The organism is Nocardia sp. JCM 38205 (assembly GCF_058222935.1).
This window is the reverse complement of sequence record NZ_JBYHFL010000008.1, coordinates 57,007-113,151: the sequence shown is the minus strand read 5'-3', so window position 1 is coordinate 113,151 and position 56,145 is coordinate 57,007. Positions and strand designations below refer to the sequence as shown.

At 68.6% G+C, this 56,145-nt stretch carries 55 protein-coding genes and 1 pseudogene (1 of these 56 only partly in view); 32 read left to right on the top strand and 24 right to left on the bottom strand.

From position 1 onward, the window contains the following. On the bottom strand, positions 1-442 hold the 5' portion of the coding sequence (locus AC4HOU_RS25625; protein WP_490725463.1) for a DUF8832 domain-containing protein. Its footprint begins 467 nt before the window's first position; the window shows 442 of its 909 coding nt (coding positions 1-442); its start codon is at positions 440-442; the stop codon falls past the left edge of the window. 224 nt (positions 443-666) lie between these two features. On the opposite strand from AC4HOU_RS25625, the gene AC4HOU_RS25620 reads away from it, so the two are divergent. From AC4HOU_RS25620 to AC4HOU_RS25605, 4 genes are read left to right on the top strand one after another with little or no spacing between them, the layout of a single operon-like run. Then, a complete protein-coding gene (locus AC4HOU_RS25620) occupies positions 667-1,059 on the top strand; it encodes a YciI family protein (RefSeq protein ID WP_490725462.1) in 393 nt (130 codons plus the stop codon). After that, the gene (locus AC4HOU_RS25615) at positions 1,056-2,372 is read left to right on the top strand and encodes an RNA polymerase sigma factor (protein WP_490725461.1); all 1,317 of its coding nucleotides are present in this window, start codon (positions 1,056-1,058) and stop codon (positions 2,370-2,372) included. The genes AC4HOU_RS25620 and AC4HOU_RS25615 overlap by 4 nt, the downstream gene beginning before the upstream one ends. After that, positions 2,350-3,708, top strand: a complete 1,359-nt coding sequence (locus AC4HOU_RS25610) for a hypothetical protein (RefSeq protein WP_195021594.1) — start codon at positions 2,350-2,352, stop codon at positions 3,706-3,708. The genes AC4HOU_RS25615 and AC4HOU_RS25610 overlap by 23 nt, the downstream gene beginning before the upstream one ends. Further along, positions 3,708-5,123: an outer membrane protein assembly factor BamB family protein gene (locus AC4HOU_RS25605; RefSeq protein ID WP_490725460.1), complete on the top strand. Its 1,416-nt coding sequence runs from the start codon at positions 3,708-3,710 to the stop codon at positions 5,121-5,123. The genes AC4HOU_RS25610 and AC4HOU_RS25605 overlap by 1 nt, the downstream gene beginning before the upstream one ends. Before the next feature lie 397 nt (positions 5,124-5,520). Here AC4HOU_RS25605 and AC4HOU_RS25600 read toward each other — a convergent pair whose 3' ends face one another. Together AC4HOU_RS25600 and AC4HOU_RS25595 are read right to left on the bottom strand one after the other, a co-directional pair. Next, positions 5,521-6,261 carry a polysaccharide deacetylase family protein gene (locus AC4HOU_RS25600; RefSeq protein ID WP_280499214.1) on the bottom strand — a complete coding sequence of 247 codons (741 nt, stop codon included), beginning with the start codon at positions 6,259-6,261 and terminating at the stop codon, positions 5,521-5,523. Between the two features lie 348 nt (positions 6,262-6,609). After that, on the bottom strand, positions 6,610-7,101 hold the full coding sequence (locus AC4HOU_RS25595; RefSeq protein ID WP_194990724.1) for a MarR family winged helix-turn-helix transcriptional regulator: 492 nt from the start codon (positions 7,099-7,101) through the stop codon (positions 6,610-6,612). 29 nt (positions 7,102-7,130) lie between these two features. On the opposite strand from AC4HOU_RS25595, the gene AC4HOU_RS25590 reads away from it, so the two are divergent. After that, positions 7,131-7,610 carry a cupin domain-containing protein gene (locus AC4HOU_RS25590; RefSeq protein ID WP_490725459.1) on the top strand — a complete coding sequence of 160 codons (480 nt, stop codon included), beginning with the start codon at positions 7,131-7,133 and terminating at the stop codon, positions 7,608-7,610. Between the two features lie 167 nt (positions 7,611-7,777). Here the strand turns inward: AC4HOU_RS25590 and AC4HOU_RS25585 are convergent, their stop codons facing one another. Then, positions 7,778-8,653 carry an NAD(P)H-binding protein gene (locus AC4HOU_RS25585; RefSeq protein ID WP_490725458.1) on the bottom strand — a complete coding sequence of 292 codons (876 nt, stop codon included), beginning with the start codon at positions 8,651-8,653 and terminating at the stop codon, positions 7,778-7,780. 86 nt (positions 8,654-8,739) lie between these two features. Between AC4HOU_RS25585 and AC4HOU_RS25580 the strand changes: the two genes are divergently transcribed. Further along, the gene (locus AC4HOU_RS25580) at positions 8,740-9,549 is read left to right on the top strand and encodes a helix-turn-helix domain-containing protein (RefSeq protein ID WP_490725457.1); all 810 of its coding nucleotides are present in this window, start codon (positions 8,740-8,742) and stop codon (positions 9,547-9,549) included. A gap of 27 nt (positions 9,550-9,576) precedes the next feature. Here the strand turns inward: AC4HOU_RS25580 and AC4HOU_RS25575 are convergent, their stop codons facing one another. Both AC4HOU_RS25575 and AC4HOU_RS25570 read right to left on the bottom strand, forming a co-directional pair. Then, positions 9,577-10,575: an alpha/beta hydrolase gene (locus AC4HOU_RS25575; protein WP_194991118.1), complete on the bottom strand. Its 999-nt coding sequence runs from the start codon at positions 10,573-10,575 to the stop codon at positions 9,577-9,579. A gap of 420 nt (positions 10,576-10,995) precedes the next feature. Continuing rightward, positions 10,996-11,577, bottom strand: coding sequence for a winged helix-turn-helix transcriptional regulator (locus AC4HOU_RS25570; RefSeq protein ID WP_490725456.1), 582 nt, complete (start codon positions 11,575-11,577; stop codon positions 10,996-10,998). A gap of 92 nt (positions 11,578-11,669) precedes the next feature. Here AC4HOU_RS25570 and AC4HOU_RS25565 point away from each other — a divergent pair, with 92 nt between their 5' ends. The 4 genes from AC4HOU_RS25565 (at position 11,670) to AC4HOU_RS25550 (ending at position 17,895) form a co-directional block, all read left to right on the top strand. Then, positions 11,670-12,881, top strand: coding sequence for a pyridoxal phosphate-dependent aminotransferase (locus AC4HOU_RS25565; protein WP_163812935.1), 1,212 nt, complete (start codon positions 11,670-11,672; stop codon positions 12,879-12,881). A 133-nt stretch (positions 12,882-13,014) separates the two neighbouring features. Continuing rightward, positions 13,015-13,866, top strand: a complete 852-nt coding sequence (locus AC4HOU_RS25560) for an SDR family oxidoreductase (protein WP_194991119.1) — start codon at positions 13,015-13,017, stop codon at positions 13,864-13,866. Positions 13,867-14,199: 333 nt separating this feature from the next. Beyond that, a complete protein-coding gene (locus AC4HOU_RS25555; RefSeq protein ID WP_490725455.1) occupies positions 14,200-16,659 on the top strand; it encodes an ATP-dependent Clp protease ATP-binding subunit in 2,460 nt (819 codons plus the stop codon). Between the two features lie 126 nt (positions 16,660-16,785). Further along, a complete protein-coding gene (locus AC4HOU_RS25550) occupies positions 16,786-17,895 on the top strand; it encodes a mechanosensitive ion channel family protein (RefSeq protein WP_490725454.1) in 1,110 nt (369 codons plus the stop codon). 46 nt (positions 17,896-17,941) lie between these two features. Here AC4HOU_RS25550 and AC4HOU_RS25545 read toward each other — a convergent pair whose 3' ends face one another. After that, entirely contained in the window at positions 17,942-19,636 is a 1,695-nt protein-coding gene (locus tag AC4HOU_RS25545; protein WP_490725453.1) for an alkaline phosphatase D family protein, read from the bottom strand. A 200-nt stretch (positions 19,637-19,836) separates the two neighbouring features. Here AC4HOU_RS25545 and AC4HOU_RS25540 point away from each other — a divergent pair, with 200 nt between their 5' ends. Continuing rightward, the gene (locus AC4HOU_RS25540) at positions 19,837-20,343 is read left to right on the top strand and encodes a nuclear transport factor 2 family protein (protein ID WP_490725452.1); all 507 of its coding nucleotides are present in this window, start codon (positions 19,837-19,839) and stop codon (positions 20,341-20,343) included. Between the two features lie 125 nt (positions 20,344-20,468). Here AC4HOU_RS25540 and bla read toward each other — a convergent pair whose 3' ends face one another. Beyond that, entirely contained in the window at positions 20,469-21,332 is an 864-nt protein-coding gene (bla, locus tag AC4HOU_RS25535; protein WP_490725475.1) for a class A beta-lactamase, read from the bottom strand. Between the two features lie 229 nt (positions 21,333-21,561). Here bla and AC4HOU_RS25530 point away from each other — a divergent pair, with 229 nt between their 5' ends. From AC4HOU_RS25530 to AC4HOU_RS25515, 4 genes are all read left to right on the top strand, one after another. Then, positions 21,562-22,446 (top strand): LysR family transcriptional regulator, encoded by an 885-nt coding sequence (locus AC4HOU_RS25530; RefSeq protein WP_194992098.1) that lies wholly within the window; start codon positions 21,562-21,564, stop codon positions 22,444-22,446. After that, positions 22,443-23,381: a serine hydrolase gene (locus AC4HOU_RS25525; RefSeq protein WP_195021602.1), complete on the top strand. Its 939-nt coding sequence runs from the start codon at positions 22,443-22,445 to the stop codon at positions 23,379-23,381. Before AC4HOU_RS25530 ends, AC4HOU_RS25525 begins: the two co-directional genes overlap by 4 nt. A gap of 148 nt (positions 23,382-23,529) precedes the next feature. Next, positions 23,530-24,756, top strand: a complete 1,227-nt coding sequence (locus AC4HOU_RS25520) for a cytochrome P450 (RefSeq protein WP_163812640.1) — start codon at positions 23,530-23,532, stop codon at positions 24,754-24,756. Positions 24,757-24,954: 198 nt separating this feature from the next. Beyond that, a complete protein-coding gene (locus AC4HOU_RS25515; RefSeq protein WP_163812642.1) occupies positions 24,955-25,938 on the top strand; it encodes an NAD(P)H-dependent flavin oxidoreductase in 984 nt (327 codons plus the stop codon). A gap of 4 nt (positions 25,939-25,942) precedes the next feature. Here AC4HOU_RS25515 and AC4HOU_RS25510 read toward each other — a convergent pair whose 3' ends face one another. Beyond that, positions 25,943-26,413 carry an NUDIX hydrolase gene (locus AC4HOU_RS25510; protein ID WP_163812644.1) on the bottom strand — a complete coding sequence of 157 codons (471 nt, stop codon included), beginning with the start codon at positions 26,411-26,413 and terminating at the stop codon, positions 25,943-25,945. Positions 26,414-26,482: 69 nt separating this feature from the next. On the opposite strand from AC4HOU_RS25510, the gene AC4HOU_RS25505 reads away from it, so the two are divergent. Then, positions 26,483-26,929 (top strand): MarR family winged helix-turn-helix transcriptional regulator, encoded by a 447-nt coding sequence (locus AC4HOU_RS25505; RefSeq protein ID WP_163812646.1) that lies wholly within the window; start codon positions 26,483-26,485, stop codon positions 26,927-26,929. A gap of 88 nt (positions 26,930-27,017) precedes the next feature. After that, positions 27,018-27,467 (top strand): hypothetical protein, encoded by a 450-nt coding sequence (locus AC4HOU_RS25500; protein ID WP_163812648.1) that lies wholly within the window; start codon positions 27,018-27,020, stop codon positions 27,465-27,467. Here the strand turns inward: AC4HOU_RS25500 and AC4HOU_RS25495 are convergent. Then, positions 27,413-28,129: an SRPBCC family protein gene (locus tag AC4HOU_RS25495; RefSeq protein ID WP_228807124.1), complete on the bottom strand. Its 717-nt coding sequence runs from the start codon at positions 28,127-28,129 to the stop codon at positions 27,413-27,415. The genes AC4HOU_RS25500 and AC4HOU_RS25495 overlap by 55 nt on opposite strands. Before the next feature lie 57 nt (positions 28,130-28,186). Next, positions 28,187-29,692, bottom strand: coding sequence for an FAD-dependent oxidoreductase (locus AC4HOU_RS25490; protein WP_490725451.1), 1,506 nt, complete (start codon positions 29,690-29,692; stop codon positions 28,187-28,189). A gap of 227 nt (positions 29,693-29,919) precedes the next feature. Here AC4HOU_RS25490 and AC4HOU_RS25485 point away from each other — a divergent pair, with 227 nt between their 5' ends. Together AC4HOU_RS25485 and AC4HOU_RS25480 are read left to right on the top strand one after the other, a co-directional pair. Next, complete coding sequence (locus AC4HOU_RS25485; RefSeq protein ID WP_490725450.1) at positions 29,920-30,972, top strand: alpha/beta hydrolase; 1,053 nt, start codon at positions 29,920-29,922, stop codon at positions 30,970-30,972. Between the two features lie 222 nt (positions 30,973-31,194). Then, positions 31,195-32,166, top strand: a complete 972-nt coding sequence (locus AC4HOU_RS25480; protein ID WP_163812656.1) for a pirin family protein — start codon at positions 31,195-31,197, stop codon at positions 32,164-32,166. Positions 32,167-32,179: 13 nt separating this feature from the next. Here AC4HOU_RS25480 and AC4HOU_RS25475 read toward each other — a convergent pair whose 3' ends face one another. The 3 genes from AC4HOU_RS25475 to dapA form a co-directional block, all read right to left on the bottom strand. After that, positions 32,180-33,160: an AurF N-oxygenase family protein gene (locus AC4HOU_RS25475; protein ID WP_490725449.1), complete on the bottom strand. Its 981-nt coding sequence runs from the start codon at positions 33,158-33,160 to the stop codon at positions 32,180-32,182. 179 nt (positions 33,161-33,339) lie between these two features. Beyond that, positions 33,340-34,047 carry a TetR/AcrR family transcriptional regulator gene (locus AC4HOU_RS25470; RefSeq protein WP_490725448.1) on the bottom strand — a complete coding sequence of 236 codons (708 nt, stop codon included), beginning with the start codon at positions 34,045-34,047 and terminating at the stop codon, positions 33,340-33,342. Positions 34,048-34,087: 40 nt separating this feature from the next. Continuing rightward, positions 34,088-34,984 (bottom strand): 4-hydroxy-tetrahydrodipicolinate synthase, encoded by an 897-nt coding sequence (gene dapA / locus AC4HOU_RS25465; protein ID WP_195021608.1) that lies wholly within the window; start codon positions 34,982-34,984, stop codon positions 34,088-34,090. A gap of 70 nt (positions 34,985-35,054) precedes the next feature. Here dapA and AC4HOU_RS25460 point away from each other — a divergent pair, with 70 nt between their 5' ends. Continuing rightward, positions 35,055-35,942, top strand: coding sequence for a LysR family transcriptional regulator (locus AC4HOU_RS25460; RefSeq protein WP_195021609.1), 888 nt, complete (start codon positions 35,055-35,057; stop codon positions 35,940-35,942). Positions 35,943-36,047: 105 nt separating this feature from the next. Here AC4HOU_RS25460 and AC4HOU_RS25455 read toward each other — a convergent pair whose 3' ends face one another. From AC4HOU_RS25455 to AC4HOU_RS25440, 4 genes are all read right to left on the bottom strand, one after another. After that, entirely contained in the window at positions 36,048-37,334 is a 1,287-nt protein-coding gene (locus AC4HOU_RS25455) for an RNA polymerase sigma factor (RefSeq protein ID WP_163812667.1), read from the bottom strand. A 15-nt stretch (positions 37,335-37,349) separates the two neighbouring features. Then, positions 37,350-37,772: a YciI family protein gene (locus AC4HOU_RS25450; RefSeq protein ID WP_194989374.1), complete on the bottom strand. Its 423-nt coding sequence runs from the start codon at positions 37,770-37,772 to the stop codon at positions 37,350-37,352. A 125-nt stretch (positions 37,773-37,897) separates the two neighbouring features. Next, complete coding sequence (locus tag AC4HOU_RS25445) at positions 37,898-38,044, bottom strand: DUF1059 domain-containing protein (RefSeq protein WP_104361371.1); 147 nt, start codon at positions 38,042-38,044, stop codon at positions 37,898-37,900. A gap of 283 nt (positions 38,045-38,327) precedes the next feature. After that, positions 38,328-38,645: a cyclase family protein gene (locus AC4HOU_RS25440; protein ID WP_280498999.1), complete on the bottom strand. Its 318-nt coding sequence runs from the start codon at positions 38,643-38,645 to the stop codon at positions 38,328-38,330. Between the two features lie 344 nt (positions 38,646-38,989). On the opposite strand from AC4HOU_RS25440, the gene AC4HOU_RS25435 reads away from it, so the two are divergent. The 4 genes from AC4HOU_RS25435 to AC4HOU_RS25420 all read left to right on the top strand — a co-directional run bounded on the left by AC4HOU_RS25435 (position 38,990) and on the right by AC4HOU_RS25420 (position 44,211). Continuing rightward, positions 38,990-42,142 carry an acetyl-CoA carboxylase family protein gene (locus AC4HOU_RS25435; protein ID WP_490725447.1) on the top strand — a complete coding sequence of 1,051 codons (3,153 nt, stop codon included), beginning with the start codon at positions 38,990-38,992 and terminating at the stop codon, positions 42,140-42,142. 45 nt (positions 42,143-42,187) lie between these two features. Beyond that, on the top strand, positions 42,188-42,688 hold the full coding sequence (locus tag AC4HOU_RS25430; protein ID WP_490725446.1) for a VOC family protein: 501 nt from the start codon (positions 42,188-42,190) through the stop codon (positions 42,686-42,688). Between the two features lie 29 nt (positions 42,689-42,717). Continuing rightward, positions 42,718-43,530: a MerR family transcriptional regulator gene (locus AC4HOU_RS25425; RefSeq protein WP_280213398.1), complete on the top strand. Its 813-nt coding sequence runs from the start codon at positions 42,718-42,720 to the stop codon at positions 43,528-43,530. A 183-nt stretch (positions 43,531-43,713) separates the two neighbouring features. After that, complete coding sequence (locus AC4HOU_RS25420; RefSeq protein ID WP_490725445.1) at positions 43,714-44,211, top strand: hypothetical protein; 498 nt, start codon at positions 43,714-43,716, stop codon at positions 44,209-44,211. 15 nt (positions 44,212-44,226) lie between these two features. Here AC4HOU_RS25420 and AC4HOU_RS25415 read toward each other — a convergent pair whose 3' ends face one another. Both AC4HOU_RS25415 and AC4HOU_RS25410 read right to left on the bottom strand, forming a co-directional pair. Continuing rightward, a complete protein-coding gene (locus AC4HOU_RS25415; protein WP_490725444.1) occupies positions 44,227-44,862 on the bottom strand; it encodes a DUF1345 domain-containing protein in 636 nt (211 codons plus the stop codon). A gap of 184 nt (positions 44,863-45,046) precedes the next feature. Continuing rightward, a pseudogene (locus tag AC4HOU_RS25410) lies at positions 45,047-45,373 on the bottom strand (LysR substrate-binding domain-containing protein); the annotation flags it as partial. Positions 45,374-45,683: 310 nt separating this feature from the next. Between AC4HOU_RS25410 and AC4HOU_RS25405 the strand changes: the two are divergent. The 5 genes from AC4HOU_RS25405 to AC4HOU_RS25385 all read left to right on the top strand — a co-directional run bounded on the left by AC4HOU_RS25405 (position 45,684) and on the right by AC4HOU_RS25385 (position 49,233). Further along, on the top strand, positions 45,684-45,899 hold the full coding sequence (locus AC4HOU_RS25405; RefSeq protein ID WP_194989370.1) for a hypothetical protein: 216 nt from the start codon (positions 45,684-45,686) through the stop codon (positions 45,897-45,899). Further along, positions 45,896-46,120, top strand: a complete 225-nt coding sequence (locus tag AC4HOU_RS25400) for a hypothetical protein (RefSeq protein ID WP_163812683.1) — start codon at positions 45,896-45,898, stop codon at positions 46,118-46,120. Before AC4HOU_RS25405 ends, AC4HOU_RS25400 begins: the two co-directional genes overlap by 4 nt. A 195-nt stretch (positions 46,121-46,315) precedes the next feature. After that, positions 46,316-47,191 carry an SDR family NAD(P)-dependent oxidoreductase gene (locus tag AC4HOU_RS25395; RefSeq protein WP_228805911.1) on the top strand — a complete coding sequence of 292 codons (876 nt, stop codon included), beginning with the start codon at positions 46,316-46,318 and terminating at the stop codon, positions 47,189-47,191. 30 nt (positions 47,192-47,221) lie between these two features. Then, positions 47,222-48,073, top strand: a complete 852-nt coding sequence (locus AC4HOU_RS25390) for an LLM class F420-dependent oxidoreductase (RefSeq protein WP_194989369.1) — start codon at positions 47,222-47,224, stop codon at positions 48,071-48,073. 245 nt (positions 48,074-48,318) lie between these two features. Next, the gene (locus AC4HOU_RS25385) at positions 48,319-49,233 is read left to right on the top strand and encodes a CE1 family esterase (protein ID WP_194989368.1); all 915 of its coding nucleotides are present in this window, start codon (positions 48,319-48,321) and stop codon (positions 49,231-49,233) included. Between the two features lie 211 nt (positions 49,234-49,444). Here AC4HOU_RS25385 and AC4HOU_RS25380 read toward each other — a convergent pair whose 3' ends face one another. Then, positions 49,445-50,581, bottom strand: coding sequence for a transcription termination factor Rho, short form (locus tag AC4HOU_RS25380; RefSeq protein ID WP_195021614.1), 1,137 nt, complete (start codon positions 50,579-50,581; stop codon positions 49,445-49,447). Positions 50,582-51,035: 454 nt separating this feature from the next. Next, the gene (locus tag AC4HOU_RS25375) at positions 51,036-51,446 is read right to left on the bottom strand and encodes a hypothetical protein (RefSeq protein WP_163812692.1); all 411 of its coding nucleotides are present in this window, start codon (positions 51,444-51,446) and stop codon (positions 51,036-51,038) included. 149 nt (positions 51,447-51,595) lie between these two features. Here AC4HOU_RS25375 and AC4HOU_RS25370 point away from each other — a divergent pair, with 149 nt between their 5' ends. After that, the gene (locus AC4HOU_RS25370; RefSeq protein ID WP_416383109.1) at positions 51,596-52,258 is read left to right on the top strand and encodes a HEAT repeat domain-containing protein; all 663 of its coding nucleotides are present in this window, start codon (positions 51,596-51,598) and stop codon (positions 52,256-52,258) included. 14 nt (positions 52,259-52,272) lie between these two features. Further along, the gene (locus AC4HOU_RS25365; protein WP_195021616.1) at positions 52,273-53,271 is read left to right on the top strand and encodes a HEAT repeat domain-containing protein; all 999 of its coding nucleotides are present in this window, start codon (positions 52,273-52,275) and stop codon (positions 53,269-53,271) included. 110 nt (positions 53,272-53,381) lie between these two features. Here AC4HOU_RS25365 and AC4HOU_RS25360 read toward each other — a convergent pair whose 3' ends face one another. Both AC4HOU_RS25360 and AC4HOU_RS25355 read right to left on the bottom strand, forming a co-directional pair. Further along, positions 53,382-54,299, bottom strand: a complete 918-nt coding sequence (locus AC4HOU_RS25360) for an alpha/beta hydrolase (RefSeq protein ID WP_195021617.1) — start codon at positions 54,297-54,299, stop codon at positions 53,382-53,384. 137 nt (positions 54,300-54,436) lie between these two features. Beyond that, positions 54,437-54,796, bottom strand: a complete 360-nt coding sequence (locus AC4HOU_RS25355) for an MmcQ/YjbR family DNA-binding protein (protein ID WP_163812700.1) — start codon at positions 54,794-54,796, stop codon at positions 54,437-54,439. 389 nt (positions 54,797-55,185) lie between these two features. On the opposite strand from AC4HOU_RS25355, the gene AC4HOU_RS25350 reads away from it, so the two are divergent. Then, the gene (locus AC4HOU_RS25350; RefSeq protein WP_490725443.1) at positions 55,186-56,058 is read left to right on the top strand and encodes a DNA polymerase domain-containing protein; all 873 of its coding nucleotides are present in this window, start codon (positions 55,186-55,188) and stop codon (positions 56,056-56,058) included. The last annotated feature ends 87 nt before the right edge of the window (positions 56,059-56,145 follow it).

The window sequence follows — 56,145 nt, the reverse complement described above, 5'->3', positions numbered from 1 at the left end:
CCGGCAGGTTCAACCGCACCGACCAGGTGCCGTCCGCCGACAGTTCCGGATGCACATGCCAGAACCCGGTCAGCTCGCGCGGCACGACGATCAGATGCAGTTGCTTGTCATGGATCGGGGTGTAGTCGGTGACCGGCCGGCCGTCCGGGCCGATGATCCGGAACCGGAAATCGACCTCGCCCGGCTGGATGATCGTGTCGGCGAGTTCGAGGGTGTAGCCGTCCTGGGTGATCAGGAGACCGCCAGGGAATTCTGATGCGCCGTGAGCTGAGTGGTCTGCATGGCCGGCGTGGGCCGCGTGATCACCATGATCGGCGTGCCCGGTGTGGGCCGTCAGTGCGGCGGCGTCGTGGCCCGCATGGTCGGCGTGAGCCGTGGCATGACCATCCGGTCCGGGATGGGTGGTGTGTGCCGAATGGTTGGTGTGGGCAGTGGTGCTCATGATCGTCGTCCTTACCGCTCGTCGTCTGTGGCTTGTTCGTCCGTTGCCACAAACCTATACCCCCTAGGGGTATCTAGCAACGCGTGGTTCGGTGATCCCGATCACACCGAGCGGACCGGCGAAAAATTTCGGCCGGGATGTCGATTCGCGTGCCCCCGGCTCCGACGTTCCGGGTGAGGATGGACCCGGACCGGTCCGTCACCGCACCAGACCGAGGAGCATCGATGAAGTACGTGATCCTGATTCATTCGAATCCGCAGCCGTGGGGGCATCCCACCGGCGATTTCCTGCCCGAGTTCCAGGCCTTGCCCGAGCAGGAGCGGGAGCGGATCAACGCCGATTTCGAGCGGCTGCTCACCGAGATGCAGGACAGGGGCGAACTGATCGGCGGTGAGGCGCTCGGGACGCCGGAGTCCGCTCGGCTGTACCGCTGGGACGACGGCAAGCCCCTGCCGACCGACGGGCCGTATTCGGAATCGAAGGAGCATCTGGCCGGCTTCTTCCTGATCGACGTCGACAGCCACGAACGCGCCGAGCAGCTCGCCGCTCAGTTCGCGGGTCCCGGCGAAACGGTCGAGCTGCGTCCAACCATGTGGCCGGGTGGCGACGACCAGTGAGCACGGAGGCGGTGGGGCAGGTGTGGCGTCGCGAGGCGCCGCACGTGCTCACCGCCCTGCTGCGCAGGCACGGCGATCTCGGCGATTGCGAAGACGCCGCACAGGAGGCCGCCGAGGCCGCGGCCGTGCAGTGGGCGCGCGACGGGGTGCCGGACAACCCGCGCGGCTGGTTGATCCGGGTGGCGTCGCGAAGGCTGATCGACCGTCAGCGAGCCGATCTCGCGCGCATCGAACGCGAGGAATCGGTCGCCCACGCACGCCGCGCCGATGACGACCTCGCGCCTGCGGCCGACGCCGACCCACCGGCCACCGGCGATGACACCCTGCGCCTGTTCCTGCTCTGCTGCCACCCGAGCCTGAGCCGCCCCTCCCAGGTCGCGTTGACGCTGCATGCCGTCGCCGGCCTGACCACCGCCGAGATCGCCGCCGCCTACCTGGTGCCCGAGCGCACGATGGCGCAACGCCTCTCCCGTGCACGAACCGGATTACGCGCCGCGCAAGCCACTTTCGACTTGCCCGCGGCAACCGAGCTTCCGGCTCGGATCGCGGCCGTACTCGACGTCTGCCACCTCATGTTCACCGAGGGCCACACCCGAACCGGCGGCACCGCACTGCTGGATCCGGGCCTGGCGGGCGAAGCCATCCGCCTCACCCGCCAACTGCACCGCGTGGTGCCCGACCACGACGAGGTAGCCGGCGCCCTCGCCCTCATGCTGCTCACCCACGCCCGCGCGGCTACCCGCAGCGATCACGGCGATCTCGTCCCGCTCGCCGAACAAGACCGCACCCGTTGGGATTCCGAGCTGATCGCCGAAGGCGTCCGCATCCTGGAAACGATCCTGCCCCGCGGCCACGTCGGCCGCTACCAGCTCCAGGCCGCGATCGCCGCGGTCCATGCCGAAGCGCCCACCTGGGAGTCCACCGATTGGCCCCAGATCTGCGTCCTCTACACCATGCTGGACCGCATCGCCCCCAGCCCGGCCGTCACCCTCAACCGCGCCGTCGCCGTGGCCATGGCCTTCGGCCCGGAACAGGGGCTCGCCCTGATCGATCCGCTACTGGACGACCGGGCCATGCGCCGCCACCACCGCACCCACGCGGTCCGCGCTCACCTGCTGGAAATGACCGGCGACCGCGCCGCGGCCCTGGCGAGCTACGCGGAGGCCGCGCGCCTCAGCACCAGCCTTCCGGAACAGCGTTACCTCAATGCTCGAATGCGTTCTGTGGCTGAGGATCGGCGGTTTCTGTCGGAGGGGGGTGATCTAATCGCGGGATCGGAAGGAGCCGAGTGTGCCGGACTCGACGGGGGCTGAACGGACTGCCGCGCCATCGCGCGCGGTCAGCGGTTGGACGACGGCGCTGGTGTGCGTGGCGATCGTGGCCGGCGGGGTGATCGTCGGTGGGCTGCTGCACGAACCGCAGACCGAGTTGACGACGGCGCCGCCGACCACGACCAGCGTCGCACCGCAGCCGACCGAGCAGCACACCTATGTGACGCCGCCGGTGACGTATCCGACGCAGATTCCCGGCTGTGCGGTGGTCGAGCCACCCGGCGAGGGTGGGCTGTTCGGCTGGGCCGCGGTGAACGAGTTCGGTTACGACAACCCGGCGTATCCGTGGTTCTCCGGGCCCAAAGCCGTCGCGATGTCGGCCGCGTTGCAGCAGTCGCTGCCGGAGGAGATCGATCTCGGCTTCGTCCCGGTCGGCGAGTCCCTGTTCTTCCAGCCGATTCTCGGCGATCCCGACGCATCTCCCGAGGCAGCGAAGTTCGGCGGGTTCACCCACGCCCAGTCCACGATCCTGCGCGGCGACCGCACGGGATCGTTATCGGTGACGGTGCGCGGATCCGGTGATCCGGTTCCGCCGTGCGTCGCGGGTCAACTCGACGAACGGCGTGTTCTCGATGACGGCACGACGATCGACCTCGACGACACATGGTCGGAGACCGATGGCGTGCGCACGCTCTCCCGTACCGTGACGGCGTATGTCCCGGATGGCAGCAGGGTCACCGCCACCGCGACCGATGCCCCGAACGGCGGTGAACCCACCGGGTCGGTCCCGATGACCATGGACGAGTTGATCGCTGTGGCCACCACACCCGGTGTGCGTGTCTCCGCGCCGGTCCCGGCAGGGACGCCGGATCCGCCCGAAACGTGTTCGACGTCAGAGGTCCAGACGCCGGTGGTCGACGAAGCAACGGCCCGTCGGTGGGGTGCGGTGCTGGCCGGGGTCCGGCTCGATGGGCTGGTTCTCGATCGCCCGCTGGGGGATCTGCGGCCCGGCGGGTACGGGTCGGGCGGGGTGTGCCAGGAGGTCCGAGTGAGCGCGGACGGGCAGCAGTCGCGGCTGAGCGTCGTCATCACCATCGGGCAGGGCGAGCCCACCGTGCCACAGCGGCCGTCGGAGTCGGGCGATCGCGTCGTCACGCAGAGGGAGCTGCCCGATGGGACGGTCGTGGAGAGTGTGGAATCGACGACCGCGGTCGCCCGGTCGGGCGTGCCGGCCACCGAGCTGCTTCGCGGCGTGATCGTCACCCACAAGTCCGGCAACCGGATTCAGGTCACCTCGAGAGCGGAGGCCCCCGCGCAACCTTTGTCCACGGCGCAACTCGAAGCCATCGCGCTGGCTCCCGGCCTGGAGGTCTCGTAATGGCGTGGGCGCCTGGCGTGCGCAACTTGGTGCTCGCGGCCGTCGCGGCTGTTCTCACCAGCGCAGGCGCGGTTGCGGTACTGATGCAGCCGGAGGACGGCACCCGCAAGATCACCGGTACGAACGACGCGGCGCCTGGCCTGGCATGGTCGGTCGACGCCGCTGCCATCTACGGGCAGGCGTTCGCGGAATTCCGCGATCCGGCCGGTGGCACCGAATTCGATTTGGGCGGCGCGGGTTTCGTCGACGCCGGTGATACCGTCGCGACGGTGATCGGCGTTGCCGGCGATTCGGGATTGCGTGATCCGATCCTGTACGGCTTCGACGCCGAGACGGGGGAGAAGCGCTGGGAGGCGCCTGCGGCCGGCCTCGGCGGTTGTGCCGACGTGCCCGTCGACGGGTCGCTGGTCTGCTACACCGGATTTTCCGCCGACGATGCCGCGCTCATCGGTATCGACACCGCCGACGGAACCGTCACCCGCACTCCGGTCGATTGGCAGATCTTCGCGATGGCCGCCGTGGACGACCGACTGTACATCGCCGAGGGCGACGTCGAATCCGATGACGTGCGCGTGCATTCGGGCACCATGGCCGACCCGGACGCCTATTGGACGCGTCAGTTCGCCATGGGGACGTCGTGGGAAGACCTCCCGTGGGATGCGCTCGATGTGACCCACGGCCAGGGCCTGTTCACCCTCGGCATCGATATCGCGGCCTTCGATCTGCGCACCGGCGAAACCACCTGGACCGCACAGCTCGGATGTTCCCGCACCATACCGACATTCGATGCTCTGGTCGTGCGCGTCAACACCGAATGCGATGGTTACCGGGTCACCGGAATCGATCTGCTGGACCGCGCCGGCCGCGTCCTTGCCAGCACCAGCACTCCCGGCGCACACGACCTGAACCCCGATCGTCCTGCCGACGACTCGATCCCCGTCCTGCTGGGCGATGCCGCTTACGACCGTCGCGACGGTGCCCTCCGCTGGACCAGCCCCGATCTGCTCTACACCCCACCCCTGGACGACGCCGCCGATGGCCGAAATCCCCACATCGCCATCTTCGACCCGGGCGCCGCGACCGCAATCCTCGGCCACACTGCCATCCTCCGCGATCCAACGACCACAACCACAACCGGCCTCGATCTCCGCACCGGACAACGCCTTTGGCGCACCGCCGATGACCGTTACGGGACGGTCCAGGCGTGGGACGGCACCGTCGCAGTCCTCACCGACTCAACCGGCCTCTGGGCAATCGACCCGCGCACCGGCGAAACCGTTTGGGAAGTACCATTTCTCGCCATCAACAGCGACGGCGACGCCCTCGTCGGCAGCGGCGAACTCATCGCCCGCGGCGCGGGCCGGTACCTCTTCGCCACACCGCGCACGATGCTCGGGCTGCGCCCACTCGATTAGCGGGCGCCGGTCTGATGGCGACGGATGCCAACGCGGGCGTCGGTGCCTTTCACATGAGTCTTTCCGCTGCTCGGGCAGGACACGGCTGGCAGTAGAGACTCGCATTCCTGCTGCTGAGGTGTTCGATGACGGTCATGACACAGCTCTCATCGGGTTCGACGAAGTCGACCATCCTCGTCTCGACACTGCTCGGCTTCATCTGCGGGGTAGCGGTGCTGGCGGTCGCCGCGGTGTGGTGGCAGCTGGGACCGAGCTCGGTCAGCTGCTATTACGCGAGCTACGACCCGGACACCGAACGGACCTTCGGTGAGACGGCGGCGAAGATGTGGCCGACTCGCTGGTTCTGGATCGGGATGATCGGGGCGCCGACGCTTGCCGGGGGCGGTATTCATCAGGCTCACATCGCGAGATGCGTGAAGTTCACGCCCTCGGCGCGCAGCGTCATCAATGCCGCGCGCAGCCCCGCCGCCGTGCCCGACGCGGGGTGGTTGAGGTGGGCGAGGATGATGGCCCCGTCGGGTGCGTGACGGATGTGGGTGGCGACGGTGTCGGGGGAGGCGGTCGCGCCGTAGTCGGCGTTGACGGCGAAGCCGGCGAGGCGGACGCCGAGGAGGCCGGCGATCTCGACCGCGACATCGTCGTAGTGGGCGGTGCCGGCGCGGAACCAGGTGCTCGTCGCGCCGAGTGTGTCGCGCAGGTAGCGGCGGTTGGTCTCGATCTCGTTCACCACGTCCGCGGGATCGGTGGTGCCCGGGATGCCGTAGGCGGCAGTGCCGTTCACGGACAACGGCATATGGCTGGTGCCGTGATTTTCCAGCCGGAACAGTGGATCGGCGGCTAGATCGGCGGCGACAGCCGGGTTCGCGGTGAGCCACCGGTGGTTGAGGAACAGTGTTGCCGCGATACCGAATTCGCGCAGGGTGTCGAGCAGCCGATGATCGACCGCCGAGCCGGATGGCCCGCCGCAGCCGTCGAAGGTCAGTGCAAGGGTGCGGCGCCCGGGCACGGTCGCGACGTGGGTGTGAATGCCGTGGAGATGGGTGCCCCATTGCTGCGGAGCGCGCCCGGCGAATCGGTGCGGATCGAACGCATGAGCCGTGCCGGCGTCGCTGAGCGGCTGCGCTTCCGCTCGCGCCACGCCGGCTGCGATCGGTGCCAGTGCACCCAATGCGAGAAACCGGCGACGCTCGAATGTGAACCCCGCCGCGCCAGCCGAAAACCGCCGCTGAACCCGCACCATTCCTCCCTGTGATGTCGACTGACTTCCGATACTCGTCCTCGGGTCGGCCCGCCGTGCACGACCACTCCCGGCAGATAGTCAACTCCGCGCCGACCAACCGAGGGCACTCCGGGCAGCGCGAGATTACCGTGCGCCACGGGCACATCGGAGCAGGACAGGCAGCCGCATCGCGGCGACCATCCCAGGATTGGTGATCTCGTCACTGCCGAGCATCCGACGGAGGCGCGCGGCCTCCGCGAGCGCGGATCACCGAGCGCGTTCAGCGAACACCTCGCTCGCAAGCGAGTCGGCGGACTCGATGATGGCTTCGAGATTCGCGCGCAACTCGCGATGTCCGTCGGCGCCGAGGAGCCTCGCCAAGGCTTCCTCGACGGCGGGCACGGTGGATTGGGCGATGGCGATCACCTGTTTGCCCCGGTCGGTGGGGACGACGAGTTTCGCGCGGCGGTCGCTGGGATCGGGCTCTCGGGTGACGTAGGCGTGGGCTTCGAGGTGGGCGACGAGTTCGGCCATCGCCTGTTTGGTCATCTGCGCTCGCTCGGCCAAGGCGCTGACCGTGGTGCCGGTGTCGTCGAGGTGCTGGAACACCACGCCATGTGCGGCGCGGATCGCCTCGTGGCCCGCCGCCGCGAGGCGGGCCAGGGCCAGATCGTTGAGCACGGTGAACGCATCGCGTAACAGCACCGCGGTATTCGAGGGCCGCGGACTGCCGTCCGTGATGGGCCGAGTCGTTGACATCGACAGGCCTCCTGTCTATCGTTGACGATATGGACATGCTACCTGTCGATCGCTCGAACGTTGAATGCTGGCAGCTCGGAACCGACCGGATCGCGGTGCTGGCGACCTGCGCCCAGACCCGGGGAGATCTCTTCGCTGTGGAGATCACGATGCCGCCCGGTGGTGGCCCGCCCGTCATGCACCGTCACGAACCCAGTGAGGTCTATTACGTCCTCGCTGGTGAGTTCACCTTCTACATCGGTGAGCCGGACGGCGTCGTCCGGCGGCGGGCCGGAATGGGGGAGGTCGTTCCGCTCGCGGGCGGGACGCCGCACACGATTCGCAACGAGACATCCTCCGACGCAGTTGCTTTCGCTGTACACACGCCCGGAGGCGTCATGGAGCGGTTCACCCGGGCCGCCGCCGCACTCGCGGCCGGCTCGGAGCAACCGGATCTCGACCAGGTCCTCGCCCTGGCCCATGAACACGGCATCGAGATGCTGGGTCCGGTGCCTGCGGAGTGCGTGTAGGCAGCATCCGCTGTGTCACCGGGTCGTGCGGGCAACGGATCGACGGCCACCGCGGCGGCGATCGCCGGATTCGCGGTCAGCCACCGAGAGGCTGGGGCAGTGTTGCGGGTACCCCGAATTCGCGCAGCGTGTCGAGGGTGGTCGACCGCCGACCCGTATGTCTTCGGCTAGCTCACCGCACTCCTGTTGCCGGCAGCGGTAAATGCGGATGCGTGATCGGCGGCCCACTCCGCGTAAGTACGCGGCGCCCGACCGAGGACCTGGCGGACATCGTCGGTGACGACGGCATTGCGGCCCTCGAGTACATAACGTTGACCGGCGAGTGCGCCATCGATGTACTCGCTGGTCATGCCGGCCTCCTGCATGTGCCGGCGGGCGGTGTGCTCCGGAATGTCGGCGACGAGGACCTCGCGGCCGAGCGCTGCACCGAGAATCGCGGCCTGATCCGGGACGCTGAGCAGTTCGGCGCCGGTGAGGGTGTAGGTACGTCCGGAATGTCCGTCTGCCGTCAGAGCTTCGACGGCCACCGCGGCGATATCGCGTGGATCGATGATGCCCTGCGTGGCGGTACCGGTGAGGTTCGGTGCCGGCTGCCCGGCACGCAGGGCATCGGCCCAGCGCAGCGTGTTGGAAGCAAAGGAGCTGGGGCGCAAGATGGTCCACTCCAGGCCGCTGTCGCGGACCGCCTGCTCGCCGGGTAGATGCCAGGTGCCGACCCGGCCGAGCGCGGGATCGCCGGTGCCTATCGCGGAGAGCTTCACGATGCGCTGTACTCCGGCGGATACCGCGGTGGCGATGAGGGCGCGGTCGGTATCGATATCGTCGGGGCCGAGTACGCCGACGAGGAAGACGGCATGGGTCCCGGTCATCGCCGCGGACATGGACGCGGGATCGGTGTAGTCGCCGCGCACCACCTCTATGCCGGCCGGGACGGTGGCGCGGTCGGGGTCGCGTGTCACCGCACGGGCCTTGTCGCCGCGTGCGGCCAATTGCCGCAGGATCTCACTGCCGATGGTGCCGGTCGCGCCGGTTACGAGAATCATGCTGACCATCGTGACGGCTCGATGACCTGGAACTATAGGAATATTCGGCACACTCGCCGCGCAGGGAATCGGGCTAGTGTGGTCGGGTGACCGGAGCAGCGACACTCGCGCGGAACCTCGACCTGCTGGAGTCGAGTGTGCCGGTGCCGGAGTCATTGCGGCCGTGGCTGATCGACCTGGGGCGGATTCCGACGGTCACCGACCTGAACGGGGCGTTCGTCTATACCCCGCACGCCTTGACGTCGGTGGTGCTGCGAACCGAGACTTCGGGGCGCAGCGAGGCGTTCGTGGTGGGGCCGCAGACTCGCGCGTCGTATTCGATGCCCGACAAGCCCGGCGGCTGCCTGCGTATTCGATTGGCTCCGGGCACTACTCGGCAGTTGCTCGGTGTTCGCGCCGCGGAACTCGCCGACGGCGTATTCGCCCTCGCTGATATCCCCGGTGCGGTAGGTGTACTCGCCAACGAGTTGGCACATCGGCCGGCAGTTGACGTGCTGTCGTTTCTGGAAGAAGCTCTTCCGCAATATATTTCGGAGACGGATACGCAGCGTTCCCATCGTCGCCTGCTGCGGGACGCCGTCGCGGTGATCGGCAGCGGCGCAGCCCCGGCGATACCGGATCTCGCTGCGGAGCTCACGGTGAGCGAGCGCCAGCTGCGCAATCTCTTCGCGACGGGTATCGGTGTGTCGCCCAAGCACTTCGAGCGGATCTGCCGAGTGCGCGGCGTTCTCGCACAGACTGGTGCTTCGCCATGGTCAGAGGTGGCCGTCGCCGCGGGCTACTACGACCAATCACACCTGTCCGCCGTCTTCCGGTCACTGATGGGCGTACCACCGGCCACCTTCTTCCGAGGCGAGCTGCCCGCGCCGACCGCTTGCCGGAGTCCGAACCGGTAGGGGCTGGGGCGCTCCGCTCGACAGCGGTCACTCGTTCAACGCCGTACGGAACAACTCCCAGGACCGATGCAGATCCTGCTCCCAATACCCCCACGAGTGGGTCCCGGTGTCGCGGAAGTCGAAGGTGGCGGGAATCTGCAAGTCGCGCAAGCGGTCGCGGAGCTGGTGGGTGCAGATGTTGGTGACCTGTTCGAGAGGGGCTCCGAAGAGCAGTTGGTAGGCGAGGCCGAGAGGGTCGCCTGCGCTGGTGAGGTTGTCGAGGGGGCCGGGGAGCCCGGTGCCGGTGGAGACGTAGATGGCGGTGCCGCGGAGGTCGGCGGCGTGCAGGTAGGGGTCTTTGGCGGCCCACACCTCGCGGCCCGCGCCCCACATGTTGGCCGGGTTGCCGCCATTGCTGGCGACCACCGCGGTGATCAGGGCGCGGCCGGTGAGGTCGCTGGTCTGCACGCAGCCGCTGTAGGAGCCGACGGCGCGGTAGAGCTCGGGCGCGGCCAACGCCAGCTGGAAGACCGCGGTCCCCGCCATGGAAATGCCTGCGATGGCGTTCTTTCCGGTGCCCTTGAACGCGCTGTCGATGATGGGTGGCAATTCCTCGGTGAGGAAGGTGGTCCATCGTTGTTTGCCCAGCACCGGGTCGACGGCGCGCCAGTCGGCGAAATAGCTGCCGCGCCCGCCCATCGGGACGACGAGGGTCACCTGTTCGTCGGCGAAGAAGTCGACGATATCGGTCGAGTTGGCCCAGTGCCGGTCGGCGCCACCGTCGGCGCCGTTGAGCAGATACAGCACCGGTGCGGGTTCGGAAGTGCGTGGCGCCGGCCGCACTTTCACGGTGATGTCGGTGTCCATCGCGGTGGAGTGCACGCGCAGGTCGAGCATCCGGTCGGCGCCCTCGGCGATGCTGACGATCCGCGAACCATCGGGGGCCTGCTGTGTTCCGTCCGGAATCGGCACGGACTCGGGTGCGCCGATCGCGATGGCCGGATCCGCGGCGGCGCAGAGGGCGGCCACGGATGCCAGCACGCTCATCACGCGCAGCCGGACGCGACCTCGCGCGCAGCCGTTGCCCACCGGACACCTCCGAAATCCAGCCTGTAGCTGGGGTCGACGGTAGGGGAGCGGGGTTGCGGCGTCCGGGGATCGGGGATTTGTTGGGAACCTCGCCAAGGGTCGCGGCCAAGCGGCTGGGCCGGATCACAAGACCGGTGCGGCGCAGCGCCATCACTTCGCCCGGCAGCGGGAAACCCGGCCTTCGGCAGGCAGGCAGCCAGCGCTTCTTGACGCGCTGACGCGGCGACGTTTGCCGATCACCATGGACGCCGCGGGACTCAACGGCACATCGGCCTGCCGCTCGCCGGCCGCAGCGTGCCTACGCCACCCGCGAGCACCGGCTCCGCCGCCTCGGGAAATACCGGTCAAGGCCTCGGGCGGCTCGGCGTCCTGCGCCTCTCAGGCACGACTCTGCGCCAGCACATCGCCCAGCGTACGAGTGCCCCTGACGATCTCGGTGACCGCTTCCAGATCCAGCCGCACCTCGAGATCCGGATCCTCGGCCGCACCGTCGTGATGGGTGAGGCCGGTGTCGGTGATCACGTAGTGGAACGTCGTCTCGCCGATGTGCACGGTGACCGTCCCGGCCGGAAGCTGTTCGGCGACAGCGCGTCCGAGCGGCAGCGCGAACCAGTGCGCGCGGACGGCGTCGGTGCTGCGGCGCTCACCCAACAGCGGAGTGCCCCACACCGAGAGCGCTTCCAGTACCGGCCGCAGCCGCGCCCCGGCGTCGGTGAGTTCGTACATGGCCGTGGTCGCGCGCGGTCCTACCCGGCGCCGGGTGAGAATCCCGTCGCGTTCGAGGTCTTTGAGCCGGGCGGCGAGCACATCGGTGCTGATGCCGGGCAGATCGGCGAACAGGTCGCTGTAGCGGCGCGGGCCCGCGGTGAGTTCCCGGACGACCAGCAGATTCCAGCGGTCCCCGACAACCTCGAGCGCGCGGCTCACCGCACAGTGATGGTCGTAACTTCGGCGTGGCACTCGGCCACTCTAACGCAGGACTTGGAAAATCAAAGTGCATACTTGGGATTTCCAAGTACAGTAGCGGCAGCCGTATCGAGAAGAGGATGTCCATGCAGGTCAAGCAGTCGAGCAAGTTGTCGGGAGTGTCGTACGAGATTCGTGGCCCGGTGGCCGAGCATGCCGCGCGGTTGGAAGCCGAGGGACATCACGTCGTCAAGCTCAATACCGGCAACCCGCTGCCGTTCGGCTTCGAAGCGCCCGAGGAGATCTTGCAGGACATCGTGCGGACACTGCCGAATTCGAGTGGGTACTCGAGTTCCAAGGGGCTGCTGTCGGCTCGGCGGGCGGTCGTGCAGTACTACCAGACGCTCGGGCTGCCCGATGTCGGCGTCGAGGAGGTATTCCTCGGCAACGGCGTCTCCGAACTGATCATGATGGCCATGACGGCGCTGCTGGAAAACGGCGACGAAGTGCTGGTTCCCGCACCGGATTTCCCGCTGTGGACCGCCGCCACCGCGCTCAACGGCGGCAGGCCGGTGCACTACATGTGTGACGAATCCGCCGACTGGTTCCCCGACGTCGCCGATATCGAGTCCAAGATCACCGAACGGACCCGCGCGATCGTCATCATCAACCCGAACAACCCCACCGGCGCGGTGTATTCGCAGGACGTGCTGCGCGACATTCTCGAAGTGGCGCGCCGCCACAATCTGATCGTGTTCTCCGACGAGATCTACGACAAGATCTACTACGACGGCGGCACCCACACCGCGACCGCCGCCCTCGCCCCCGACCTGCTGTGCCTGACCTTCTCGGGCCTGTCCAAGGGCTACCGCTGCGCCGGTTTCCGGTCCGGCTGGATGGTGGTGTCGGGCCCCACCCAGCACGCCGCGAACTACCTGGAGGGGCTGACCATGCTCGCCGGTCTGCGCCTGTGCGCGAATGTTCCCGGCCAGCAGGTGATCCAGGCCGCGCTCGGCGGACATCAGAGCATCTACGATCTCACCCTGCCCGGCGGCCGGCTGCGGGAGCAGCGCGATCGCGCGTGGGAGGCGCTCAACGCCATCCCGGGCATTTCGTGCGTGAAGCCACAGGGCGCGCTCTACGCCTTCCCCAAAATCGACCTGGACGTCTATCCGATCGTCGACGACGAGAAGCTGGTGCTGGATCTGCTGCTGCAGGAGAAGCTGCACATCGTGCAGGGCACCGGATTCAATTGGCCGCGTCCGGATCACTTCCGCATCGTCACCCTCCCGCACGCCGACGACCTCGAGGCCATCATCGAACGCATCGGACGGTTCCTGGCGACCTACCGGCAGTAGGGCAGTAGGAGTACCTGGTCGACGAGCGCCCGCCGCGCACCGGCTCGCCCGTCGCCGTGATGTTCACTGTCCACCGATCGCGACCGGCGTGCCGAGCCCGGTGCCGGCTACCTCTCGCTCATACGATCGACCCATGAGCGAACTGATCGCAGTCAGTGGGGCGACGGGGGCGATCGGGGGACGGGTGGCGCGCAGGCTGGCGTCCGCGGGCATCGAGCAGCGACTGCTCGGGCGCAATGCCGCGCGAGCGCCGCGGTTACCCGGCGCGGATTTCATCGCCGCGGATTACGCCGATCCGGCGAGCGTGCGCGCGGCGCTCGAGGGTGTGCGCACCTTCCTGTTCGTCTCGGCGAGCGAGTCGCGTGAGCGGGCCGATCAGCAGCGGGCCGTGGTGGGCGCGGCGGTCGACGCGGGCGTGCGCCGCATCGTCTACATCTCCTTCGTCGGCGCCGCACCCGAATGTACCTTCACCTTCGGCCGCGACCACTGGTGGACCGAGCAGGAAATCCGCTCCAGCGGGCTGGATTTCACCTTCCTGCGGGACAATTTCTACCAGGACATGCTTCCCCTGCTGGCCGGTACGGACGGGGTCATCCGCGGCCCAGCCGGTGACGGCCGGATCGGCGCCGTCGCGCGCGACGATGTCGCCGACGTGGCGGCGGCAGTGCTCACCGGCACCGGCCACGACGGCCACACCTACGACGTCACCGGCCCGCGCGCGATCACCCTGACCGAGGCCGCCGCCATGATCAGCGAGGCGACCGGCCGCACCGTCACCTACCAGTCCGAATCGCTCGACGAGGCCTATGCGAGCCGTGCCGGTTACGGCGCCGAGGACTGGGAGGTCGCCGGCTGGGTGAGCTCGTATCAGGCCATGGCCACCGGCGAACTGGACGTCGTCACCGATACCGTGCCACGGATCACCGGTCGTCCCGCCAAGGATTTCGCCGAACTCCTGGCCGAAACCGCGCAGCGCGCGGACTGAGCTACGCCCCGGGTTGCTCCCGGATAGCCACGCGCGGAGCGTGAACCGCGTAAGCTGGCCCCCGGTTGCCGAAGCACTGGCACAGGTGGGCGAATACCTGCGGATCGCGGTCGCCGAGAGCTTCCCACCGGGTAGGTGGGCACCGTCGGGCGCAGTGATCGCCCGCCGCCACCGCGGAGTCGTGCGGCGGACCGGAGCGCGCCGGGTACATCGCCGATTCCCTCGGGCACGAGGTACGTGCGAGCCGAAAGGAGTGTCGCGTTGCAGCAGGCGCCGGCCACGGCCCGCCGGCGCGGATGACCGCAGTCGGTAACGCCGAGATGGGATGTGACCATGACCGAGTCCTGGCCCAGTTCGATGAGTTCGTTCGACGACATCTTCCAGCGCTTCTTCGGACCCGGAATGGCGGCAAGGCCGCCGGTGCAACGCACCGACCTGGGCCGGCTGCTCAGCGATAACGCCAAACAACTCGTCGCGACGGCACAGGCCGCGGCCAAGGACTGGCGCAGTCCGGAAGTCACCCCCGAGCACCTGCTCTACGCGGCGACCCTGGTCGAGCCCACCCGCGGCATCCTCGCCGAGATCGGCCACGACCCCGACGAGCTCAGCATGAAGATGCGCGACGCCGTCGCCGGTCACCGCAGCGGCAACGGTAACGGCAACGGCGCCATCGCGCTCAGCCCCGCGGCCAAACGTGCCATGCGCAATGCCCAGCGCAGCGCCGCCGAAGCCGGCAGCAGCTACATCGGCCCCGAACACATCCTGCTCGGCATCGCCGAAACCGAGACCCCCGCCGCGCAGGCCATGGCGGGCGCGCAACTGCCTGGCACCGAGGGGCAGCGCACGACCAGCGAGACCCCGACCCTCGACGAATACGGTCGCGACCTGACCGCCGAGGCAAGGGCGGGCAAGGTGGACCCGGTGGTCGGGCGAGCCGAAGAGATCGAGCAGACCGTCGAGATCCTGTCGCGGCGGCGCAAGAACAATCCGGTGCTCATCGGCGATCCCGGGGTCGGTAAGACAGCCATCGTGGAAGGGCTGGCCCAGCGCATCGTCAACGGGGACGTACCGAGCACCCTCGCCGACCGCCGCGTCGTCGCCCTCGATGTCGGCTCACTGGTCGCGGGCAGCAAATACCGCGGTGAGTTCGAAGAACGGCTGACCAAGATCCTCGACGAAGTGCGCGCGCACTCCGACGAACTGGTGGTCTTCATCGACGAGCTGCACACCATCGTCGGCGCGGGCAGCGGCTCGGAAGGGTCGATGGACGCGGGCAACCTGCTCAAACCGGCCCTCGCGCGTGGCGAACTGCACGCCATCGGCGCCACCACCATCGACGAATACCGCCGTCACATCGAAAAGGACGCCGCACTGGAGCGCCGCTTCCAGCCGGTGATGGTGTCCGAACCGTCGGTGGCCGACACCATCGAGATCCTGCGCGGACTCGCCGACGTCTACGAAGAGCATCACCAGGTGCACTACACCGACGAATCGCTGGTCGCGGCCGCTGAACTGTCGGACCGCTATCTCACCGACCGGTTCATGCCCGACAAGGCCATCGACATGATCGATCAGGCCGGCGCGCGGGTGCGGTTGCGGACCCGCACACCCGATCCCGACGTGCGCGAACGGGAGGAGGAGGTGGCACGGCTGCGCCGGGAGAAGGACGCCGCCGTCGCCGCCGAGGATTACGAGAAGGCCAAGGAGCTCAAATCCGAGATCGCCGTCGCCGAAGAACAACTCGCCGACGCCGGGCACACCGAGGAACCGCAGGTCACCGTCACCGATATCGCCGAGGTGATCTCCCGCCAGACCGGGATCCCGGTATCCGAACTGACCACCGAGGAACGTCAGCGGCTGCTCGGACTCGAGGACGTGTTGCACAAGTGGGTGATCGGCCAGGACGAAGCCATCGTCGCGGTCGCCGAAGCGGTGCGCCGGGCGCGGGCCGGGCTCAAGGACCCCAACCGGCCGATCGGGTCGTTCCTGTTCCTCGGCCCCACCGGCGTCGGCAAGACCGAGCTGGCCAAGGCGCTGGCCGAGGCCGTCTTCGGCGACGAGGACCGGCTCATCCGCTTCGATATGAGCGAGTTCCAGGAAAAGCACACCGTCTCGCGGCTGGTCGGCGCCCCGCCCGGATACGTGGGCTACGACGACGCGGCCCAGCTCACCGACAAGGTTCGCCGTCAGCCGTACTCGGTGATCCTGTTCGACGAGATCGAGAAGGCGCATCCGGATGTGTTCAATGTGCTGCTGCAACTGCTCGACGACGGGCGGGTGACCGATTCCAAAGGCCGCACGGTGGACTTCAAGAACACCATCGTCATCATGACCAGCAATATCGGCTCCGACCTCATCCTGTCCGCACCGGACGGTGATCTGGACTCCATCACCCCGACATTGAACGAGCGGCTGCGATCCCACTTCCGGCCCGAATTCCTCAACCGGATCGACGACACCATCGTCTTCCACCGGCTCGATCAGGCCCAGATCCATCGCATCGTCGACCTGGTGCTCGATGGCACCCGCAGGCTGTTGCACGCCCAGGACATCGACCTCGACGTCACCGATCCGGCGGTCGACTGGCTGGCCGAACACGGCTACCAACCCGAATTCGGCGCGCGCCCGCTGCGCCGCACCGTGCAGAAAGAGGTGGACAACAAGCTCTCGCGTTTGCTGCTCGACGGTGATCTGAAGCCCGGCGACACCGTGCGCTTGGACGCCGACGGCGGCGGCCTGCAATTGGCCGCGGTCGAGCGCCGTGGCGCGAAAACGGTGGAGGCAGCGCCGTAGTCGCGCTTCGTCGCTGGTGAGCAGGCCGCGCTCGCTCGCGGTTGCCGCCCGAGCTGGCGTCGCCGTGCGTCATCGGTAGCCTGTGCGTTGGACGTTGTGAACGACCAACGACAAGGAGCTTTCGCCTTGGAGGATGTATTACGGCCGCTCATCGTCTTCTGCGGGACCCTCGCGCTCACCGTGGTTGCCGGTCTGCTCTTCGATCGGCTGATGCGGTTCTACGCGCGCAAACGCCCGGATACCCGGCTGCCGCTGCTGCTGCGGCGGGTGCGGATGCCGTTGCAGGTCTTGCTCGGTGCGGTGGCGTTGCACGCGACCTACCCATTGGCGGAGCTGGAATTACGCCAGGACGCGGTGATCCGCAATGTGCTGGCCACCATGGCGATCATGGCCGCGGTCTGGCTGGTGATCCGGGCCGCCGACGCGGTGGCCGACAACACGTTGAGCCGTTACGCCCAGCGCACCCGTGATGTGGCGCGGGTGCGGCAATTACGCACCCAGCTCGCGCTGGTGCGCCGCATCGTGACCTCGGTGCTGGTGGTGACCACGGCCGCGGTGGCGATCCTGCTGCTCTTTCCCGGCCTGCGCACGCTCGGCACCTCGCTGCTGGCCTCGGCCGGTGTGATCGGCATCATCGCCGGTGTGGCCGCGCAGTCGACGTTGAGCAACCTGATGGCCGGCTTGCAGATCGCGTTCGGCGATTCGGTGAAGATCGGCGACACGGTCGTGGTGGAAGGCGAGATGGGCACCGTCGAGGAGATCACCCTCGCGTTCCTGACGGTGCGGATCTGGGACGATCGCAGGCTGACGATGCCGGTGTCCTATTTCAACAGCAAGCCGTACGAGAACTGGTCGCGCGGCGGTTCCGAGCTCACCGGCACGGTGTTCCTGCACCTGGATCACAGCACGCCGGTGCCGCTGCTGCGCGAACACCTGCACGAGTATCTGAAGCAGCGGCCCGATTGGGACGGCCGCTCGTGGAATCTGCTGGTCACCGACTCGACCCCGACCAATATCGTGGTGCGTGCGGCGATGTCGGCCGCCGATTCCGATGACGTGTGGACGTTGCGGTGCGCGGTGCGCGAGGAGCTGCTCGACTGGCTCGGCCGCCACCACCCGTACGCCCTGCCGAAGATCTCCACCACCATCGCCGGACCCGACGACGAGCGGATACCGGCACTGGCCGGAGCCGGGAGCGTGTGGGCGGGCACGGACAAGGGCGGCTACCGCGGCTGAGCTGTCACGCGGCGCCCGAGTACATCGCGCATCGGGCCCGCCCGCTTCACGGCGGCCCGCCGTGCTCGCCGGACGGTGACGGCTCGGCGGCGCGATTCCCATCGGTCCTCGTCTGTTCCGCGCCGGCGATGCGGCGTCCGGCCGTATCGGCATCCGGCCGCCACGCCTCGACGACGCCAGGGCGGCCATCTTCCAGCACGTAGGCGGCCCGGGTGTCGATCGGCGCGCCGGGCCGCCGGACATACGGCAGCACCCGGAAGTCGCTGCGCCACAGGTGCTGATCGAGTTCGACCCGGACATATCCGCGCTGCCCGTTGTAGAACTTCATATCCGGGTTCGCGTCGAGCAGCAGACGCCCGCGGTGCGGAAGGTCGACGCCGTCACCGCCGGTGCTGATCGAGGTGCCGGTGAATTCGGCGGCCACCACCGGCGTCGCTGGATCGGCGGGGTCGCGGCGCAGATCGGCCGCGTAGTTCTCATGCCGGTCTCCGGTGATGACGACGAGGTTGCGCACCCCCTGGTCGGCGGCGGCTCCCAGCACCGCCGCTCGCTCGGCGACGTAGCCATCCCACGCATCGGTGCCCAGATCCAGATCCGGACCCGGGTCGTAGTCGCTCTGGCTCATCGCAACCTGGTTGCCGAGGATCTGCCACCGCGCCGGCGACCGGCCGAATCCGTCGATCAGCCAATCGCGTTGCGGCTGCCCGAGAATGCTGCGGCCGGCATCGAATCGGGCGGTGCATCCGGTACTGAGGCCGCCGTCCCCGCAGACCTGCCGATCCCGGTACTGCCGGGTGTCGATCATGGTGAACTCGGCGAGATCACCGAATCCGTAGCGACGGTGCAGGCGCATATCCGGTCCCGAGGGCATCTGCGCCAGGCGCAGCGGCAGATGCTCGTAGAGCGCCTGGAACGCGGCCGCCCGGCGGCTGCGGAACAGCGCGGGGATGCGGTAGATATCGATGCCGAGCCCGGGGGAGTCGGCGGCCCAATTGTTGTCGACCTCGTGATCGTCCATGGTCACCAGCCACGGGAACGCAGCGTGCGCGGCCTGTAACGGCTGCTCGGATTTGGCTTGGGCATACAGCAATCGGTAGCCGGCCAGATCGTAGGCCTCATCGCGCAACTGCGGCGGGATGGTCGCGCCCTCGCGGCCGAGCCGCCAGGACTTCTCGTAGATGTAGTCGCCCAGATGCACCACCAGGTCGAGGTCTTCGGCGCTCATGTGGTCGTAGGCGGTGTAGTAGCCAGAGCTCCACGATTGGCACGACGCGAACGCGAACCGCATGCGCCGCACCTGCTGTCCTGGCGCGGGCGCGGTACGGGTTCGACCGACCGGGGAAATGGCCGAACCCGCGCGGAATCGGTAGAAGTACCAGCGATCCGGTGCCAAACCGCGGATCTCCGGGTGCACACTGTGCCCGAGCTCGCGCGCGGCCACCGCCGTCCCGCGGGTGACCACGCGGCGGAACTGGTCGTCCTCGGCGACTTCGTAGTCCACGCTCACCGGCGCCAGCGCCGTGCCGCCCAGTCCGTCGGGGGCGAGCGGATCCGGTGCCAGCCGGGTCCACAGCACCACGCCGTCGGGGGTCGGATCGCCGGAGGCGACACCGAGGGAGAACGGATCACCGAGCCAGCGCGGCGCGCGGAAGCGGGCGCTGCTCGCCGCCGCGGCTCCGGCCAGCACCGTCGCGGTACCGGCGGCGCCGAGACGCAGCAGCTGCCGACGAGACAGATCCATGCCGTCCAGCATGCCCTGATCCGCCCGGCGCCGGAATGCGGCAGGCCGCCCGACGCATCGGCCGGGCGGCCGGGCCTGGTGGCACGGTGTCGTCCGCTCTCCGGGACAGGCACTGTCCGCACGCGGTGGGCCCGGCTAGGTTCACCCCACGCAGGTAGTGCGTCTCGGCCGTGGCCGAGCAGCCGACAAGGAGGACACCGATGTCCGTATCACCGTCGCCGGAAACACTGGACGCCGATCTGGCGGCCCGCCTGGCCCGGATGGAGGCCGTCGAGTCGATCAAAGCGCTCAAGCACCGGTACTTCCGGGCCTGTGATGCCAAGGACCCGAAGGGCTTCCGCGACTGCTTCATCGCCTCCGGCTCGGCACTCGACTACGGCGAGCTCGGCGCCTTCGACGCGGACGGCATGGCCGCGGTGTTCGAATCCATCGCCCTGAAACAGGTCGACGGCAAGCACGTCATCCTCGATATGCATCACGGTCTGCACCCCGACATCACGATCATCGACGACACCACCGCCGCGGGCCGCTGGACCCTGCAATTCCGGCAGGTGAACCTGATCGACAACACCGAAACCGTCTCCACCGGCGAATACACCGATGAATACGTCATCGAGGACGGTGCCTGGAAGATCGCGACCTGCCGATTCGACCGGATCTGGTCGATCACCCGGCCGATCGACGATTCCTGCCGGATCACCCAGTAGGCCTCATCTGGCCCGCCACCGTCGCCGCGCTGCCGTGGCGACGGCCCGAGTCGTCGCCACGGCAGTCGCGGGTGGCGGTGGACGAGCCGAGTGACCGTGCCCGATGCACCCGGCGCCGTCGAGCCCTATCCGAGCGCGTCGACGACCGCCCGGGTGGCGTCGGCGAGCAGCCCGTTGTCGGGTTCGGCGTCCTGCTCGGACTTCGTCGACAGCACCGCGATGACGATCGGCGCGCGTCCGGGCGGCCAGGCTACGGCGACATCGAGCGCCGACCCGTAGGCCGGGGATCCGGTCTTGTCGCCGACGGTCCAGTCCGCGGGCAGGCCCGCGCGGATCCGGCTGCCGCCGGTGGTGTTGGCGACCAGCCACGACGTCAACTGAGCGCGCTCGGGTTCGCCGAGCACATCGCCGACGACGAGCGCGCGGTAATCGGCGGCCAGCGCCGCCGGGGTGGTGGTGTCGCGTTCATCGCCGGGAATCGCGGTGTTCAGCTCGGTCTCCCAGCGGTCCAGCCGGGAGGTCTCGTCGCCGAGGGAGCGCAGGAACGCGGTGAAACCCTGGGGTCCGCCGAGGAGCTTCAGCAGCTGATTGCCTGCCGTGTTGTCGGAGACGGTGATGGCGGCGTGGCACAGTTCGGCGACGGTCATGCCGGACTCGACGCGGGTTTCGGTCACCGGCGAGTACTCGACCAGTTCGGCGGCGGAGAAATGGATCACCTGGTCGAAATAACCGGTCGACAAGGGATGCTCGCGCAGGAGTGCGCCGCAGGCCAGGCCCTTGAAGGTGGATGCCATCGGGAAACGCTCGTCCTGCCGGAAGGCAACGGTGCGCTCGGAGCCGGTGTCGACGGCGAACACGCCCAGTCGGGCCCCCGCGGTCGTTTCCAGTGCGGCGAATCGGGGATCGGCTACCGCCGAGGTGGTCGCCGCGCCGGTGGGTGATGCGTTCGGGGAACCGGAACCGGAGCCGGAGTCGCAGGCCGCGCTCATCGTCAGCGCGGAGATCGCCAGGACGGTGGCGAGCAGACGTCGGCGGCGGTGGGAGGGAGCTGGGAAGGTCACCGCTGAACAACATCATCGCTGCGCTCCTCGCGGCCAATAGCGGGTATCGGCAGTGGCCAGTCGCACTCGATATCACCGCAGTTCACCGGCCCTGTCCGGGCGCAGATGCGCGGCGTCGCGACGCGACGCGGCGGGGACCTGACGGCCGGCTGGTTCAATGACCGCCATGGACCTGATCCGCCACCTCCGCTTCTTCGTCGCCGTCGCGGACGAGGGGCATTTCGGGAGGGCGGCGGCCGCGTTGGAGATGACCCAGCCGCCGCTCTCGCAGGGGCTGCGGCGGCTCGAACAATTCCTCGGCGTCGAACTCGTGCACCGCACCCCACAGGGCGCGGTGCTCACCTCCGCCGGACGTCAGCTGCTGCCACGCTCCCGGCTGCTGGTCGACGACGCCGAACGGCTGCTGGCCGAATCGCAGCGCATCGCCCACGCCCGCGGCGACGTCCACTGGGGCGTGGCGGCAGCCGTACCGGATCCGCTGGTGACCGCCTGCGTGACCGCGTTGCGCGGATCGGCTGGTTCCGGCGCGACCGTTGCCACCACCGTGGGGGCGACCGCCGATCTGCTCGGCGATCTGCGGGCGGGCCTGTGCGATGTGGCGGTGATCGAGCATCCGGCCCTGGTCGACGGCGTCGAGGCCGGGCCGGTGGTCAAGCTGCCGCGATGGCTGGTGGTGCCCTCGGATCATCGCAGCGCCGCCGCCGAACGTCCCACCTTCCGTATGCTCGCCGACCTGACGTTCGTGCACCCGCCGCGCGCGGGCAATCCACCCGCCTTCGACACGACGCTCGACCTGCTGCGTGAACGCGGGCTCGACGTACATCTCGGCACCGCCCGCGATGATCGCGCCGTCCTGGCCGCGGTCGCTGCCGGCACCAGTTTCGGGCTCACGGCAATGGCGCCGACACCCACTCCTGGCGTGACCTGGCTGACCATGGCCCCGCAGGCCCTTGCGCTGCGGGTGCGCGTGGTCCACCGCCCCGACGCCCAGCCGCACGCCGACGCCCTCGACCGCGTGCTGTACCGGGAGCGCTTGCGATGAGCCGCATCCGCTACGACACGCGGCAGCTCGGTGCGGACGCGGACGGCGTCACCGACCGGATCCGCGCGGTCTTCGCCGACGCGGGCTGCACCGGATGGTTGCACGCCCGCCGCTGCGGTAGCGCGGCCGAGATCTCGGTCGACGGCCGTGACCGGGTGGTCACCGCCTCGGTCTACAAACTCGTGCTGTTCGTAGCGTTCTGCCGCCGGGTCGACGCCGGGCTGATCGATCCGCGCGCGCAGCTCACCGTCGATCCCGCCGACTGCACACCCGGTCCCACCGGCCTTGCCGCACTGCACGATCCGGTAACGATGAGCAGGCGCGATCTGGCCACCTCGATGATGACGGTCTCCGACAATGCCGCCGCCGACGTCCTGCTCGGCGAGATCGGACTCGGTGCGGTGGAAGACCTGCTGGACGAACTGGGGCTCACCGAGACCCGGATCGTCGGCGGCACCGCCGATGTGCACCGCAGCCTGGTCCGCGATACCGATACCCACAGCACCGCCGAGGCCTTCGCCGCGCTCGCCGACAACGACGAGGCCTGGTCGGTCTCGGCCTACGACCCCTCGTACGCCAGTGCCACCACCCCGGAGGAGATGACCCGGTTTCTGCACCTGGTCTGGGAGGGCGGCGTACTGTCGCCGGAGCAAACCGGGTTCGTGCGTTCGGTGATGCGCAAGCAGGTGTGGCCGCACCGCATCGCCGCGGCGTTTCCGCATCGCGGGGTCAGCGTTGCGGGCAAGACCGGCACCATCGGCGTCATCCGCAACGAGGTCGCCGTCGTGGAGTTTCCCGCCGAGTATCCGGTGGCGGTGGCGGTGTTCACCCGGGCGGCGCGGGCCGATCCGCAGCTGGCCGTGGTCGACGCCGCGATCGCCGAAGCCGCCCGCATCGCCGTCACCGCGCTGCGGCACCCGCTCACGCAGGACTGACGCGCACCGGCGGGCGTCACGGAAAGTCTGATAAACAGGTATTACTAAATCCTGTTCACCGACTCCGCTCTTATGGTCTAATCGGGGTGGAACGTGTTCTACACAACGCTGTGAGGTCTGCACCGGAGCAGGCCGCAAGGAGGTACTCGTGGCCGCACCGTCCATCCCCGCCGGGTTCGATTTCACCGACCCCGACCTGTACGCCCAGCGCTTGCCGATCGAGGAATTCGCCGAGCTGCGCCGGGTGGCACCGGTGTGGTGGTGCCCGCAGGAGAAGGGCCGTAGCGGGTTCGACGACGGCGGCTACTGGGTGGTCACCAAGCTCGACGACATCAAGGAGATCTCGAAGAACCCCGAGGTGTTCTCCTCGGAGGAGAACACCGCGATCATCCGCTTCAACGGCGATATCGCCCGCGAAGAGATCGAAATGCTGCGGATGCTCATGCTCAACATGGATCCGCCGAACCACACCAAGATGCGCCGGATCGTCTCCAAGGGCTTCACCCCGCGCGCGGTCAACAGCCTGCGCGAGGCCCTCACCGAGCGCGCCGAGCGCATCGTGCACGAGGCCAAGAAGGAAGGCCGCGGCGATTTCGTCCAGCAGATCGCCTGCGAGCTGCCGCTGCAGGCCATCGCCGAGTTGATCGGCGTACCGCAGGAAGATCGCGGCAAGATCTTCGACTGGACCAACCAGATGATCTCCTACGACGACCCGGATTTCGAGGGCGATCACAAGATGGCCACCGCCGAGGTCATGGGGTACGCCTGGAACCTGGCCGAGGAGAAGCGCAAGTGTCCGATGGACGACATCGTGACCACACTGGTCAACGCCGACCTCGACGGTGAAGCGCTCGGCTCCGACGAATTCGCCTGGTTCGTCATCCTGCTCGCGGTGGCGGGCAACGAGACCACCCGCAATGCCATCACCCACGGCATGAAGGCCTTCGTCGACAACCCCGACCAGTGGGAGCTCTACAAGGAGCAGCGTCCGCGCACCGCGCCCGACGAGATCGTCCGATGGGCCACCCCGGTCACCGCGTTCCAGCGCACCGCGACGGTCGATACCGAACTCGGCGGTCAGCAGATCAAGAAGGGCCAGCGCATCGGCATGTTCTACAGCGCGGCCAACTTCGATCCGGCGTCGTTCGAGGATCCGTTCCAGTTCAACGTCCTGCGCAACCCCAACCCGCACGTCGGCTTCGGCGGCACCGGCACCCACTTCTGCGTGGGTGCCAACCTGGCCCGGCTCGAGATCGACCTGATGTTCAACGCCATCGCCGATGTCATGCCCAACCTGCGGGAGCTGTCCGAGCCGGTGCGGCTGCGCTCGGGGTGGCTCAACGGCATCAAGCGCTGGGAAGTCGCCTACGAGTGAGCACCGGGCACGCATAAGCGCGACGCGCGATCGAGCACGACGCGGCACCGTTCGATGGGCGGTGCCGCGTTCGTGTGTGTGCCGAGCCGGTCGCGGCGTGCCACCATCAGCCGGGCGAGAGGGCCGGGCCGCGTGCGCGTTACTGTCACGAGGGAGCCGGCCCGGCCCCGGACCGGAAACAGTGGAGGTGGAACCCGAATGTTGTCGACAGCGTGGTCACGCGAGATGGGCCTGCGGGTCCCGATCGTGAACGCGCCCATGGGCGGCGTGGCCGGCGGCAGGCTGGCCGCCGCGGTCACCGCGGCCGGTGGACTCGGCATGATCGGGATGGGCAGCGCGGGGTCGGCGGCACGGCTGACGGCCGAACTGGACGAGCTCGGGCCGGATCCGGGGCCGTTCGGCATCGGGATGATCGACTGGGTGCTGGCCCGCGAACCCGACCTGTTCGACACCGCCCTCGCCGCGCGTCCGGTGCTGATCTCGATCAGTTTCACCACCGACCTGTCCTGGGTCGAGCGGGTGCACGCCGCCGGGATTCGCGCGGCCACCCAGGTCTACGACCGTGAGCAGGCCTTGCGGGCCGAGGCCGCGGGCATCGACGTCATCGTGGCCAGGGGAGCCGAGGGCGGCGGCCACGGCGAGCCCACGCTGGCCACCCTGCCGCTGCTCGAGATCGTCTGCGAGGCCGTCCAGGTGCCGGTGCTGGCGGCCGGCGGCATCGCGACCGGGCATGCGCTGGCGGCGGTCCTCGGCGCGGGCGCGTCCGGAGCCTGGCTCGGCACCCGGCTGGCGGTGTGCCCGGAAGCGCTCACCACCGAACGCGCGCGAGCGGCACTGCTGCGCGCCGACGCGACCGACACCATCACCACCCGCGTCTTCGATATCGGCCAGGGCCTGCCGTGGCCGGACAGATATCCGGCGCGAGTGCTGCGCAACGACTTCACCGACCGATGGGACGGCGCCGAAGCCGCGTTGGCCGCCGACCGGCGCGCCCGTGCCGAACTGGCCGCCGCCGTCGACGCCGACGACCCGCGGATCGAGCCGATCGACGCCGGCCAGGGCATCGGCCTGGTCACCAGCAGTCAGCCGGTCGCCGAGGTGTTCGACGACATCTGCACCGCGGCCGCGCGGTATCTCACCGCCCGGTCCACCATCGTCGAGTCCGACGCCACCCCGGGCTGAGGCGTCAGAACCCCATCGCGGCCAGTCGTGGTAGCTCGCCGGTGCGGCAGCCCTCGATCACGAACGCCTCGTGCTCGACCAGCGGTTCGGGCAGCTTTTCGATCGGCCACCAGCGCAGATCGGCGGCCTTGTCCGGTTCCATCAGCCGGGGCTCACCGGACCAGGTGCGGCATTCGAGGAAGAAATCGACGCGGTGATCGATGTCTGCGGCGCCGTCGCCGTAGCGGCGGTGAAGGACGGTGAGCGGCAACAGTTCCGACGGGTCGACGCCGACGCCGAGTTCTTCGGCGGCTTCGCGCGCGCCCGCGGTGAACACCGATTCGCCCAGCTCGACGTGCCCGGCGGCCGCATGCGCCCAGAATCCGTCCATGAAGCCGGTGTTGTGCCGCAATTGCAGCAGCACTTCCTCACCGTCGGCGGTGTTCCGCCGGAACAGCACGTACACGGCGGGCACCAGCCGGAATCGCTCGGTCATCCACGCAGGGTAGCGAAATGCCGGTACGCCGTGCCCCGGCCCCGACCCGGCGTGCGCGAAGATGGGTCGGTGACATCCGAGAACGACCGGCCCGACCCACCCGTGACCAGTGCCTCCATCCTGGTGCTGACACTCGCGCGCCGGGTGGAGACCGAGCTCAACGCCGCGCTCGCGCCATGGGATCTCACCGTCGGCAGACTCGGTCTGCTCGGCCATATTTCGGGTGTGCCCGGTGCGTCGTTCAGTGAGTTGGCGCGCATGTCGGGCATCAGCGTGCAGAGCGTGCACACCGCGGTGAAGGCGCTGGTCGGTGCGGGCTTGGTGCGCGATCGCACGGCCCGCGCCGGGTCGGCGTCGACGATCGAGCTCACCGCCAAGGGCAAACGACTGCTTGCGCAGGCGCGGACGGCGGTGGCCACCGTGGACGAGCGGATGTTCGGCCCGGAAGCCGATCCGATTCAGCGCAAGGTCGGCGCGGCCATTCTGGCGGCCTTCGCCGAGGCCATGTCGTCGTAGCCATCCGGGGTGAGCTGCGCCACCCTAGCTTCAGCCAGGTTGAAGGCTGCGGTTATGCTTCAACTAGTCTGAAGGATGGAGTCGGTCGGTGCAGCATGTGTTGTTGTCGGTGCATATTCTCGCGGGCATCGTGTTCGTCGGTGGTTCGGCCATCGCGACGAGCCTGTTCCCGCGCTACGCGCCCGTCGCCGCCGGGGCGGCGCAGAGTAGCGCGGCCTCCGCGGAGCGCAATCCGGCGGTAGCAAGCGCTTTACACCGCATCACCGGCGGCTACGCCGCCTGCGCGATCATCGTCCCGGCGGTCGGCATCGTGCTCGCGGCGGTGCAGGGACGCATGGGGGAGGGGTGGATCACCGCGGCCATGATCCTCACCGCGGTCGCCGGTGGCCTGCTCGGCGCGCAGATCTACCCGATGCAGCGCGAGGCATTGCGGGCACCCGATGACGGACGCCGCCTGCGGACGCTGTCGATGCTGGCCGGAATCTACAACCTGCTGTGGACCGTGGTGGTCGTGCTCATGATCGTGCGGCCCACCTGATCGTCGTCCTCGGGGAGAACCCGCGGCGCGGAGGCGGGGGCCGGGCCCGTTCGGTAACCACGGACGTCGCCCGCCGGGAATTGGGCAGCGAGAAGTTTTGCGCTGCGGTTCATCTCATCGGCGACGATCGGCATGATCGCGGAATAGTCGGTGTCGTGGCGCGGGGCACCGGTGTAGCGCGTTTCGAGGGTGACCACCGTCGGTGAGTTCCTGGCCTCGGCAAGGGAAATCGAATAGGTGAAATGGTTGCCGGTGAGGCCGATACCGCTGAGTTCCAGTCGTTCGGGCGGGAGGCATTCGGTGACGGTGAGATCGAGTTCGTGGATGATGCTGGTGATGGTTGCCTGCGCGCGAACCGTGACGCCGAGCGTGAATGTCGCTGGTACCTCGCCGATCCAGAAGTCGTGATTGGGCACCCATGTCTTCAGTTGGTCCGGGCGCGAGATCAACGCCCACACTTTTTCTCTTGTCGCGTTCACCGCACACGAAGCGCTACTGCGGGCCAGGGCCACGGCTATTGCCTCTCCATCGACTGGGAGTTGAAGGTTACAGCATCGTATGGGTATGGGGAGCCGGACTCGCCATATTTCATTCAGGTGGATTATGAACTGCGCGTGCCGAATTCGAAACTTCCGAATGCGATTGTGCGAATGCAAGAACATTTGTACCGTGCAGGTGCAATTGACGTTTCCGGCGGCATGCTCCGTGGCGGGTCGTCCCTAATCGATCTGCTTGCGTTCGAGCGGACGGGTAGCGGGACCCTGGACGACGGCACCGTCGACGGTGAATCGGGAACCGTGGCACGGGCATTCCCAGGTGCGCTCGGCATCGTTGAAGGCGACCAGGCAGCCGAGATGGGTGCAGGTCGCCGACACCGCATGCAGTTCGCCGTCCTCGTCGCGGTAGACCGCGCACGGCGAGCCCGCCACCCGGAGGACGGCGCCGGTGCTCGGCGCGATATCGGCGACCGAGCCGGTGCGCGCGGTACGCAGCCGGTCGCCGACGAAATGCTTGGCGACCTCGGTCTGCGCGCGCACGAACGGGACGGCCTCGGTGATCGGGTGTATCCGGGTGGGTTCGTACAGGTCGGTCCAGGGCAATCGGTCACCGGTGATGCGTCCGGTCAGGACCCGGGCGGCCACCACGCCGTTGCTCATGCCCCAGGAGTTGAACCCGGTGGCCACGTAGGCGTGCGTGCTCAGCGGATGCAGCCTGCCGATGAAGGGCAGGTCGTCGGTGGTCGAATTGTCTTGCGCCGCCCAGTGATAGCGGATCTCGGCGGCGGGAAAGTGCCGGCTCGTCCAGTCGGTGAGGACGTCGAATCGGCGGCGGACTCCACCTTGTCCGGGGGTGAATTTCTCGCCGGTGACGATGAGCAGGCGCTGCCCGTCCGGCAGCGGGGCCGTGCGCACCGAGCGGGTGGTGCCCTGGGGCGTGATGTAGCACCCCTGTGGCGCCTGGTCTTCGGGGATGCTCGCGGCGACGACCAGTTCGCGATGCGGCGTCAAGCGGGGAAACAGCAGCGATCGGTCGAAGACCGGATAGTGGGTGGCGACGACGACGTCCGCGGCGGTCAGCCGGGCACCCGACTCGACCGTGAGGACCGGCGCGCGGCCTTCGTTCAGGTTCACCACCCGGCTGTTCTCGTAGATCATCCCGCCGCGTTCGGTGATCGCCCTGGCCAGCCCGAGCAGATAGCGGCGCGGATGGAACTGTGCCTGCTGCTCGACCCGGACGGCGCCCGCCACCGGGAACGGCAGGTCGGTCTCGGTGACGAACTGCGCGGGCAGGCCGGCTGCCACGGCGGCATCGACTTCGCGGCGGATCGCGGCCACGCCGTCGGCGGATTCGGCGTAGGTGTAGGCCGGGCACTGCTCGAGCTGGCAATCGATGCCGAGTTCGTCGACGATTTGCGCGATCCGGCCGAGCGCGTCCTGTTGCGAGGCGGCGTAGAGGCGAGCGGCGGGCTCGCCGAACGACTTCGTGAGGCGCTGGTAGATGAGCGTGTGCAGGGCGGTCACCTTCGCGGTGGTGTAGCCGGTGACGCCCGCGGCGATTCGGCCGGCCTCGACCACCGCGACCGAGCGACCGGTGCCGAGCAACTCCCAGGCGGTGCTCAAGCCGGCGATTCCCGCGCCGACCACGGCGACGTCGACCTCGGCATCGCGGTCCAGCGCGGGGTACGCGGTGGGTTCGCTGGTTTCCATCCAGAACGATTCGTTCACGACTCGCAGGCTCACACTCGGCGGCTTCCCCGTCCGGACGTGCTCAAACGCGCCTGCGGCGGTCATGGGGTGGTGCAGGGCTGCGAGGCAAATGTCACAGCAAGGTAACGGAACGGGTTCCGGAGCCGACAGAGGGACGACTCATGTGGCCGGTCGGTCCGGCGGTGTCGGGGGCCGCGGACCGATGGCCGCGTGGATACCCCTGTGACGTCGAGAAAGGTTCATCGATGCGGTTTCGCCGCCAAGGCCCCCGGCCCGAATCCTCCCGCTCCGGCCTCGGCCGGGCTCTGCTCGCACCGTTGGTCGCCCTGCTCATGGCGGCAGGCGCCGTCCTCGTCGGTGCGCCCAGCGCTTCGGCGGCGTTCAACCCCGCCGGATTCGACTTCTGGGTCGATTCGAGCATGGGTCCGATCAAGTCGCGGGTGTTCCGGGCCGCCGACGGCAACACCGATCGGGTGGTCTACGCCCTGGACGGCATGCGGGCGCGGGAAGATCTCAACGGCTGGGAGATCGAAACCGAGGTGGCCAGGGAGCTGACGAAGTGGAACATCAACGTCGTCATGCCGGTCGGCGGCCAGTCCAGCTTCTATATCGACTGGAATGCCCCGTCGAGCTTCCTCGGCGTGCCGCCGGGTGCGGCCGGATCCTCCAGTGGGTCCGGCGGCCTGAACATCTTCTCCGGTGGCCCCGGCAAGGACTACACCTACCGCTGGGAGACCTTCCTTACTCGGGAGCTGCGCTACGCCCTGCGTGACCGGCTCGGTTTCAGCCCCGACCGCAACGGCGTGTTCGGGCTGTCGATGGGCGGCAGCGCCGCGCTCACCCTGGCCGCCTACCACCCCGATCAGTTCAGCTTCGCCGGTTCGTTCTCCGGCTACCTCAATATCTCCGCCCCCGGTATGCGCGAGGCGATCCGCGTCGCGATGATCGACGCCGGCGGCTACAACGTCGACTCCATGGCCGCACCGTGGGATCCGAAGTGGCTGCGCATGGACCCGTTCGTGTTCGCGCCGCGACTGATCGGCAACAACACCCGGCTCTGGGTTTCCGCCGCCAGCGGCCTGCCCACCGCCACCGACGCCCCGAGCGTCGGCACTCTCAACGGCATGGCGCTGGAGGCGCTCGCACTGGTGAACACCCGCGCCTTCCAGGTCCGCATGGCCACCCTCGGCGCACGCAACGCCACCTTCGATTTCCCCGCCTATGGCATCCATGCCTGGAACAACTGGCAGGACCAGGTCTTCCGGATGCTGCCCGCGCTGTCGTCATCCATCGGCTGAGGTAGCGCGGCCGACCTCGCGCATCCACCGGCGAAGCGATCATGGATCGCTTCGCCGGTGCTGCGTTTCGGGGCCGTGACGTGCGGGAAGGCCGCCCGGGTGGCACGCAGGGAAGAAACCGCGCACGACGGTGGTTAAAAGTTTAACCAGTTCGATCCGATACCGAGCAGCGCCGCCCACGCCCTGGTGCACACCAGGGTTGTGGCAGAGAATGGAGACGCAATGCCTGCTGTCACGGCCGATACGCTGACCCTGCCCCGGATCGCGTCCGCCGGCCCCGAGGCCACCGAACGTCCGGTGCGCTCGGTGACCACCGGCCCGCGCGGTTACGAAGGCGAAGGCTTCCCGGTGGTCCGGGCCTTCGCCGGGGTGCCGACCGCCGAGCTCGACCCGTTCATCCATATGGATCAGATGGGGGAGGTCGAATACGAGCCGGGGGAGCCCAAGGGCACCGACTGGCATCCGCATCGCGGATTCGAAACCGTCACCTACATGATCGACGGACGCTTCCAGCACCAGGATTCCCACGGTGGCGGCGGGCTGATCGAAGACGGCGCCACCCAGTGGATGACGGCCGGCTCGGGTGTCCTGCACATCGAGACCCCGCCCGCGGAACTGGTCGATTCCGGTGGCCTGTTCCACGGCCTGCAACTGTGGGTGAATCTGCCCGCGAAAGACAAGTTCCTTCCGCCGAAGTATCAGAGCCTCGAGGGCGGACAGGTGCGGTTGCTGTCCTCCGCCGACGGCGGTGCCCTGGTCCGGGTGATCGCGGGTTCCATCGACGGTCATGACGGGCCCGGCTCGACCCATACCCCCATCACCTTCGCGCACGCGACCATCGCTCCCGGCGCCCAGCTGTCGACGCCCTGGCAGCCCGACTACAACGCCCTGGTCTACGTGCTGTCGGGGCGCGGCACCGTCGGCGCCGAGGGCCGGCCGGTCGAGCAGGGCCAGCTGGTGGTGCTCGGCACAGGCGACCGAATCACCATCGCGGCGGACACCGCGCAGGATTCGAACCGTCCCGCACTCGAGGTGCTGCTGCTCGGCGGCAGGCCGATCCGGGAACCGGTCGCGCACTACGGTCCGTTCGTGATGAACACCCGCGCCGAACTGATCCAGGCCATCGAGGATTTTCAGTCCGGCAAGCTGGGCGTGGTTCCCGAGAACGCGCTGATGCCGCACCGCCCGCACTGACGCGGGCCGCGCCTCACGCGGCGCGGGCGGGCTCGCTGCGATAGCGCGAGGCGGGCCCGTCGATCCGGCACAGCTTCCACAGCGGCCGGGCCACCGGATTCATCAGGCCGAGCTCGTCGGCGAGCATGCGGACGTCGGCGAAATAGCCGCGCAGCACCTTGCGTGACTCCGGGCTGCCCCAGAAGACCTCGTGCACCACGCGTCTCGGTACACCGCATTCCTTGCGGAACTCGCGGGTCGGTACGGCGATCAGGTCGCAGGCGATCCGCATGGTCGGCGCGAACAGCAGCGAAAGCACGAACCGGCGCACCGGGCCGAGCTTCGGTACCGCATGGCGCAGATATTCATGGGCGAAGCTGATGTGGCGGGCCTCCTCGGCCACGTGGATCGACATCACCCGCTCGAGCAGCGGGTGCGGGTTCGTGTTCGCCCGGAGGATGGTCTTCTGGGCGTGGTCGATCGGCTCCTCGCCGGCCAGCACCATGGTGAAGAACCATTCCGGGAAGATCGAGGCCACCAGCGGAATCGCCGGACCGATCATCCGCACCCAGGCACGCATCCCGCCGACTTCCACGCCGATGCGGTTCACCAACTCCTGGAACATCATCGTGTGGTTGCACTCTTCGATGGCTTCGTGGGTGCAATAACGGAATTCGGGGGAGCCGTCGGGCAGGGCGAAGACGTGTTGCATGAGCCCGCGGATCAGTAGGTTCTCGAACTGGAGGCCGACCTTGGCGACATTGGCCTGACGCCACATGCCGATAGAGATCTGGCGCTGGCGGGGCAGGGCCCGGTACCAGGGATGCGCGCCGAACGGGTCGGAGGCGGGCAGAATCCACCGATCGTCGTCGGAGCGGATCGTGAATTCGGGGTCGTCCCAATCGATATCGATATACGGGTCGAAACGGCGGGTCACCGAGCCGTGCGACAGCGTTGCCAGGACGTCGGCGTACTGATCGATATCGGGATCGGTGCCAAGGGGCGTCGACTTCATCCTGCACTCCTCGTCGGATGACTGTGACAGCGTGTCACGCTCATACTGTCGACGGTACAGCGCCTGTCGGCGACGGGCAAGAGGTGAGCGTGACGGAGTGTCACACACAGTGTCGCGGCGCGCGGCAGCGGCTCGGACCGGCTGACCGGCCACGATCTCGGGTGCGGCGGCGGTGCGAATCAGGCGTCGGCGGTGGCCCGCACCAGCAGCTCGCGCAGCGGCAGATCCGGATCCACCGCCACACCACGCAGGCGCGCGTGCCCGTCGATGAGGAACCACAGCGATTGCGTGAGCAGCCGCGCCATTTCCTCGGCGTTCAAGCCGGGCGAGTCGGTCTGCAGCCACCGCGTCACCGCGCCGTCGACCATCGAGACCACCGAGTAGGCGGCCACATCGAGCCCGGGCTCCTCGATGCCCAAAGTGGCCGTCGCCATCAGGAACAGGTCGGTGATGCGCTGGGAGACAGCGAGTTTGGTGCCGCCGACGACGGCCAGCCCGGCCGGATCGTGGCTGCCCGGCCCGTGCTCGACCCACAGATGCAGCCGCGGCCGCGCCGACACCAGCTGCACGTAGGTGCCGATGATCCGCTCGAGGGTGTCGTGCAGGGTGTCGTCCAGGTCCAGCGTCGGCATGACCCGGTCGATGTTGGACTCGACGATGTATTCACGGGTCTTGGCGTCGAGGTCCTTGCGATCGGTGAAATGCCGATAGATCACCGACCGGCGGATTCCGGCGCGTTCGGCGATGAGCTGCAACGGGATATCGGCGCCGGGATCGGACTCCTCGATCAGGGCGATCAATGCCTCCATGATGGCGCGCCTGCGTTCGGAATTGTGGTCACCCCACCGTCCACCACCGACGTCCGTCTGCTGCGACACCATGGTCACAGCATCCCACCTCGGCGTGCGCGGCGGGAAATACGCCGGATCAGCTGCGCAGCCCGCACCGGATGTCGACCGCGTCGAGTGCGCGGAGCGCGGCCGCCGTCGCCGCCGCGGAAGCGGGCAGCAGTGGCAGCCGGACGGTCGAGCTGGGAATGTGTCCTTGCGCGGCAAGGACGGATTTGATGACGACCGGATTCGGTTCCGCGAAAACAGCTTCGGCCACTCCGGACAGCCGATGTCCGAGTATTCTGGCCGCATCGATCGGGCCGTCGCGCCAGCCACGGACCAGTTCGGCGTAGGCCGACGTCGCGAGGTTGGCGCAGGCGAGGATCGCGCCGTGGGCGCCGAGCGCCAGCAGGGGCGCGGCGTACAGGTCGTCACCGGCCAGCACGGACACCTCGGCCGCGAGCCTGCCCATCATCGCGATGGTGGTGTCATCGATCGCGCCGACGGCGTGCTTGAACCCGGCGATGCCCGGGATATCGGCCAGTTCGAGCACGGTGTCGAGGCCGAGGGTGCGGCTGGTGCGATACGGAATGTTGTAGACGATCAGTGGCACCGGTCCTGCCGCCAGCCTTCGGAAATGCGCCAGCACCCCGGCTTCCGACGGCCGGGTGTAGTAGGGGACGACGGTCAGCGCGGCGGTGATCCGCTCGTCCAGGGCATGCAGCGCCGCGAGAGAACCGGTGGTCGAGTTCGTGCCGGCGCCGGCGATCAGCGGCGCGCCGCGTTCGCTGCACACCCGCAGGCAGACATCGAGCACTCGGCGATGTTCCTCGGCGCTCAGGGTGGCGGGTTCGGCGGTGGTGCCGAGTGCGACGATGCCGGTGGCGCCGTCGTCGAGCACCCGATGGGCGTGCCGCTCGAGGGCGTCGAGCGCGAGCTCGCCGTCGGTGGTGAAGGGCGTGATGAGCGGGACGAACAGTCCGGTCAGGGTCATGGGCCCAGCGTGCGCGCGTCCTACCTTCAGGTCCAGTTCACATTTCTATTGCCGAGCGTAAGCTGAGCTGATGCTCGATGTTCGGAAGCTTCGGCTGCTGCGGGAACTGGCCCACCGGCAGACGATCGCCGCCGTCGCCGAGGCGCTGAACTACACGCCCTCGGCGGTCTCGCAGCAGTTGAGCGCCCTCGAGCGCGAGGCGGGCGTGCCGCTGCTGGAACGGACCGGCCGCCGGGTCACCCTGACTCCGGCCGCGCTGACCCTGGTCGACCACACCGAAACCATCCTCGCCACCCTCGAGCGGGCGGCGGCCGACCTGACCAGTGCGAGCGCAGAACTCACCGGCACCCTGCGCATCGGCGCCTTCCCCACCGCTGTTCCGACGATCCTCGCGCCCGCCTTGATCGCCCTCACCGGCGCACATCCGGGGCTGGAGCTGATTGTCACAGAGCTCGATCCGGCCACCGCCCCGGCCGCGCTGCGCAGCGAATCGGTGGACCTCGCCCTGGTGCAGGAATACGACCACGTGCCCGTCGCGCCGGACGCCGCGTTGGAGACCGACCCGCTGCTCGCGGAAACGATCTACCTGGCCGCGCGCGGCGACGATCCGCTCGCCGCCCACCGCGGCTCCGCCTGGATCGCGGGCACGCCGGGCACCCTGTGCCACACGATGACGATCCGGGTGTGCGAAGCCGCTGGCTTCACGCCGCGAATCCGCCACCACATCGACGATTTCAGCGCCGTGCTCGCCCTCGTGGCCGCCGGTCGCGGGGTCAGCCTGGTCCCCGAACTCGGTGCCAGCACCCCACCCGAGGGCGTGGTACTGACTCCGCTGCCGACTCGGCGCCATACTCGATTGGCCTACCGTCGTGGTACCCGCGCCCATCCCATGGTGAGCGCGGCCCGCGCCGCCCTGCACGACTGTGCGGCAGGGGAATTCCCGCAGGCGCTGCCCTAGCCGGGGGCGTTGCGACGACCCTATGCTCGTCGGTGGCCGTGCTCCGATGGGTCACCGGCGGCGGGCGTCACCCGGTGAGCGCAGTGCCTGGCGTGCCCGGACTCATCAGCCGAGATCGGCGAGCTTGTGGTGCAGGACCGCCCGTTCCTGGTCGTTGCCACACAGCTGCATCGCCGTTTCCAGTTCGGCGCGGGCTTCCTCGCGGCGGCCGAGGCGGATGAACAGCTCGCCCCGCACACTGGGCAGCAGATGCGAATTCGTGAACGCCCCGCCCGCCGCCAGCTCGTCGACGATCGGTAACGCGGCGGCCGGACCGTCCGCCATCGACACCGCCACCGCCCGGTTCAACTCCACCACCGGTGACGGTGCCAGCCGGCCGAGCGCTTCGTACAGCAGCACGATGCGCTCCCAGTTCGTTTCCTCCACCGAGGGTGCGACGGCATGACATTCGGCGATCGCGGCCTGTAAACCGTAGGCGCCCAGGCCGCGTCCGAGTTGTTCGGTGCGGGCCAGCGCGGCCCGTCCCCGCCGGATCGCCGAACGATCCCAGCGGCGCCGGTCTTGCTGCTCCAGCAGCACCGGCCGGCCGTCGGCGTCGGTGCGGGCGGGAAAGCGCGCCGCGGTCAGTTCGAGCAGCGCCAGCAGGCTGTGCGTCTCGGGTTCTTCGGGCATGAGTCGAGCCAGCACCCGCGCCAGCCGCAGCGCTTCACCGGCCAGGTCCAGCCGCATCCACGCGGTGCCGGAACTGGCCGAAGAGCCCTCGGTGAAGATCACATAGATCACGCTCAGCACCGAACCGAGCCGGGCGCCGCGCTCGGCCGACGCCGGCACTTCGAAAGGCACCCGCGCCGCGGCGAGTGTCTTTTTGGCGCGGGTGATGCGCGCCTGCACGGTTGCGGTCGGCACCAGGAAGGCGCGGGCGATCTCGTCGCTGGTCAGACCGCCCACCACGCGCAACGTGAGTGCGATTCGCGCCTCGCGCGACAAGACCGGATGGCAGGAGACGAACATCAGCGCCAGCAGATCGTCGTCGATCTGGTCCGGGTCCCACAACACGTCATCGGCCGCACGCATCGGGTCGGTGGGCGGGCTGCCCGCGACGACGCCGCCCTCGCCCAGACCATGGGCGAGGACGGCGTATTTGTCGTCGCGCAGCGCGCGGCGGCGGAAGGCGTCGATCGCGCGCCGCTTACCGACGGTGAGCAACCAGCCGGCGGGCTGCTGCGGCACGCCCTCCCGCGGCCAGGTCACCAGCGCCTCGGCGAACGCCTCCTGGGCGAGATCTTCGGCCAGCGCGAAATCGCCGGTGTAGCGCGCCAGCGCACCGACGATCCGCGCGGACTCGATCCGCCAGACGGCGGCGACGGCCTCACGGCCGGTGTGCTCGACCATCCTCGGCGTGCTCGCTCAGAGCTGACCGGTGGCCTCGCGCCACGCCCGCTCCTTCTCGATCCACACGTTGTCCTCCGGGAATTCGTCGATAGTGGTGACCCGGCGGATCTCGCACTTGGAGCCCGGGCCCGCCATCGGCGCCCGCTTGGCCCACTCGATCGCCTCTTCCCGCGAGGCCACATTGAGAATCCAGAAGCCGCCGAACAACTCCTTGGTCTCACCGTACGGACCGTCGGTGACCACCGGGGTCTCCGACGAATAATCCACCACGACGCCCGATTCCGGGTCGGGATCGAGACCCTCGGCGGCGACCAGCACGCCGGCCCGGATCATCTCGTCGTTGAACTTGCCCATCGACTCCATGATTTCGGTGAAGTCGGCGTTCTGGAAGGCCTCGAAGGTCTCGTCGGTGGCCCGCATGATCAGCATGTATTTCATGGTCTGTCTCCTCGGTGTGGTCCGGGTCGTTGTGACCCTCTCATTCGTAGGTCGAACGGGAGGTGCAACCGATCGACACGACCGTGAAATTTTTCCGAGAATTTTTCCGGCGCTGTTCGCGCAGGTCAGTACGCGATGAAGAGGATCTCGTCGCGCGTGTAGTCGTGGCCGGGGTGCTCGGCGGCGAGGTGGGCCTGGGTCTTGGCGACGAGGTCGTCCTCGTCGGTGCCGGTGATGTGTTCGCCGCAGGGGCAGTTCAGTCTGGTCTTCACGCGAGTGCCCTTCGTCCTCATGGAACACGGTTGTGTCGAGTGAACCACGGCGACAGCCATTTGTGAACGCGTTTTAGTAATTCGGTTTCACCTCGGCGGTGCCGAGGGCGCCGCGCCGCCCCAGCCGCCCGGTCGCGAGCAGCCATTCGACGGCGTCGACCGCGAAACCCGGCATATGGCCGGGGTCGGCGCCGGTGCCGAGGAAGTCCTGGCTGCCCCATTTCGCGCCCAGCCGGTCCAGGCGATCACCGCCGCGCCGTCGGGTATCCGCCCGTGCCGCCGCTCAGTCCCGCAGATCCCCGGCCGTGATCGCATGGTCCCGGTTGCACGCGCACTCGGCGCGCACATCGATCCGGACCGCGGGCAGCAGCAGATCGTCGAGCTCCAGTTCGTCGGCGGCCGCACCCGCCGGATCGAAATGCACCGACGCGCCCCAATGCGTCCCCGTATGCTCGCCCTGCCGCACGAACCGCAGGTAATAGCCGTCCTCGGCAATGGTCGCGACGGTATCGATCTCGAATGCCGGATCGCCGGGATACACCGATGTGGTCGCCGGATCGTGTACGTGTGACAGGCTCACCAGCCGTCCGAACGGGTTCACCGCGTCACGGTATAGCGCCACTCGCCCGGCCCTCGACGTAGACCCGGTCATCGTCGATTGCGTCGCCGGTCGCCGGTGACGATCGCCGAAGCCGTGGTCGGCGTCGAGGGCCAAGGCCTCGGTGCTCCATGGCCCGGCCGCTGGTGCGCGGACGTTGCCGCTCGAGCCGGTAACACCGAGGGGCCGGTGCCGGGACGGTTCCGCCGGCCGTCCGGGCACCGTCGAGTGGGGCAAAAACCACGATCCATCCACCGTCGGCGCGAATCACGCGTAGTGGACTACTCGTTCGGGCGGCTCAGGCGAATAATTGACATTGACGTCAAGATTAACGACGATGCGGTGTCATGGATATCGTCGTGGCGAACCGGGGCGAGATCGCCGTTCGTATCGTGCGAACCGCCCGGGAGCGCGGATATCGGACGCAGGTGCTGCACACCGGCGAGGAATCGGAATCAACGGCGGTGCGGTTGGCCGATGAGGCGGTGCGGTTGCCCGGAGAGGGTGCGCCGGCTTATCTCGATGTCGACGCCATCGTCGCGGCGGCTCGCGGCGCCGGGCCGGGTGCGCTGGTGCATCCGGGATACGGGTTCCTCAGTGAAAGCGCGGAATTGGCGCAATCCTGCGCCGAGGCCGGGCTGATCTTCGCCGGCCCGGAACCCGCGGTGCTGCGCACCTTCGGCGACAAGGTGGCGGCGCGCGCGGCGGCGGAGAAGGCCGGGGTTCCGGTGCTGCCGGCGACTCGTGCGGCCGGGCCCGACGACATCGCGGCCCTGCTGGCGAGCAATCCGGCCGGGGTGATGGTGAAGGCGGCCGCCGGCGGTGGCGGGCGCGGCATGCGGATGGTGTTCGCGTCCGGCCAGATCGCGGCGGCGTATGAACGCTGCCGGGCCGAGGCGCGCAATGCCTTCGGCGACGCCACCGTCTACGCCGAAGCCCTCATCGCCGACGCCAGGCATGTGGAGGTGCAGATCGTCGCCGACGGCACCCACGCGGTGGCGCTGGGTGACCGGGATTGCAGTGTGCAGCGCCGTCATCAGAAGCTCATCGAGATCGCGCCCGCACCGGCGCTCGCGCCCGCCCTGCGGGAACGGTTGCATCGCGATGCGGTGCGAATCGCGGAATCGGTGGGATGCCGGGGTGTGATCACGGTCGAGTTCCTCGTCGCGGGCGAGGACGCATGGTTTCTCGAGGTCAATCCGCGGCTCCAGGTCGAGCACACCATCACCGAGGAGATCACCGGCACCGATCTCGTCGGCATCCAGTTCGACCTGGCGCTCGGCCGTGCGCTGACCGAACTCGACCCCGGCCATTCGGAGCGCGGCTACGCCGTGCAGGCGCGCGTGAACGCCGAACTCGTCACCGCGGACGGCGATCTACTGCCGACCAGCGGGGCCATCACCGGGTTCGGTCCGCCTACCGGCGCCGGTGTCCGCGTCGACACCGCGGTCCATACCGGCATGCGGCACGGCACCCGATTCGATTCGCTGCTGGCAAAGGTGATCGCCCGCGGACCGTCGCTGGACAGCGCCACGCGCCGCTGTCGCGACGCGCTCGCCGAGACGACCATCGCCGGCCTCGACACCAATATCGCGTTGCTGCGCGCGATACTCGACACCCTCGACGGGCCGGTTTCGACCGGCTGGTTCGACCACACCACCGCCGAACTACTCACTCGGGCAGCCGAGTACGCGGCACCGGCCGTGCCCGCCCAGCAGTCGGAGGTCCTCGAACTCGCTGCGGATGAGTGGACGGTTCGTTCCCCGATGGGCGCGACCGTGGTGTCGGTGTCGGCGCCCGGTACCGTGCTGCCCGCCGGTGCCGAGGTGGCGGTGCTGGAAGCGATGAAGATGCAGCATGTGGTGCGCGCGCCGCAGCCGCTGCGCGTGTTGCGGCCTGCCGTGGCCCCCGGCGACGTGGTCGACCCGCACGCCGTGCTGCTGATCGTCACCGACGCCGACCACGACGGCACCGGCGAGCAGGCGACCGTCACCGACCTCGATCGGGTGCGCGACGACCTCGCCGAGGTCCGCAGGCGCCACGACGCTCTCAGCGATGAGGCCCGTCCCGACGCCGTCGCGAAACGTCATCGCCTCGGCCGCCGCACCGCTCGCGAGAACATCGCGGACCTGGTCGACGCCGACAGCTTCGTCGAATACGGCGGCTTGGCCGTCGCCGCCCAGAGCCGCAGGCGCAGCACCGAAGACCTCATCGCGAACACTCCCGCCGATGGGCTCGTCGCCGGCATCGCCACCATCAACGCCGATCGATTCGGGCATGAGCGGTCCCGCGCGGTCGTGATGTCCTACGACTACACGGTGCTCGCGGGCACCCAGGGCATGCGCAATCACGCCAAGACCGATCGCATGCTCGAACTCGCGCGGGAACGCGAACTGCCCGTGGTGTTCTTCACCGAGGGCGGTGGCGGACGTCCCGGCGACACCGACTACGTGGGTGTGTCGGGCCTGGACGTCACCACCTTCCGCGCCATGGGCGCGCTCTCGGGACGAGTTCCCTTGATCGGCATCGTGTCCGGACGTTGCTTCGCCGGAAACGCCGCGCTGCTGGGGATGTGCGATGTCGTCATCGCCACCCCGGACGCGAATATCGGCATGGGTGGTCCGGCCATGATCGAAGGCGGCGGGCTCGGCGTCTACAAGCCAGAGGACATCGGACCCATCGAGGTGCAGCGCCGCAACGGCGTCGTGCACATCGTCGCGGCGAACGACGCCGAGGCAGTCGCGGTGGCGCGGCAGTACCTGGCGTACTTCCAAGGCGCGATCGAGGAGTGGGAAGCGCCGGACCCGCGTCTGGCCCGGCACATCGTGCCCGAGAACAGGTTGCGTGCCTTCGACATTCGCGCGGCGATCGAGGCGATCGCCGACCTCGGCTCGGTCCTGGAACTGCGCCGCGACTGGGGAGTCGGCATGGTCACCGCCCTCATGCGCGTGGAGGGCAAGCCGTTCGGCGTCATCGCCAACGACTGCCACCACCTCGGCGGTGCCATCGACGCCGCCGCGGCCGACAAGCTCAGCGCATTCCTGCGGCTCTGCGGCACCCACCGCCTGCCGATCGTGTCCCTCTGCGACACACCGGGTTTCATGGTCGGGCCGGATATCGAGAAGGAGGGAGTGGTGACGCGGTTCGCGCGCCTGTTCATCGATGCCGCCGCCCTCACCGTCCCCTTCGGCACCGTCATCCTGCGCAAGGGATACGGGCTCGGTGCACAGGCGATGGCCGCCGGATCGTTCCGGGCGCCGCGATTCGTGGTCGCCTGGCCCACCGGCGAGATCGGCGGCATGGGCCTGGAAGGGGCGGTGCGGCTCGGCTTCGCCAAGGAACTGGCCGCGATCGAGGATCCCGAGCAGCGCCGGGAAACCTTCGACAACCTCGTCGAACTCGCCTACGCCAACGGCAAGGCGCTCAATGCCGCCACCCTGCTCGAGCTCGACGACGTCATCGATCCCGCCGACACCCGCCGCTGGATCGGCACGCTCTGAACCGCGACTTGACCCTCACGTAGCGTCAGGCTCGACGATGACGTCATGACCGACCGCTACGACGCCTTCGAGATCAGCCCCGTTCCCGTCCCCGGACCCGACGCCGAACCACCCGAGTTGTACCGCGGCATCTACGGGATGCCCATGTTCGTCACCGCGCCGACGCCCGATATGGCGGCATCGGTGGACTTCTGGGTCCGCGGCCTCGGCTTCATGGACTTCTTCACCGCGCCAGGGCGCGTCACCCACTTGCGCCGATGGGCCTTCCAGGATGTGCTGCTCGTGCCAGGCGAGCGGGCAGGCGACGCGACAGGACCGACCGTCAGCTTCTCCTGCGTGCTCGGCCAGCTCGACGAGATCGCCGCGGCCTGCGAACAGCTCGCCCCCGGTTCGACCACCGGGCCCAGGCAGATGCCGTGGAACTCGGTGGAGGTGGAAGTCCGCACGCCGGAGAACACCCGCGTCATCATGACGGCGGCGCGGCCCTGGGACCCGGACAGCGCCGAGGCCGAGCACCTGCGCGAGATCGGCATCACCCGCGAGTGAGGCGCGGCGGCGCTGGGACACTGGGCGGTGTGGCCGATCCGGGAGCTCACGACGTCGAGGCAGGACTCACCGTCGGTGCGGTCGCGGCGCGGGCGGGCGTCACCGTCCGCGCCCTGCACCACTGGGATGCGATCGGCTTGGTCAGCCCCTCCGCCCGCACCGACGGCGGTTACCGGCTCTATACCGGTGCGGATCTCACCCGGCTGCACCGCGTGCTGGTCTACCGGGAGCTCGGCGTGCCGCTCGCCGAGATCGCCGGACTGCTCGACGCGCCGTCGGCCGACGCGCTGGACGCGCTGCGCCGCCAACGCGACGACCTGCGCGAACGCATCGCTGAGCTGGAACGGATGGGCGCGGCGCTCGACCGCATGATCGAGGCCAGGGACTCCGGCATCCTGCTGTCGGCCCAGGAGCAGGTCGCGATGTTCGGCAGGCACTGGCGGCCCGAGTGGGTCGGCCGGGCCCGCGAACGGTGGGGTGACACCGAGCAGTGGGCGCAGTACGCCGAGCGGGCCGCCGATCGCGGGCCCGAGCACTGGCAGCAGATCGCCGACTCCGTCCACGCGCTCAACGCGGACCTGGCCGCGGCCTGCCGCCGGGGCGTACGGCCCGGCAGCGCGGAAGCCGATGCGCTGGCCGAACGTCATCGGGCCTCGATCGGGGCCTATTTCGATTGCACCCATGCGATGCAGGTCTGCCTGGGACGCAGGTATGTCGCCGAGACGGGATATACCGAGTTCTACGACGGGTTGGCGCCCGGCTTGACGGTGTGGTTGCGAGAGATCATTGATGCGAATGCGCGCCACCACGGTGTCGATCCCGCGACGGCGACCTGGGAATGAGCGGGGCCGGTCCGGTCGTCCAGCTGGACGGGCCGTGGGTGTCTGCGGGATCGCGGACGATCCGGACGGTCGCGTCATGGCGCGACGGCCTGCGCTCGGCGGCGGCGGGGTGGGGAGTGATGCCCGTTTTGTCCCGGTTCCTGGTGTCGGTAGGGTCCTGGGTGCATTGATACGGAGGATGACATGGACGCGCAGCAGCCGGTGCCGACCCGCACGCCGTGGCTCGACCTGGAGCAGGTCGTGGACGGTGCGATGTCGCGGCGGATGGTGCTGACCTTTCTCCGGTCGGCGATCGGCCGGCCCGTCCTGGTCGCGCTCGTCATCATCTGGCTCGGGATCTGGGTGGTCGTCGCGCCGGTCGGCGGTCTGTACCTGCCGGTGTTCCTCTCGGTGCTCATGACGTTCATGGCGCTGGCCCTCCCGCTGGGCCCGGCCCTGCGCACCACGACCCTGCACGCCCGATCCGGCGCCGTGATCCGCGCCCGATACTTCGAGGACTTCTTCACCACCGGCGTCGACGGCGACGCCGACAGCCACCGATACGACGAGGTCGAGTCCGTCGACGTTCGCACGGAACAACTCGTCGTGCTCGGCTACACCGATCAGCGTCGCGAAATCCTGCCGCGCGAGCTCGTACCCGACGCGGCCCTGGCCTTGCTGCGCGCCGGTACCGTTGCCTGAGCCGCCGCCGGGCGATCATCCGGCGGCGATATCCATGACGAGGTTGATCGTCGTCGCGAGGATGACGGTGCCGAAGGCGTAGGACAGCAGATTGTGGCGCAGGGTGATGGCGCGGATCCGCGAGCTGGCGACGTCGGTGTCGGAGACCTGGTAGGTCATGCCGAGGTTGTAGCTGAAGTAGAAGAAATCGCGGTAGGCCGGTGCCTCATCGGAGTTGAAATCGATACCGCCGGTGGGTGATTCGTAGAACAGGTAGGCGTAGCGGGCCGCATACATCAGGTGCAGCGCCGCCCACGCCATGAACACCCCGCCCAAGGCGAGGGCGGCTGCCGCTTCACCCGCTCCGGAACTGCCGAGCGCCAAAATCACCACGATCCCGATCAGCCCGCTCGAGGCCGCGCCGACCACCGCCAGTTCCTCGATGGCGGGCTGGAAGTCTTCGCGGCGCGCGTTCGCCCGCGTCTGCTCGGCCGTCATCGGCCACAGCGCGAACCATCCGCCGATGACGAAAAGCGTATCCGCCGTGGCGATACCGGCGAGGACCCCGAGCGGCCATTCGGTCAGCACTCCGACGAGCGCGCCGATCACGACGCCGACCAGCGCCGAGGCGATGAGCCGACCGACAGCCGAGCGCAGAAGCCGAGCCCTCATGCTCGATCACTGTACTGATGAGGTCCGGTCGGTTCAGTCGGAACCGGGCCAGGGAATCCGCCGCAGCGCGTCCTCGATTCCCGCCGAACCCACGGTCTCGGTCAGCGCCCGGGTCAGCACCGAACTCGGTTCGTCGGCGTGGGTGACCAGTGCGATACAGCAGGTACATCGGCATCTCCAGTGCTTCGGCCCAGGTGATCGCGTCGGTGCGCCCGGCGAGCAGCTCAGCGCCCGCCACCAGAACATGCCGCTCCTGGTAGAGCGGGGTGACGGTGAGATCACCGATGTCGATGCCGTGCGGATAGGCGATCCCGGCGTCGAGTTCGAAGCGGCGAATTCGGTCGACGATGTCCGAGGACCGGAGACCGGTCTCCGAGCGCACCCGGGCCAGCGGATGTCCGGTGCAGAACGGGTCGGTGAGCGGCGCGACGGTGCTCGACGCCGCCGGTATCGCGCCGATCCCCAGGTCCCCGGTCAGGCCGGTGCGCAGTGCGGTGACCGCGCTAGCCATGGCAATCTTCTGGCAATCCATGATTAGCCACTATTTGCAGGAACTCTCCCGAATCGCGGCGTACTCAGTTACTCTTGAGCGAACGCTAGTCGATGTTGTCCTCTTGCGGCCCCTGAGGGGGACGCGCCCGGTCGGCGGAGGCGATGGGCTCCAGTATGCCATCGCCGACAGCGGCCGATCCGCTCGTGAGTTTCTCGACGACAACGCTCGGACGTGCGCTCGATGTCCGTGCGGGAGAGGCCGTTACGAACATGCCGACCTCGGCTACAGCTGATTCCGATCACACGGCCGACCTGCCGGGTGGTGATCAGTGCAGGGGGTAGAACCACCGGAGAACAATTCCGAGAGCACCGCCACGCACCGCTCAGCCGACGACCCCGCATACGAACACTGCCATGAGGTGCCCATTCTGCTCACCGAGCGGCACGCGCGCGGAATCGTCGGTATCCATGAACGTCTCGGATGCGGCTTCGACACCTGTCCGCGGTTGCGCGCTGCCCGTCTGTATCTGGCGACGCTCTCATGACGGCTCCTGACGAACCCGAGCCGCAGAGCTGGGTGCAATGGTCGGACGGATCCTGGGCGCCGGTGTATGCCGACGGCTGGACCGGCGAGCCGGTCAGGTTGACCGAAATGCTCGGTGCCGCACCGTCGTCGGGGGAGCTCGTCGGCCCGTACATCGACGTCGATCCACTCTCGGTCACCGATACCGAATCGACCGAATCGGAGGCCGGAGGTACAGGGTAGGGGTGAACCGCCGCGGGCCGACCGGAAACCGACCGGGCCGAAGGTCCGTCGCCGCACAGTGATAGCAGCTGCGCAGGCGCCGAGGAGACGTTCCACCTCCCGCCCAGCGGGACGCGGTACCCGCCATGCCGGGCAGGCACGGTTCAGTGCATGAGACGTGGACCACATACTCGGATGTGGTTTCTCCGGCGGCGGATGGAGTCGATGGTGGGCCTGAATTCGGATCGGATCGTGGTGGTGACCGGTGCCAGTCGCGGAGCGGGTAAAGGAATCGCGTTGGCACTGGGCGAGACCGGGGCCACGGTGTACGTCACCGGTCGCACCCGCACCGAGGGCGAGGCACCGCTGCCCGGCACCGTGTTCGCGACCGCCGAGGAGATCACCCGGCGCGGCGGCCGTGGCGTGCCCGTGGTGCTCGACCACGGTGACGACGCGCAGGTCGAGGCATTCTTCGCCGACCTGCGCGATCAGCACGGGCGGCTGGACATCCTGGTCAACAATGCCCTCACGGTGCCCGACGGCCTGACCGACAAGGGCCCGTTCTGGGAGAAACCGCTGACCCTGCTCGACCTGCTCGACGTCGGTATGCGCTCGAGCTACGTCACCAGCTATTACGCGGCGCCGCTGCTGGTCGCCAACGGCGCGGGACTGGTGGTGAACACCTCGTCGTTCGGTGGCACCTGCTACATGCACGGCCCGGCGTACGGCGCGGGCAAGGCGGCGGTGGACAAGATGGCCCACGATATGGCTGTCGATTTCCGGCCGTGGAATGTCGCGGTGGTCTCCATCTGGATGGGCTTGCTGAAGACCGAACGTACGCTTGCCGGTTTCGCCGCCGACCCGGGGGCCTACGAGGGTCTGGCCGCCACCGCCGAATCGCCGGAGTTCACCGGCCGCGTCATCGACGCGCTGGCTCGCGACCCGGAATTGATGAAGCGCAGCGGCCAGGTGCTCATCGGCGCCGAGATCGCGCAGGATCTCGGCGTCACCGACACCGAAGGGCAACGGCCACCGTCGCACCGCCCGTTCCTCGGCGATCCGCCGGTGTTCTCCGACGCGGTCATCGACTGAGCCACGATCAACCCGACCGGTAGGAGCATCATGAAGTTCGGTCTGTCGCTGTTCACCAGCGATCGCGGAATCTCGCCCGCCGACGCGGCGAAATCGGCCGAGGACCACGGTTTCGACACCTTCTACGTCCCCGAACACACCCATATTCCGGTGGCCCGCACCTCCGACCACCCCGCCACCGGCGACGAAACCCTGCCCGACGACCGCTATATGCGCACTCTCGACCCGTGGGTCGCGCTGGGCACGGCTGCCGCCGTCACCACCCGGATCGGTCTCGGCACCTCGGTGGCGCTGCCGCTCGAACACGATCCGATCGCCCTCGCCAAGACCGTCGCGACGCTGGATCACTTGTCCGGCGGCCGAGTGGTCTTCGGTGTCGGCTACGGCTGGAATCTCGAAGAACTCGCCGATCACGGTGTGCCGCCGAACAAACGGCGCACCGTGCTGCGCGAATACCTGGAGGCGATGGGCGCGCTGTGGACCGAGGACGAGGCGGCCTATGACGGCGAATACGTCGGCTTCGGGCCCAGCTGGGCCTGGCCGAAGCCGAAACAACGGCCGCGCCCGCCCATTCTGGTCGGGGCCGCGGGCACCGAGAAGATTTTCGCGTGGATCGTGCGCTCGGCCGATGGCTGGATCACCACACCTATCGAGCGCGATATCGACTCGGGTGTGCGGCAATTGGCGAAGATGTGGCGCGACGCCGGCCGCACCGGTGACCCACGCGTCGTCGTGCTCGCCGACGAACCCGACCCCGGCACGCTGAGCCACTGGCGCGATATCGGCGTTGCCGAGGTGGTGTTCTCGCTACCGGACGCGGACACCGACGAGGTGCGCGCGTTCATCGAACAGCTCGCCGGGAAACTCCAGGGGCAGCGCTAGCAGGCGTTGCGTCGTCCGACCGGGCGAGTCGTCCGGTTCGGGCGGCTGCGGGCTCATCGCGTCGGCACCTCCGGCTCCGTGTCGTCTCCCGGACGAGGGCACCGACGCAATGATGGGCGCTCGCGGACGATGTGTGCCGAGGGGGAGCCGGTGTCCACCTGCCGCCGACATTATGGTCTTGCGTCGCCGTCGGGTGTGATTGTGTTGTAGTCGGGAAAAACTCGGCTGCGCAAGGGAGTTCGACTATGCAGTCATCGACATCGAGAATCGGCAGACTGGTCGTGGCCGCCGCCGGAGCGATGCTCGCGGTCACCCTCACCGGTCCGCCGGCCCACGCGGCGGGTCCGGGGCCGCTGCCGCCGCCCGGGCCGTCCTGTTCCACCACGCCGACCGGTAACGAAGCCAAGGAAGTGGACCTCGCCGACTCGACCGGCGCGGTTCGCACCTACCGGTTGTTCGTTCCGGCGGGCCTCACCGGCCCCGCGCCGCTGATCATCGCCCTGCACGGGGGCCAGAGCAATCCGGCCAAATTCGAGGGCGAGTCCGGCTGGACCGGGTTCGCCAAGACCAACAAGGTCATCGTCGCCTACCCGCGCGGCAGCAAACCCGACGGTGGTGCGGGCAAATGGGCGTGGGAGTTCGCGCGCAACGTCGGCCCGGACGTCGCCTATCTCCGCAGCGTCGCCGAACACATCGCGGGTACCTACTGCGTCGCGCCTGACCGCGTCCATGTCGTCGGCCACTCCAACGGCGGCCAGATGACCACCCGGATGGCCTGCGAGGGCGCCGCGTGGATCGCCTCGGCCGCGGTCTGGGCCGGCGCGAAAGGCGCATGGGACGCCGCCGACTGCCCGGCTTCGCGCCCGATCTCCTACGCCGTCATGGTCAACGACAACGACCCGATCATCTGGCAGTGGCTCGCCGAACAACACCGCGACCACTGGCTGATGATGAACGACTGCGGCACCGAGCACACCGAATCCGGCGCGGGCGTGCTGCGCGGCCAGCGCTTCGACTGTGCGGCGGGAACCGAAGTCGTCTACCGCCTCTACGACGGTCCGGACGACGTGAGCAAGGCCCACGACTGGCCCGCCGATCCCGCCGGAGCGTCCGTGCGCAACCGCATGTGGCAGTTGTTCGACGGGAACCGGCTTCCGTAGGGGGAGCGGCGGTCGCCGGTGCGTCGCTGTTCGCGCCGACGACCGCCACCTCGGTGTTCCGGCGCAGGGCAGTCGTCGTCGCGGTGGCGTCGGGACGGACTGTGCGCGGCGACGTGGCCGCGGCGGTCGCCAGGGGAGTCGCACCGCGGGTGGCGGGGCCGCGTTGCCTTCTCGCCTTGCCCGGCCGGGCGGTCGTCGCCCGCGGCGCGGATCAACTGGAAGTGCGGATCTGGTGGAGGAATTCGGCATTCGAGTCGGTCTGCCTGAGCCCGGTGAGCAGCAGTTCCAGGGCTTGCTGGGGTTCTCGGGTGGCGAGCGTTTTGCGCAGTGAGTGGGTGGCGGTGAGTTCTTCGGGGGTGAGCAGGAGTTCTTCCTTGCGGGTGCTGGAGCGGTCGATGTCGATGGCGGGGAAGGTGCGGCGGTCGGCGAGCTGTCGGTCGAGTTTCAGTTCGGCATTGCCGGTGCCCTTGTATTCCTCGAAGATGACGGTGTCGGCGAGGGATCCGGTTTCGACAAGTGCGGTGGCGATGATGGTCAAGGATCCGCCGTTCTCGATGTTGCGGGCCGCGCCGAGGAATTTTTTCGGTGGTGCGAGCGCGCCGGCGTCGACGCCGCCGGAGAGGATTCGGCCGGAACCGGTGGCCGCCAGGTTGTAGGCCCGGGCGAGGCGGGTCAGCGAATCCAGTAGCACGACGACGTCGCGGCCCATTTCGACCAGGCGTTTGGCGTGTTCGATGGCCAGTTCGGCGAGTGCGATGTGTTCGCGGGCGGGCTGGTCGAAGGTGGCGGCGGCGACCTCGGCGGGCACTGCGCGCGAGAGGTCGGTCACCTCCTCCGGGCGTTCGCCGACCAGCACGAGCATCAGGTGGCATTCCGGATGATTCTTGGCGATACCGTGGGCGATGGATTGCAGGACAGAGGTTTTGCCTGCCTTCGGCGGGGCGACGATCATGGCGCGCTGTCCTTTGCCGATCGGCATGACGAGATCGGTGGCACGCGTAGTCATTTCGTGTGCCTCCGTCTCCAGTCGCAGCCGGTCTCGCGGGTAGATCGGGACGAGGTCGCCGAAGTGCGGCCGAGAACTGGCCTTGCCGGGCGGTATGCCGTTGACGGCGTCGATGCGGATCAGTGGTGCGAGTTTCACGCCGTCGCTGGAACCGGCGACGCCGATGACGGTATCGCCGCGGCGGAGCCCGTATTCGCGGATCAGGCGCGCAGGCACGTGGACGTCGCCCGGTCCGGGCAGGTAGCCGTCGACGCGCAGCGTGGCATGTTTATCGGTGATGTCGAGGATTCCGGAGACCGCTGCGTGTTGAGCTTCGGGTTCCTGAATATGGTTGTTCTGCATGGGTTTTCTCCTAGAGGAGTGGATCGGTGGAGGCAGGCCGGTACGAGAATCGCCTGCGCAATCGCGCTGAATGGAGCGCGCGGCCGGCCCTGTTCGGAGGGCCATGATGCCGAGGGCACGGGATACGAATCCGTGGAGATGAATCGAACTCTTGTGGGAGGGACCAGTCACCTGCATCCACAAGATGGAGACGCGCCTACCGTAGCGCTGATCGTGATAACACGCAAGGCTGCCCGATTGTTCCCGGCGTCGCATTCGCCGCGCCGAGGCCCAGTAACCCACGGATATCGCGCGCTCTTGGGCGGCCGTGGTCATGACCGGATATCACGACGGTCACCGGTCCGGCCTCGGCGACGGACGACGGCGTGGCGCGGCTGTCGGAGCCAATCACCGAGTCATCGGCCACACCGATATCACTCGCTCCGCCATGACGGAGAGCGGTTCGCGCATGCGCTCAGGTGTAGCCGATGAGCCCGGAGGACAAGCTGTCCAGGCGGAGGGCTTCCAGCGTCTGGTCGCGCACGTCGGGGCAGTAGTGGATCGTCACGGCGTCGATGAAGGAATGGTCCCGGATGATGGCGCCCTCGAAGTTCTGGTATTCGGCGGCCCAGGTCCGGACGTGACCCTCGAAAGAGATCAGCCCGACATCCGGGTGCTCCCGCCAGGTAGCGGTGTCGACGAGCAGCATGTCGCACAGATAACCGGCGGCGACCGGGCCGACCTCCTCGACGGACGGTTGTGGTGGGGGCTGAGACGCCGGTTCGTCACCGGAATCGTCGGAACACGCACCCAGCACGGCGGCCGCGGCGATTACCGCGGCGAGCCATGTGCGTGACATCCGGCGGCCCGATGGGGAAGTGCTCATGGCGAACCTCCTTTCGACCAGGGAGTACCCGCCTCGGCGGAGTCGACTCGGTGCCGGTGACGATCGGACGGCGGCGCGCCAGGGCGGCGCGTGACTTCCCGCCTTGACCTTGACACTGTGACAAGGACTTGAGTGATCCGGCGAAGGAGGTGGTTGTCGTGAACACAACCAACCATGAGGTGGATGTCCGCCTCGTCGATGCCCTCGCTGCCCCGGATTCGTCGGTTCGACTGCGAGCGACGCTGTCGGCCGGCACAGTCGGCGATCCACGGCTGGCCCGGATCCTCATCGATCGGTGCGCGATCGAACCGGACTTCTTCGTCCGGGACATGCTGACCTGGGCATTGTGCCGCCTGCCTGCCGAGCTCACGCTGCCGCTGCTGCTCGCCGAGCTCGATTCCGAGACCCCGCAGGCCCGCAGCCAGGCGCTGCACACCCTGTCCAAGATCGGCGATCCGAGTGCATGGCCGGTGGTGTCGGCCCTGCTGCACGACGAGCACGACGACGTGGCGGTGAGTGCCTGGCGCGCGGCCGCGGTGCTGGTTCCGTCCGGCGCGGAGAGCGGACTGGCCTACGACCTGGCAGCTGCTCTGGGCCGCGGCGACCACCAGATGTGGTTGAGTCTCAGCCGCGCTTTCGCCGCGCTCGGCGACGCCGCCGCACCCGCCTTGGCCGCGGCGATGACGCATCCCGACCCGCACGTGCGCGCCCACGCCGAGGCGAGCGAACAGTTGCGGCTCGACCCCGACAGCGGGTTCGCGTCGTCGGTCGAGCTGGCCAAGCGCGCCGCCGCGCTGGGCCAGAACGCATGACAGGAGGCGACGGCATGTTGATCGGTGAGGTCTCGCGGCGCTCCGGCGTCAGCACCCGGATGTTGCGTCACTACGACGCGCTGGGCTTGGTGACGCCATCGGTGCGCACCGCGAGCGGCTACCGCGAGTACTCCGCCGACGACATCCGTCGCCTCTTCCATGTCGAATGCCTGCGCACCCTCGGGTTGTCGCTGACCGAAGCCAAACGCGCCCTCGACGATCCCGGCTTCACGCCCGGAGACATGGTGGAGCAGCTGGTCCGGCGCACCCGCGCCAGGATCGCGGCCGAGCAGGATCTGCTCAGGAAACTCGAGCGCGTGGACGCGGCCGCACCCGAGCAGTGGGAGGCGGTGCTGAGCGTCGTCACCCTGCTGCATGCCCTGGAGTCGGATTCGGGGGCCGACCGGCAACAAGCGGTGCTGGCCCAGTACGAGGGCGCGACGTTACCGGTCGACGCGCTGGTAGCGGCAGCGCTGTCGGAGGAGGACCTCAATGTCGCGGGCGCCCTGCGCTGGTCGTTGGCGCGGGCAGCCGGTGCCGGCCTCGACGACCTCGCCGCAGGGTTGGATTCGCCGAAACCCGAGGTCCGGCGCCGTGCGGTGGCCGCGATCGCGGACGTGCCGACCGCCGAGGCCACGGCCGTGCTGCGCCGCGCGCTGGGCGATCCCGATGTGGCGGTCCGGGACCGTGCCGCCGTGGTTCTCGGTTCCCGTCACGTCACCGAGGCGATGCCGCACCTGCTGGAGATGGTGACCGAAGGCCGCGCCGACGTCGAGGCGGCCGAGACGCTCGGCGTGCTGGCGGCAACCGCGGCCGACGACATCGTCGCCGCCCTGCGACACCGCCTCGACACCGACGACCGGCCGACGCGTCTGCGGATCACGCAGGCGCTGGGCGAGATCCCCGCGCCCGCCGCCCGTCAGGCGCTGACCGAGTTGAGCGGGGACGACGATGGGTGGGTCGCCGCAACGGCCGTCGCCGTCCTGCGGGGGACGTCCGGCCCGGAAGAATGAGTCGCTGGCACCGGGAGCTCGCGCCCCCGCGGCCTCCGAGGGTGTAACGCCTTGCGAAGTCCTCGACCACACCCGCCCCGGATGACGTGCCCCGCCTGTTGTCGCCGGTGTCAGGCTGCTCGGTCGAGTCGACTGCCGAGCCAGGCCTCGATATCGTCCAGCGCGGCCTGCGCCATCGGCGTCGGATGTCCGGTGAACCCGTGCGGTGCACCGGGATAGATACGCAGGTCGACCTCGGCCCCGGACGCCGACAGCCGGGCTGCCATGGCGAGATTGTCGTGCAGCAGAATGTCCTGCTCGCCGACAACCATGAGAATGGGCGGCAGACCGGCTGGTTCGGCGTAGATCGGCGAGATATCAGGATGGGTGCGGTCCGGCGCCGCCCCCGCATAGGCCTCGAGGAAGTACTCGTCCGCGATCAGACGCCCCGCCGGTGTCTGGGCGCTCAGATCGTACGTCCCGAATTGCAATACGGCACAGTCGAATGCGTCGACCCCGCGCTCGCGCAGCCGCAACAGCGTCGTCATCGCCAGCGTCGATCCCGCCGAGAACCCGCCCACCGCGAGCTTCTCGGTGCCGAAGCGCCGTTCGGCGTGCTCCACCAGCCACAGCGCGGCGGTTTCGCCATCATCGGGCGCGGCCGGCCACGGATTCTCCGGGGCGAGCCGGTAATCCACGCTCACCACCGCGATCCCCAGCGCATCCGCGAGCCGCCGATTCCGCACATCGCTGCCGGCGGCCGACCCCATGTAGAACCCGCCCCCATGGAACTCCAAGAACACTCCGTTCACCGTCGCGCTCACGGGCAGATGAATCCGCACCGGCACCGAGCGCCCTTCGGCCTCCACCACCTCGTCGACCGCTGGTGGATCCACTGAAGGATGGCCACCGGCACCGGCCCGGACCTCACGAAGCTCCTCGACATTCCTCGGCCCTCGTCCCGGGGTTCGGTTTTCGTAGAACCCACGCGACTCGTCGACGAGAGGCCGCAGGCGGGGATCGATCAGATGGTCTAGTGCGAGTCGCATGAACACTCACGGTACTCGAGCCGACGCGATCCATCGGCCCCGAAGCGGCGACCCGGCCATTCGCGCGCGCGATAGCTTCGGCCACACCTCGTCCCGCCCCAGTCCGAGGCGCATGTACCGCGCGTGCATGCTCACTGTCACCCCGGACCGTCGGGATGCGCGAGATCATAGGCGCGAGAAACCTTCTGGGGGACCACCATGCGCCAAGCGTCCACGACCAGCTCGCGCGCCTCGGCTCGGTCCAGGGCGGCGAGATCGGCGTGCACCCAGTTGAACCGCATGTCCGCCGCAGACGGCAGCTGGAACTTGTGCGGTTCGCTCGCGACGAGGGCCGCCCGCTCCTCCTTCGGGAACGCGAAGCCCATCTCCGTCTCATCCAGGGAGAACGCGACATAAACGATCTGCCCGACGCGGAACTTCAACCTGCCGCGCACATACACCTCGTACGACCGCTCGAGCTCGGTGCCCAGCGGCCGAACGTCGTCGAGTAGTGCCATGCTCGGGCCTTCCTTCGGCAGTCGGGAGCGATCGCAGCAGGCCGTCTTTACTCGCGGCACACCGGGCTCTCCCTGTCTATGACCCTATCGAGAGACCCGCGGTGCGCCGTCGAGGTCAGGCCCAGCCGACGGTGGATCGGTGCGCCCGTCGGCCATGAGGTGTGTGGATCGGTGGCCACGCATCCCGCGGCCTAGTGCTCCCGGATAAGTATCCGCCTGAGTCGGCTAGCCGGCATTTGTCCGGCCAGGCCGTCGTCAACACGCAACCGAGGATGACGTGCTCGGGTTCGAGTTCCCGCAACACGGTGCGCCGCACAGCGGTGGCGTCGAACGGGTGGGGTCGGCGCGGCTTCGTTGACGGCCGGCCGGTGGCGGGGGAGTGTGGAGCGATGACGGGAGATCTGACGCGTCACGGTGTCGAACTGTCCAACCTCGATCAACCCTTGTTCGATCGGGCCGACGCGAGCAAGGGCGATTTGCTGAACTATCTGGAGTTCGCCGGTGAGCGGCTGCTCCGAGTGCTTCGCGGGCGGCCACTCTCGGTGGTGCGAGTGCGGCCGGGGCAGGAGCCGTTCATGCAGAAGAATCTCCCGAAATACACGCCGGAGTGGGTGGCGCGAACGACCGTGTGGGCGGAGAGTTCGCGGCGCGAGATCAGCTACGCGCTGTGCGACGATCTGCGGACGTTGATCTGGTTCGGCAATCAGCGTGCCGTCGAATATCACCCGACCCTGTACTACGCCGAGTCCGCGCCCGCACCCACGCACCTCGTGCTCGATCTCGATCCCGCACCGGGCCAGACCTTCGCCGACGCGGTAGCCGGTGCCCGCCTGATCCGGGAGGCGCTGGCCGCCGACGGGCTGGCGGGCGCGGTGAAGACGAGCGGTTCCAAGGGGCTGCACGTCTTCGTGCCGGTCGTGGCGGGTATCGATGTCGAGGACGCCGCCGCGGCCACGCGGGCGGTCGCGGCCCGCGCCGAACGCATCGACCCCTCGATCGCCACCACCGCCTTCATCCGCGAGGACCGCCACGGCAAGGTCTTCCTCGACGCCACCCGGTCCGGCGGCGCCACCGTCGCCGCGGCCTACAGCCCGCGCATCCGCCCCGGCGTCACCGTCTCCTTCCCGCTGCCGTGGGCGGAACTGGACAACGTGACGCCGGCCGATTTCACGATCCGATCCGGACCGGACCGGAGCTGCTCGGCGACAACGACCCATGGCGTTCGGAAATGCCTGCTCCGCAAGAACTTCCGCAAGACCTGATAGACGAGGGGCACACGATCCCGGTAGCGCGAGTGCAGGCCATGCACGAGGGTAAGCGACGGGCGCGGGCCCGGCGAGCGGAATGAC

Coding starts and splice junctions, on each gene's coding strand:
- AC4HOU_RS25515 (WP_163812642.1), top strand. CDS start 24,955: ATGTTGTCGACAGCGTGGTCACGCGAGATGGGCCTGCGGGTCCCGATC.
- AC4HOU_RS25395 (WP_228805911.1), top strand. CDS start 46,316: ATGGAGTCGATGGTGGGCCTGAATTCGGATCGGATCGTGGTGGTGACC.
- dapA (WP_195021608.1), bottom strand. CDS start 34,984: ATGACCCTGACCGGACTGTTCGTCCCGCTCATCACGCCCTTCACCACC.
- AC4HOU_RS25430 (WP_490725446.1), top strand. CDS start 42,188: ATGACCGACCGCTACGACGCCTTCGAGATCAGCCCCGTTCCCGTCCCC.
- bla (WP_490725475.1), bottom strand. CDS start 21,332: ATGAGCGCGGCCTGCGACTCCGGCTCCGGTTCCGGTTCCCCGAACGCA.
- AC4HOU_RS25360 (WP_195021617.1), bottom strand. CDS start 54,299: ATGCGACTCGCACTAGACCATCTGATCGATCCCCGCCTGCGGCCTCTC.
- AC4HOU_RS25595 (WP_194990724.1), bottom strand. CDS start 7,101: ATGTCAACGACTCGGCCCATCACGGACGGCAGTCCGCGGCCCTCGAAT.
- AC4HOU_RS25400 (WP_163812683.1), top strand. CDS start 45,896: ATGACGGCTCCTGACGAACCCGAGCCGCAGAGCTGGGTGCAATGGTCG.
- AC4HOU_RS25480 (WP_163812656.1), top strand. CDS start 31,195: ATGCCTGCTGTCACGGCCGATACGCTGACCCTGCCCCGGATCGCGTCC.
- AC4HOU_RS25540 (WP_490725452.1), top strand. CDS start 19,837: ATGTCCGTATCACCGTCGCCGGAAACACTGGACGCCGATCTGGCGGCC.
- AC4HOU_RS25355 (WP_163812700.1), bottom strand. CDS start 54,796: ATGGCACTACTCGACGACGTTCGGCCGCTGGGCACCGAGCTCGAGCGG.
- AC4HOU_RS25565 (WP_163812935.1), top strand. CDS start 11,670: ATGCAGGTCAAGCAGTCGAGCAAGTTGTCGGGAGTGTCGTACGAGATT.
- AC4HOU_RS25510 (WP_163812644.1), bottom strand. CDS start 26,413: ATGACCGAGCGATTCCGGCTGGTGCCCGCCGTGTACGTGCTGTTCCGG.
- AC4HOU_RS25380 (WP_195021614.1), bottom strand. CDS start 50,581: ATGCAGAACAACCATATTCAGGAACCCGAAGCTCAACACGCAGCGGTC.
- AC4HOU_RS25460 (WP_195021609.1), top strand. CDS start 35,055: ATGCTCGATGTTCGGAAGCTTCGGCTGCTGCGGGAACTGGCCCACCGG.
- AC4HOU_RS25435 (WP_490725447.1), top strand. CDS start 38,990: ATGGATATCGTCGTGGCGAACCGGGGCGAGATCGCCGTTCGTATCGTG.
- AC4HOU_RS25475 (WP_490725449.1), bottom strand. CDS start 33,160: ATGAAGTCGACGCCCCTTGGCACCGATCCCGATATCGATCAGTACGCC.
- AC4HOU_RS25590 (WP_490725459.1), top strand. CDS start 7,131: ATGGACATGCTACCTGTCGATCGCTCGAACGTTGAATGCTGGCAGCTC.
- AC4HOU_RS25450 (WP_194989374.1), bottom strand. CDS start 37,772: ATGAAATACATGCTGATCATGCGGGCCACCGACGAGACCTTCGAGGCC.
- AC4HOU_RS25530 (WP_194992098.1), top strand. CDS start 21,562: ATGACCGCCATGGACCTGATCCGCCACCTCCGCTTCTTCGTCGCCGTC.
- AC4HOU_RS25375 (WP_163812692.1), bottom strand. CDS start 51,446: ATGAGCACTTCCCCATCGGGCCGCCGGATGTCACGCACATGGCTCGCC.
- AC4HOU_RS25385 (WP_194989368.1), top strand. CDS start 48,319: ATGCAGTCATCGACATCGAGAATCGGCAGACTGGTCGTGGCCGCCGCC.
- AC4HOU_RS25455 (WP_163812667.1), bottom strand. CDS start 37,334: ATGGTCGAGCACACCGGCCGTGAGGCCGTCGCCGCCGTCTGGCGGATC.
- AC4HOU_RS25525 (WP_195021602.1), top strand. CDS start 22,443: ATGAGCCGCATCCGCTACGACACGCGGCAGCTCGGTGCGGACGCGGAC.
- AC4HOU_RS25485 (WP_490725450.1), top strand. CDS start 29,920: ATGCGGTTTCGCCGCCAAGGCCCCCGGCCCGAATCCTCCCGCTCCGGC.
- AC4HOU_RS25350 (WP_490725443.1), top strand. CDS start 55,186: ATGACGGGAGATCTGACGCGTCACGGTGTCGAACTGTCCAACCTCGAT.
- AC4HOU_RS25560 (WP_194991119.1), top strand. CDS start 13,015: ATGAGCGAACTGATCGCAGTCAGTGGGGCGACGGGGGCGATCGGGGGA.
- AC4HOU_RS25545 (WP_490725453.1), bottom strand. CDS start 19,636: ATGGATCTGTCTCGTCGGCAGCTGCTGCGTCTCGGCGCCGCCGGTACC.
- AC4HOU_RS25620 (WP_490725462.1), top strand. CDS start 667: ATGAAGTACGTGATCCTGATTCATTCGAATCCGCAGCCGTGGGGGCAT.
- AC4HOU_RS25390 (WP_194989369.1), top strand. CDS start 47,222: ATGAAGTTCGGTCTGTCGCTGTTCACCAGCGATCGCGGAATCTCGCCC.
- AC4HOU_RS25605 (WP_490725460.1), top strand. CDS start 3,708: ATGGCGTGGGCGCCTGGCGTGCGCAACTTGGTGCTCGCGGCCGTCGCG.
- AC4HOU_RS25555 (WP_490725455.1), top strand. CDS start 14,200: ATGACCGAGTCCTGGCCCAGTTCGATGAGTTCGTTCGACGACATCTTC.
- AC4HOU_RS25575 (WP_194991118.1), bottom strand. CDS start 10,575: ATGAGCGTGCTGGCATCCGTGGCCGCCCTCTGCGCCGCCGCGGATCCG.
- AC4HOU_RS25495 (WP_228807124.1), bottom strand. CDS start 28,129: ATGTTCTTGCATTCGCACAATCGCATTCGGAAGTTTCGAATTCGGCAC.
- AC4HOU_RS25420 (WP_490725445.1), top strand. CDS start 43,714: ATGGACGCGCAGCAGCCGGTGCCGACCCGCACGCCGTGGCTCGACCTG.
- AC4HOU_RS25415 (WP_490725444.1), bottom strand. CDS start 44,862: ATGAGGGCTCGGCTTCTGCGCTCGGCTGTCGGTCGGCTCATCGCCTCG.
- AC4HOU_RS25365 (WP_195021616.1), top strand. CDS start 52,273: ATGTTGATCGGTGAGGTCTCGCGGCGCTCCGGCGTCAGCACCCGGATG.
- AC4HOU_RS25585 (WP_490725458.1), bottom strand. CDS start 8,653: ATGATTCTCGTAACCGGCGCGACCGGCACCATCGGCAGTGAGATCCTG.